Source organism: Faecalibacterium sp. Marseille-P9590 (assembly GCF_017377665.1).
Lineage (GTDB): Bacteria > Bacillota > Clostridia > Oscillospirales > Ruminococcaceae > Faecalibacterium.
This window is the reverse complement of sequence record NZ_JAFREF010000003.1, coordinates 1-55,241: the sequence shown is the minus strand read 5'-3', so window position 1 is coordinate 55,241 and position 55,241 is coordinate 1. Positions and strand designations below refer to the sequence as shown.

At 59.3% G+C, this 55,241-nt stretch carries 60 protein-coding genes, 1 tRNA gene and 1 riboswitch (1 of these 62 running past the window's edge); of the genes, 52 read left to right on the top strand and 9 right to left on the bottom strand.

Annotated features, from left to right (window positions below; all coding sequences use genetic code 11):
* The 29 genes from rplE to J3349_RS05055 all read left to right on the top strand — a co-directional run.
* Positions 1-420, top strand: the 3' portion of a protein-coding gene (gene rplE, locus J3349_RS05195; protein WP_015564641.1) for a 50S ribosomal protein L5. The gene continues 126 nt to the left of window position 1, outside the view; 420 of the gene's 546 nt are visible here — the last part of the coding sequence; its start codon lies off the left edge, out of view; its stop codon occupies positions 418-420.
* A gap of 13 nt (positions 421-433) precedes the next feature.
* On the top strand, positions 434-619 hold the full coding sequence (locus J3349_RS05190) for a type Z 30S ribosomal protein S14 (RefSeq protein WP_005921866.1): 186 nt from the start codon (positions 434-436) through the stop codon (positions 617-619).
* A gap of 108 nt (positions 620-727) precedes the next feature.
* Positions 728-1,126 carry a 30S ribosomal protein S8 gene (gene rpsH, locus J3349_RS05185; protein ID WP_005934908.1) on the top strand — a complete coding sequence of 133 codons (399 nt, stop codon included), beginning with the start codon at positions 728-730 and terminating at the stop codon, positions 1,124-1,126.
* Positions 1,127-1,143: 17 nt separating this feature from the next.
* On the top strand, positions 1,144-1,695 hold the full coding sequence (gene rplF, locus J3349_RS05180) for a 50S ribosomal protein L6 (protein ID WP_158395200.1): 552 nt from the start codon (positions 1,144-1,146) through the stop codon (positions 1,693-1,695).
* Positions 1,696-1,713: 18 nt separating this feature from the next.
* Positions 1,714-2,073, top strand: coding sequence for a 50S ribosomal protein L18 (gene rplR, locus J3349_RS05175; protein WP_015564643.1), 360 nt, complete (start codon positions 1,714-1,716; stop codon positions 2,071-2,073).
* Between the two features lie 19 nt (positions 2,074-2,092).
* Positions 2,093-2,593 (top strand): 30S ribosomal protein S5, encoded by a 501-nt coding sequence (gene rpsE, locus J3349_RS05170; RefSeq protein WP_149795235.1) that lies wholly within the window; start codon positions 2,093-2,095, stop codon positions 2,591-2,593.
* A gap of 14 nt (positions 2,594-2,607) precedes the next feature.
* The gene (gene rpmD, locus J3349_RS05165) at positions 2,608-2,793 is read left to right on the top strand and encodes a 50S ribosomal protein L30 (RefSeq protein WP_005921851.1); all 186 of its coding nucleotides are present in this window, start codon (positions 2,608-2,610) and stop codon (positions 2,791-2,793) included.
* Between the two features lie 18 nt (positions 2,794-2,811).
* Positions 2,812-3,252 carry a 50S ribosomal protein L15 gene (rplO, locus tag J3349_RS05160; RefSeq protein ID WP_149795234.1) on the top strand — a complete coding sequence of 147 codons (441 nt, stop codon included), beginning with the start codon at positions 2,812-2,814 and terminating at the stop codon, positions 3,250-3,252.
* Between the two features lies 1 nt (position 3,253).
* On the top strand, positions 3,254-4,549 hold the full coding sequence (gene secY / locus J3349_RS05155) for a preprotein translocase subunit SecY (RefSeq protein WP_158395199.1): 1,296 nt from the start codon (positions 3,254-3,256) through the stop codon (positions 4,547-4,549).
* Between the two features lie 155 nt (positions 4,550-4,704).
* Positions 4,705-5,337, top strand: coding sequence for an adenylate kinase (locus J3349_RS05150; RefSeq protein WP_149795232.1), 633 nt, complete (start codon positions 4,705-4,707; stop codon positions 5,335-5,337).
* A gap of 2 nt (positions 5,338-5,339) precedes the next feature.
* Complete coding sequence (gene map / locus J3349_RS05145) at positions 5,340-6,131, top strand: type I methionyl aminopeptidase (protein ID WP_207676672.1); 792 nt, start codon at positions 5,340-5,342, stop codon at positions 6,129-6,131.
* 44 nt (positions 6,132-6,175) lie between these two features.
* Complete coding sequence (locus J3349_RS05140; RefSeq protein ID WP_207676671.1) at positions 6,176-6,343, top strand: hypothetical protein; 168 nt, start codon at positions 6,176-6,178, stop codon at positions 6,341-6,343.
* Positions 6,344-6,503: 160 nt separating this feature from the next.
* The gene (gene infA / locus J3349_RS05135) at positions 6,504-6,755 is read left to right on the top strand and encodes a translation initiation factor IF-1 (RefSeq protein WP_005937979.1); all 252 of its coding nucleotides are present in this window, start codon (positions 6,504-6,506) and stop codon (positions 6,753-6,755) included.
* Positions 6,756-6,790: 35 nt separating this feature from the next.
* Positions 6,791-6,904, top strand: coding sequence for a 50S ribosomal protein L36 (gene rpmJ / locus J3349_RS05130; RefSeq protein WP_005921832.1), 114 nt, complete (start codon positions 6,791-6,793; stop codon positions 6,902-6,904).
* A gap of 83 nt (positions 6,905-6,987) precedes the next feature.
* Positions 6,988-7,359 (top strand): 30S ribosomal protein S13, encoded by a 372-nt coding sequence (rpsM, locus tag J3349_RS05125; protein ID WP_015564647.1) that lies wholly within the window; start codon positions 6,988-6,990, stop codon positions 7,357-7,359.
* Positions 7,360-7,373: 14 nt separating this feature from the next.
* Positions 7,374-7,784, top strand: coding sequence for a 30S ribosomal protein S11 (gene rpsK / locus J3349_RS05120; protein WP_005934894.1), 411 nt, complete (start codon positions 7,374-7,376; stop codon positions 7,782-7,784).
* Positions 7,785-7,804: 20 nt separating this feature from the next.
* The gene (gene rpsD, locus J3349_RS05115; RefSeq protein WP_015564648.1) at positions 7,805-8,407 is read left to right on the top strand and encodes a 30S ribosomal protein S4; all 603 of its coding nucleotides are present in this window, start codon (positions 7,805-7,807) and stop codon (positions 8,405-8,407) included.
* A 113-nt stretch (positions 8,408-8,520) separates the two neighbouring features.
* The gene (locus tag J3349_RS05110; protein ID WP_015564649.1) at positions 8,521-9,477 is read left to right on the top strand and encodes a DNA-directed RNA polymerase subunit alpha; all 957 of its coding nucleotides are present in this window, start codon (positions 8,521-8,523) and stop codon (positions 9,475-9,477) included.
* 25 nt (positions 9,478-9,502) lie between these two features.
* Positions 9,503-9,844: a 50S ribosomal protein L17 gene (gene rplQ, locus J3349_RS05105; protein WP_005934891.1), complete on the top strand. Its 342-nt coding sequence runs from the start codon at positions 9,503-9,505 to the stop codon at positions 9,842-9,844.
* Positions 9,845-9,989: 145 nt separating this feature from the next.
* Positions 9,990-11,306 (top strand): hypothetical protein, encoded by a 1,317-nt coding sequence (locus tag J3349_RS05100; protein WP_242699523.1) that lies wholly within the window; start codon positions 9,990-9,992, stop codon positions 11,304-11,306.
* A 252-nt stretch (positions 11,307-11,558) separates the two neighbouring features.
* Positions 11,559-12,260 (top strand): response regulator transcription factor, encoded by a 702-nt coding sequence (locus J3349_RS05095; protein WP_015564650.1) that lies wholly within the window; start codon positions 11,559-11,561, stop codon positions 12,258-12,260.
* Between the two features lies 1 nt (position 12,261).
* Entirely contained in the window at positions 12,262-13,683 is a 1,422-nt protein-coding gene (locus J3349_RS05090; protein WP_158395197.1) for a HAMP domain-containing sensor histidine kinase, read from the top strand.
* A gap of 222 nt (positions 13,684-13,905) precedes the next feature.
* Complete coding sequence (locus tag J3349_RS05085; RefSeq protein WP_207676670.1) at positions 13,906-14,856, top strand: DUF1385 domain-containing protein; 951 nt, start codon at positions 13,906-13,908, stop codon at positions 14,854-14,856.
* A complete protein-coding gene (locus J3349_RS05080; protein ID WP_207676669.1) occupies positions 14,850-15,785 on the top strand; it encodes a HemK/PrmC family methyltransferase in 936 nt (311 codons plus the stop codon). Before J3349_RS05085 ends, J3349_RS05080 begins: the two co-directional genes overlap by 7 nt.
* 130 nt (positions 15,786-15,915) lie before the next feature.
* The gene (gene recA / locus J3349_RS05075; protein WP_158395194.1) at positions 15,916-17,103 is read left to right on the top strand and encodes a recombinase RecA; all 1,188 of its coding nucleotides are present in this window, start codon (positions 15,916-15,918) and stop codon (positions 17,101-17,103) included.
* A complete protein-coding gene (locus J3349_RS05070) occupies positions 17,104-17,616 on the top strand; it encodes a regulatory protein RecX (protein ID WP_207676668.1) in 513 nt (170 codons plus the stop codon).
* Between the two features lie 135 nt (positions 17,617-17,751).
* Entirely contained in the window at positions 17,752-19,077 is a 1,326-nt protein-coding gene (rimO, locus tag J3349_RS05065) for a 30S ribosomal protein S12 methylthiotransferase RimO (protein WP_207676667.1), read from the top strand.
* Positions 19,078-19,098: 21 nt separating this feature from the next.
* Complete coding sequence (gene pgsA / locus J3349_RS05060; protein WP_015564657.1) at positions 19,099-19,680, top strand: CDP-diacylglycerol--glycerol-3-phosphate 3-phosphatidyltransferase; 582 nt, start codon at positions 19,099-19,101, stop codon at positions 19,678-19,680.
* Positions 19,681-19,772: 92 nt separating this feature from the next.
* Positions 19,773-20,444: a hypothetical protein gene (locus J3349_RS05055; protein WP_347564975.1), complete on the top strand. Its 672-nt coding sequence runs from the start codon at positions 19,773-19,775 to the stop codon at positions 20,442-20,444.
* Between the two features lie 45 nt (positions 20,445-20,489).
* Here J3349_RS05055 and asnA read toward each other — a convergent pair whose 3' ends face one another.
* Both asnA and J3349_RS05045 read right to left on the bottom strand, forming a co-directional pair.
* A complete protein-coding gene (gene asnA, locus J3349_RS05050; protein ID WP_158402002.1) occupies positions 20,490-21,503 on the bottom strand; it encodes an aspartate--ammonia ligase in 1,014 nt (337 codons plus the stop codon).
* Positions 21,504-21,728: 225 nt separating this feature from the next.
* Complete coding sequence (locus J3349_RS05045) at positions 21,729-22,193, bottom strand: GNAT family N-acetyltransferase (protein WP_207676666.1); 465 nt, start codon at positions 22,191-22,193, stop codon at positions 21,729-21,731.
* Between the two features lie 487 nt (positions 22,194-22,680).
* On the opposite strand from J3349_RS05045, the gene cysS reads away from it, so the two are divergent.
* Genes cysS through J3349_RS05025 form a run of 4 tightly spaced genes read left to right on the top strand, consistent with a single transcriptional unit; the run spans position 22,681 to position 28,520 of the window.
* Positions 22,681-24,078 (top strand): cysteine--tRNA ligase, encoded by a 1,398-nt coding sequence (gene cysS / locus J3349_RS05040; protein WP_158389392.1) that lies wholly within the window; start codon positions 22,681-22,683, stop codon positions 24,076-24,078.
* Positions 24,079-24,090: 12 nt separating this feature from the next.
* Positions 24,091-24,264 (top strand): hypothetical protein, encoded by a 174-nt coding sequence (locus J3349_RS05035; protein WP_207676665.1) that lies wholly within the window; start codon positions 24,091-24,093, stop codon positions 24,262-24,264.
* A gap of 49 nt (positions 24,265-24,313) precedes the next feature.
* Positions 24,314-25,765: an extracellular solute-binding protein gene (locus tag J3349_RS05030; protein WP_207676664.1), complete on the top strand. Its 1,452-nt coding sequence runs from the start codon at positions 24,314-24,316 to the stop codon at positions 25,763-25,765.
* A gap of 37 nt (positions 25,766-25,802) precedes the next feature.
* Complete coding sequence (locus tag J3349_RS05025; protein ID WP_207676663.1) at positions 25,803-28,520, top strand: bifunctional diguanylate cyclase/phosphodiesterase; 2,718 nt, start codon at positions 25,803-25,805, stop codon at positions 28,518-28,520.
* Between the two features lie 66 nt (positions 28,521-28,586).
* Here J3349_RS05025 and J3349_RS05020 read toward each other — a convergent pair whose 3' ends face one another.
* The 6 genes from J3349_RS05020 to J3349_RS04995 form a co-directional block, all read right to left on the bottom strand.
* On the bottom strand, positions 28,587-29,294 hold the full coding sequence (locus J3349_RS05020) for an LrgB family protein (protein ID WP_207676662.1): 708 nt from the start codon (positions 29,292-29,294) through the stop codon (positions 28,587-28,589).
* Positions 29,287-29,613 carry a CidA/LrgA family protein gene (locus J3349_RS05015; RefSeq protein WP_242699522.1) on the bottom strand — a complete coding sequence of 109 codons (327 nt, stop codon included), beginning with the start codon at positions 29,611-29,613 and terminating at the stop codon, positions 29,287-29,289. Before J3349_RS05015 ends, J3349_RS05020 begins: the two co-directional genes overlap by 8 nt.
* 236 nt (positions 29,614-29,849) lie before the next feature.
* On the bottom strand, positions 29,850-30,290 hold the full coding sequence (locus tag J3349_RS05010; RefSeq protein ID WP_207676661.1) for a GNAT family N-acetyltransferase: 441 nt from the start codon (positions 30,288-30,290) through the stop codon (positions 29,850-29,852).
* A 351-nt stretch (positions 30,291-30,641) separates the two neighbouring features.
* Positions 30,642-30,717 (bottom strand) — tRNA-Val (locus tag J3349_RS05005).
* A gap of 169 nt (positions 30,718-30,886) precedes the next feature.
* Positions 30,887-31,333, bottom strand: a complete 447-nt coding sequence (gene mscL / locus J3349_RS05000) for a large conductance mechanosensitive channel protein MscL (RefSeq protein ID WP_207676660.1) — start codon at positions 31,331-31,333, stop codon at positions 30,887-30,889.
* Positions 31,334-31,407: 74 nt separating this feature from the next.
* Positions 31,408-33,099, bottom strand: a complete 1,692-nt coding sequence (locus tag J3349_RS04995; RefSeq protein WP_207676659.1) for a M3 family oligoendopeptidase — start codon at positions 33,097-33,099, stop codon at positions 31,408-31,410.
* Between the two features lie 178 nt (positions 33,100-33,277).
* A riboswitch (THF riboswitch) is annotated at positions 33,278-33,373 on the top strand.
* Positions 33,374-33,525: 152 nt separating this feature from the next.
* Between J3349_RS04995 and J3349_RS04990 the strand changes: the two genes are divergently transcribed.
* From J3349_RS04990 to J3349_RS04960, 7 genes are all read left to right on the top strand, one after another.
* Complete coding sequence (locus tag J3349_RS04990) at positions 33,526-34,041, top strand: folate family ECF transporter S component (protein ID WP_158395179.1); 516 nt, start codon at positions 33,526-33,528, stop codon at positions 34,039-34,041.
* Positions 34,042-34,655: 614 nt separating this feature from the next.
* Positions 34,656-35,930, top strand: a complete 1,275-nt coding sequence (locus J3349_RS04985; RefSeq protein WP_207676658.1) for a folylpolyglutamate synthase/dihydrofolate synthase family protein — start codon at positions 34,656-34,658, stop codon at positions 35,928-35,930.
* Between the two features lie 474 nt (positions 35,931-36,404).
* Complete coding sequence (locus J3349_RS04980; protein WP_207676657.1) at positions 36,405-37,781, top strand: MATE family efflux transporter; 1,377 nt, start codon at positions 36,405-36,407, stop codon at positions 37,779-37,781.
* Between the two features lie 19 nt (positions 37,782-37,800).
* A complete protein-coding gene (locus J3349_RS04975) occupies positions 37,801-38,553 on the top strand; it encodes an exodeoxyribonuclease III (protein ID WP_207676656.1) in 753 nt (250 codons plus the stop codon).
* A gap of 10 nt (positions 38,554-38,563) precedes the next feature.
* The gene (locus tag J3349_RS04970; RefSeq protein ID WP_158389374.1) at positions 38,564-39,046 is read left to right on the top strand and encodes a small multi-drug export protein; all 483 of its coding nucleotides are present in this window, start codon (positions 38,564-38,566) and stop codon (positions 39,044-39,046) included.
* 78 nt (positions 39,047-39,124) lie between these two features.
* Positions 39,125-40,513 (top strand): Sapep family Mn(2+)-dependent dipeptidase, encoded by a 1,389-nt coding sequence (locus tag J3349_RS04965; RefSeq protein ID WP_158401986.1) that lies wholly within the window; start codon positions 39,125-39,127, stop codon positions 40,511-40,513.
* 5 nt (positions 40,514-40,518) lie between these two features.
* On the top strand, positions 40,519-40,926 hold the full coding sequence (locus J3349_RS04960) for a DUF3842 family protein (RefSeq protein WP_207676795.1): 408 nt from the start codon (positions 40,519-40,521) through the stop codon (positions 40,924-40,926).
* A 40-nt stretch (positions 40,927-40,966) separates the two neighbouring features.
* On the opposite strand, the gene epsC is transcribed toward J3349_RS04960, so the two are convergent.
* Complete coding sequence (gene epsC, locus J3349_RS04955) at positions 40,967-41,641, bottom strand: serine O-acetyltransferase EpsC (RefSeq protein ID WP_158395173.1); 675 nt, start codon at positions 41,639-41,641, stop codon at positions 40,967-40,969.
* Between the two features lie 485 nt (positions 41,642-42,126).
* Here epsC and J3349_RS04950 point away from each other — a divergent pair, with 485 nt between their 5' ends.
* The 12 genes from J3349_RS04950 (at position 42,127) to J3349_RS04895 (ending at position 54,789) form a co-directional block, all read left to right on the top strand.
* Entirely contained in the window at positions 42,127-43,317 is a 1,191-nt protein-coding gene (locus J3349_RS04950; protein WP_207676655.1) for a dihydroorotase, read from the top strand.
* A gap of 48 nt (positions 43,318-43,365) precedes the next feature.
* Positions 43,366-44,232, top strand: a complete 867-nt coding sequence (gene pyrF, locus J3349_RS04945) for an orotidine-5'-phosphate decarboxylase (protein ID WP_207676654.1) — start codon at positions 43,366-43,368, stop codon at positions 44,230-44,232.
* Positions 44,213-44,983 (top strand): dihydroorotate dehydrogenase electron transfer subunit, encoded by a 771-nt coding sequence (locus J3349_RS04940; protein WP_207676653.1) that lies wholly within the window; start codon positions 44,213-44,215, stop codon positions 44,981-44,983. Before pyrF ends, J3349_RS04940 begins: the two co-directional genes overlap by 20 nt.
* Complete coding sequence (locus tag J3349_RS04935) at positions 44,983-45,900, top strand: dihydroorotate dehydrogenase (RefSeq protein WP_207676652.1); 918 nt, start codon at positions 44,983-44,985, stop codon at positions 45,898-45,900. The genes J3349_RS04940 and J3349_RS04935 overlap by 1 nt, the downstream gene beginning before the upstream one ends.
* Before the next feature lie 143 nt (positions 45,901-46,043).
* Positions 46,044-46,637: an orotate phosphoribosyltransferase gene (gene pyrE / locus J3349_RS04930; protein WP_158395170.1), complete on the top strand. Its 594-nt coding sequence runs from the start codon at positions 46,044-46,046 to the stop codon at positions 46,635-46,637.
* 32 nt (positions 46,638-46,669) lie between these two features.
* Positions 46,670-47,779 (top strand): carbamoyl phosphate synthase small subunit, encoded by a 1,110-nt coding sequence (locus J3349_RS04925; protein ID WP_149795202.1) that lies wholly within the window; start codon positions 46,670-46,672, stop codon positions 47,777-47,779.
* Position 47,780: 1 nt separating this feature from the next.
* Positions 47,781-51,032, top strand: a complete 3,252-nt coding sequence (carB, locus tag J3349_RS04920) for a carbamoyl-phosphate synthase large subunit (protein WP_207676651.1) — start codon at positions 47,781-47,783, stop codon at positions 51,030-51,032.
* Positions 51,033-51,171: 139 nt separating this feature from the next.
* On the top strand, positions 51,172-51,480 hold the full coding sequence (locus J3349_RS04915; RefSeq protein WP_015564687.1) for an HU family DNA-binding protein: 309 nt from the start codon (positions 51,172-51,174) through the stop codon (positions 51,478-51,480).
* Between the two features lie 161 nt (positions 51,481-51,641).
* A complete protein-coding gene (locus J3349_RS04910; protein ID WP_158395167.1) occupies positions 51,642-52,829 on the top strand; it encodes a DEAD/DEAH box helicase in 1,188 nt (395 codons plus the stop codon).
* 109 nt (positions 52,830-52,938) lie between these two features.
* On the top strand, positions 52,939-53,592 hold the full coding sequence (locus J3349_RS04905; protein ID WP_207676650.1) for a MerR family transcriptional regulator: 654 nt from the start codon (positions 52,939-52,941) through the stop codon (positions 53,590-53,592).
* Positions 53,573-53,884 (top strand): heavy metal-binding domain-containing protein, encoded by a 312-nt coding sequence (locus J3349_RS04900; protein ID WP_158395165.1) that lies wholly within the window; start codon positions 53,573-53,575, stop codon positions 53,882-53,884. The genes J3349_RS04905 and J3349_RS04900 overlap by 20 nt, the downstream gene beginning before the upstream one ends.
* Complete coding sequence (locus J3349_RS04895) at positions 53,881-54,789, top strand: CPBP family intramembrane glutamic endopeptidase (RefSeq protein WP_207676649.1); 909 nt, start codon at positions 53,881-53,883, stop codon at positions 54,787-54,789. Before J3349_RS04900 ends, J3349_RS04895 begins: the two co-directional genes overlap by 4 nt.
* Positions 54,790-55,241: the final 452 nt, after the last annotated feature.

Below are 55,241 nucleotides of genomic sequence, written 5' to 3'. Positions count from 1 at the left end.
GCTAAGGACAACGAGAAGATCCTGGAAGCTGTCATGAAGGATCTGGGCCAGATCACTGGCCAGAAGGCAGTCGTCTGCCGTGCCAAGAAGAGCGTCGCTAACTTCAAGCTGCGCCAGGGCACTCCCATCGGCTGCAAGGTCACCCTGCGTGGTGAGCGTATGTACGAGTTCGTCGATCGTTTCTTCAACATCGCACTGCCCCGTGTCCGCGACTTCCGCGGCATCAACGGCAACGGTTTTGACGGTCGCGGCAACTTTGCATGCGGCATCAAGGAGCAGATCATCTTCCCCGAGATCGACTTCGAGAAGGTCGATGCAGTCCGCGGCATGGATGTCTGCTTCGTTACCACCGCTAAGACCGACGAAGAGGGCAAGGAGCTGCTGAAGGCTCTGGGCGCTCCGTTCGCTGAGAATAACTAAGGAGGAGATTACAATGGCTAAACTGTCTATGAAGCTCAAGCAGTCTCGTCCTGCTAAGTTCTCTACCCGTGCATACACCCGCTGCCGCATCTGCGGTCGCCCCCACTCCGTGCTGCGCAAGTACGGCGTGTGCCGTGTGTGCTTCCGTGAGCTGGCCTACAAGGGCGAGATCCCGGGCGTCAAGAAGGCTTCCTGGTAATTAACCAGAGGGCTGGATAACAAGTCGGATTCCGCCCCGGGGCAACGATGTTTCGGGGCGGTATCATTATAAAACAAATGAGAGCTAATCTAAGGAGGTTAGTGGCAAATGCAGATTACTGATCCTATCGCGGACCTGCTGACTCGCATCCGCAACGCTAGCACTGCCAAACACCCTTCTGTGGAGATCCCCGCTTCCAACATGAAGAAGGCTATCTGCCAGATCCTGGTTGACGAGGGCTACATCAAGGGCATGCAGGTGAAGAACGACACCGTTCAGGGTACCATCGTTGTCACCCTGAAGTACCAGGCTAACGGCGAGCCCGTTATCGCTGGTCTGCGCCGCGTGTCCAAGCCGGGCCTGCGCATCTACACCAACTGCGAGGATATGCCGAAGGTCATGAAGGGCCTGGGCACCGCAATCATTTCCACCTCTAAGGGCATCATGACCGATAAGGCTGCTCGTGCTGCGCACGTTGGCGGCGAGGTCCTGGCCTTTGTGTGGTAAGAAAGGGGTAAAAGACAATGTCGAGAATTGGAAGAAAACCCATCGTCATTCCTGCCGGCGTTACTGTCACTGTCGATGAGGCAGCACACAGCGTCACCGTCAAGGGCCCCAAGGGCAGCCTGAATTCCAACTATCATCCCCTCATGACCGTCAAGGTCGAGGGCAATGAGGTTTTGGTTACCCGCCCCAATGACGAACCCGAGGCCCGCAGCCTGCACGGCCTGACCCGCAGCAACATCGCCAACATGGTGAACGGTGTTGTCAACGGCTACGAGAAGAAGCTGGAGATCGTGGGCGTCGGCCTGCGCTGCCAGAAGCAGGGCTCCAACCTGGTCATGAACCTGGGCTTCTCTCATCAGGTGAACATCCCTGATACTGAGGATTGCACCATCGTGTGGCAGGATCCCAACCACTTCACTGTTACCGGTATCGATAAGCAGAAGGTCGGCCAGTACGCTGCTGAGATCCGCGCCAAGAAGCCGCCGGAGCCTTACAAGGGCAAGGGCATTCGCTACGAGGGCGAGGTCGTCAAGCACAAAGAAGGCAAGGCCGGCAAGGGCAAGAAATAAGGTAAGGAGTGAAAGACAATGGTTAAGCAGATCGACAAGAACGAAGCTCGTCTTCGTCGTCATCGCCGCGTTCGCAACAAGATCAGCGGCACCGCAGCACGTCCTCGCCTGGATGTTTTCCGCTCCGCCAAGCACATCTACGCTCAGATCATCGACGATGAGCAGGGCGTTACTCTGGTGTCGGCGTCCACTATGGACAAGGACTTCAATGGTTTCGGCGGCAACGTCGAGGCCGCAGCTGAGATCGGCAAGAAGATCGCAGCAAAGGCTCTGGAAAAGGGCATCACCGAGGTCGTTTTCGACCGTGGCGGTTACGTTTATCATGGCCGTGTTAAGGCCCTGGCTGATGGCGCCCGTGAGGGCGGCCTGAAGCTGTAATGAGAGGAGGAAACACATTATGGCTATGAGAAACCGTGAAGACGACGGCATGATCACCAAGGTTGTCTCCATCAACCGCGTTTCCAAGACTGTCAAGGGCGGCCGCATCATGAAGTTTGCCGCTCTGGTTGTCGTGGGCGACGGCAAGGGCACCATCGGTTACGGCATCGGCAAGTCCGGCGAAGTGCCTGAGGCAATTCGCAAGGGCGAGGCTGCTGCTAAGAAGAATATGCACAAGGTTGCCATGAAGGGCACCACTATCCCCCACGAGATCGTCGGTAAGTACGGCGCAGGCGCAGTCCTGCTGAAGCCGGCTGCCGCCGGTACCGGCATGATCGCTGGCGGCCCCGTGCGTGCCGTCATCGAGGCTGCCGGCATCAAGGACATTCGTGCGAAGTCTATGCGTTCCAACAACCCCATCAATGTTGTGTCTGCTACCTTCGCAGGTCTGTGCGGCCTGGTCAGCGCAGAGTCTGTTGCTGAGAAGCGCGGCAAGACCGTGAAAGAAATTCTGGGTTAAGGAGGTAACAAACCATGGCAGATAAGATGCTCAAGATCGAGCTGAAGAAGAGCCTGATCGGCCGCGGCGCCAAGCAGATCGCTACCGCTGAGGCTCTGGGCCTGAAGAAGCCGGGCGACGTTACCGTTCAGCCTGACAATGCCGCTACGCAGGGCAAGATCGCTAAGATCGGCTTCCTGCTCAGCGTCACCGAAGCCTAATCAGGGGGGATACGCATAATGAAACTTCATGAACTGCACGCGATTCCCGGCGCAAACAAGGCTGTGACCCGCAAGGGCCGCGGCATTGGCTCCGGCAATGGCAAGACTGCCGGTTTCGGCAGCAAGGGCCAGAAGGCCCGTTCCGGCGTGAAGCACGCTGGTTTCGAGGGCGGCCAGATGCCTCTGGCACGCCGCCTGCCGAAGTTCGGCTTTAACAACATCTTTGCTACCCAGTACGCCATCGTCAACGTGGCCGATCTGGAGGCAGCTTTCGAGGCCGGCGAAGTCGTCGACACCGAGGCTCTGAAGGCAAAGGGTCTGGTCAAGAAGACCCTGGACGGCGTTAAGGTCCTGGGCAACGGCGAGCTGACCAAGGCTCTGACCGTTAAGGCCGCAGCCTATTCCGCTTCTGCCAAAGAGAAAATCGAAAAGGCAGGCGGAAAGGCTGAGGTGATGTAAGGTGTTCCAGACATTCCGTAACGCATGGAAGATCCCCGAGCTTAAAAATCGTCTCCTGTTCACGCTGGCGATCCTCGTGGTGTATCGTTTGGGCTGTGCTATCCCGGTGCCTTTCGTGACCAGTTCTGCGCTGACGCAGATGTTCTCGAACGGCAACATGCTCGCATATCTTGATATGATGAGCGGCGGCGCACTGTCCCGGTGCACGCTCTTCGCGTTAGGTGTGACACCCTATATCAACGCATCCATCATCGTGCAGCTGCTCACTGTGGCCATCCCCTCGCTGGAAAACATTGCGAAGGAACCGGACGGCCAGCAGAAGCTGCAGCAGATCACCCGGTATGCCGGCGGCATCATTGCTCTGATCATGAGCCTCGGCTACTACTTTGTGGTCCGTAACATGGGCGCACTGAAGTACACTTCCGGCGCGGCTGGTATCTTTACCGCCGTGGTCATCATTGCGACCTTCACCGCAGGTGCTCAGCTGATCACCTGGTGCGGCGAGCAGATCGATGACAAGGGCATCGGCAACGGCCTGTCCCTTCTGATCTTCTCTTCGATCGTTTCCAACTGGTCTTCTCTCTACACCACGGTGGCTGGTCTGCTGACCCGCGCCGCTGCTGGCGAGAGCCAGTTCTACATCTTCCTGCCCCTGCTGCTCGTTCTGGCACTGGTCGTGATCGTGTTCATCGTCATTATGACGAACGCTGAGCGCCGCATCACCATCCAGTATGCCAAGCGCGTGGTGGGCCGCAAGCAGATGGGCGGGCAGAACAGCTACCTGCCGCTGAAGCTGAACATGACCGGCGTCATGCCCATCATCTTCGCTTCCGCTCTGGTCTCGATCCCGGGCACGATCGGCAGCTTCATGCAGGTCGACCAGGCTGCGCATCCGTTCTGGTACGCATTCTTCCGTACCTTCAACTATACGTCGCCGCTTTACGTCGTCATCTACCTGCTGCTGATCCTGGCCTTCAACTACTTCTATGTGGCCATCCAGTACAACCCTGTTGAGATCGCCAACAATCTGCGCCGCAACAACGGCTCGATCCCCGGCTTCCGTCCCGGCAAGCCGACCAGCGATTTCATCACCCGCACGCTGAACAAGATCACCCTCATCGGCGCGATCTTCCTCGCTGTGGTGGCTGTGCTGCCTATCGTTCTGGGCAACCTGACCGGTATGAGCATCCAGCTGGGCGGTACCAGTCTGCTGATCGTGGTCGGTGTGGCACTCGATACCACCCGCAGCCTCGACAGCTTCATGACGATGCGCAGCCACAAAGGCTTCCTCGGCTGATCTGTAAAGAATAAGCACTGATGTAAGAAAGCACTGGAAAGGAGAGCATGCTCGGACTTTTCAGTGCTTTTTTGCTTTGGTGAGCCGTTAGCGATTTCAAACCGCAGCGGACTCAATGAAAAAACCATCCTTTATATAAGGAGAGGAGAATTCCTATGAATCTGATTCTGTTGGGCGCCCCCGGCGCAGGCAAAGGTACGCAGGCTGAGATCATCTGCGCAAAGCTGAACATCCCCGCCATCAGCACCGGCAACATCCTCCGCGCTGCTGTCAAGGACGGCACCGAGATGGGCCTGAAGGCAAAGAGCTTCATGGACGCCGGCGCACTGGTCCCCGATGAGGTCATCATTGGCATCCTGAAGGACCGCCTGTCCGAGGCTGACTGTGCAAACGGCTTCATTCTGGACGGTGTGCCCCGCACCATCGCACAGGCAGAGGCCATCGAGAAGATGGGCATCCGCATCGACAAGGTGCTGGAGCTGTCTGTCGCTGACGATGTCATCGTCAACCGCATGGGCGGCCGCCGCGTCTGTGAAAAGTGCGGCGCAAGTTACCACATCGTCAACAAGAAGAGCAAGGTCGAGGGCGTGTGCGACTGCTGCGGCGGCAAGCTCGTCATCCGTAAGGACGACCAGCCCGCTACCGTGCTCGACCGTCTGAAGGCATATCATGAGCAGACTGAGCCGCTGGTAGACTTCTACCGTCAGCGCGGCAAGCTGGCTGTCATCCCCTTCAACGATTCCATTGAGGCGACCACGGCAGAGATCATGAAGGCTTTGGAGGCATAAAAGTGATTCAGATCAAGAATGCGAAAGAGCTGGACGGTATGCGCAAGGCGAATGCCCTGAGCGCAGCTGCCCTGAAATATGGCGGTGAACATATCGAGGCAGGTATGACCACCTGGGAGCTGGATAAGCTGATCTACGACTTCATCGTGAAGCACGGCGGCATCCCCAACTTCAAGGGTCTGTACGGTTTTCCCGGAACGGCCTGCATCAGTTTGAACGATACCATCATCCATGGTATCCCTTCGCATGACATCGTCATCCGCCCGGGTGACATCGTGAGCATTGATACCGGCGCAAAGGTCGATGGCTTCAACGGCGACAACGCCTGCACCTATGCAGTGGGCAAGATCGACCTGGAGGCTCAGCGCCTTCTGGACGTCACCAAGGCCGCTCTCTACAAGGGCATCGAGCAGGCTGTGGCCGGCAACCGCATCGGCGACATTGGCTATGCCGTCCAGAGCTACTGCGAGGACGCCGGCTTCTCCGTCGTCCGCGAGTTCGTGGGCCACGGCACCGGCAGGGAGCTGCACGAAGACCCCGAAGTGCCGAACTACGGCCATCAGGGCCGCGGCCCCCGTCTCGTCCCCGGCATGACCATCGCCATCGAGCCCATGATCTGCCAGTACGACTGCAAGATCACTCAGGCCAAGGACGGCTGGACGGTCAAGACCAAGGACGGCGGTCTGGCTGCTCACTTCGAGCATTCCATAGCCATCCTCAAGGACCGCACCGAGATCATGACCCGGAGCTGGGACGACCCCAACTTTGACCCCGATACCTTCAGCTTCAAGTAAGGCTTGAAACCGAGACCTCCCTTTCCGGGGAGGTCTTTTTGGTTTTGCAAGACGTTATTTATGCAATTCTGACAAGTTTTGGTGAAAAAGATTCATCTCCACGGTGGAAATGGCAATGCAGAGGGCGTGAAAAGACCATTTTGAAAAAGCAAGAAATTTTTATCGGAAATACGGAAAAAACCACTTGCAAAATAGACACAAAAGGTGTATAATCTATAAATGGCCGTGACAGCCAGATGCTTTCTCGGTGGACAGGGATTTTCTGCCCACTTTGCGGATTTTGTGCCGCAGGAGAAGAAGTATGTGGCTTTCATCGCCGCCTGTCCGTCCCAACACGACAAACTGAGCAGATCCAATGAGGAGGCAATTAGCTTGTCTAAAGAAGACGTCATCGAAATTGAAGGCATCGTGCGTGAAGCCATGCCCAACGCCATCTTTAAGGTGGAAATGTTGAGCGAGGACAAGAACACCGGGAAGCTCACTCCCAGTGGTCACATCCTCTTAGCGCACATCTCCGGCAAGCTGCGGACCAATTTCATCCGTATCCTGCCCGGGGACAAGGTAACCGTGGAAATGTCGCCCTACGACTTGTCGAAGGGCCGCATCACCTGGCGCTCCAAATAAGCACCAGGGTATCAACCAAAAGGAGGTTCAACATCATGAAGGTCAAGCCTTCCGTGAAACCCATCTGCGAAAAGTGCAAGGTCATCCGCCGCAAAGGCCGCGTGATGGTCATCTGCCAGAACCCCAAGCATAAGCAGCGCCAGGGCTAATTCGGGCGCCTGGGGGTCAAGTGCGTAGAGTCCCGGCGCAGACCCCGACACTGACATGGGATGATTTTTGGAGGAAAACTACTATGGCACGTATTGCCGGCGTTGACCTGCCCCGCGAGAAGCGCGTTCAGGTGGGTCTCACCTACGTTTACGGTATCGGTCAGACCACTGCCAACAAGATCCTGGCAGCTACTGGTATCAACCCCGATACCCGCGTCAAGGACCTGACTCTGGAAGAAGAGGCTAAGATCCGTGACTACATCGATCAGGCTAACATCATCGTCGAGGGCGACCTGCGTCGTAATGTCGCTCTGGACATCAAGCGCCTGGTTGAGATCCAGTCCTTCCGTGGCACCCGCCATCGTAAGAACCTGCCCTGCCGTGGCCAGCGTACCAAGACCAATGCACGTACCTGCAAGGGTCCCAAGCGCACGGTCGCTAACAAGAAGAAGTAAGGAGGTTCTGAGAAATGGCAAGTGCAAATAACGCCAAGAAGGGCGCAAACGTCCGCATGAAGCGGAAAGAGCGTAAGAACATTGCAGCCGGTCAGGCTCACATCCAGTCTACGTTCAACAATACTGTCGTCACCATCACCGACCTGCAGGGTAATGCAGTGTCTTGGTGCTCCTCTGGCTCCCTGAACTTCCGCGGCAGCCGCAAGAGCACTCCGTTTGCAGCTCAGTCTGCAGCAGAGACCGCTGCCAAGGTCGCTATCGAGCATGGCATGAAGACCGTTGAGGTCTACGTCAAGGGCCCCGGCGCTGGCCGTGAGTCCGCTATTCGTGCGCTTCAGGCCACCGGTCTGGAAGTCACCCTCATCAAGGACGTGACTCCCATCCCCCACAACGGCTGCCGTCCCCCGAAGCGCCGTCGTGTCTGATCGAAGGAGGAAACTGAATTATGGCAAAGAATACGCAGCCTATCGCAAAGCGTTGCAAGGCCCTGGGCATTTCTCCTGCGGTCATGGGCTATGCAAAGAAGAATACTACCCGCAACTCCAATGGCAACATGCGCAAGAAGCAGTCTGAGTACGCTACTCAGCTGAAGGAGAAGCAGAAGGTCAAGTTCATCTACGGCGTTCTGGAGAAGCAGTTCCACAACGCTTACCTGAAGGCTGAGGCTATGCCCGGCAAGACCGGTGAGAACCTGCTTCAGCTCATGGAGCGCCGTCTGGACAACGTCGTGTTCCGTCTGGGCTTTGCTCAGACCCGCCGCGACGCTCGTCAGCTGGTCTCTCACGCTCACTTCACCGTCAACGGCAAGAAGGTCAACATCCCCTCTTACCTCATCAAGGCCGGTGATGTCATCGAGGTTCGTGAGTCCAGCCGCAGCTCTGCTAAGTTCGCTAAGCTGACTGGCCCCGAGGCCCCCGTCGTGGCTCTGCCCTCCTGGCTGGACCGCGAGGCTGGCACCCTGAAGGGCGTCGTCAACAAGCTCCCCGAGCGCAGCGACATCGACTACGAAGTTGCAGAGCACCTCATCGTCGAGCTGTACTCCAAGTAATCCATTAAGAAGGCCTGGCCTTCCGTGTGGATGGCCGGTTTTCGCATTCTTTTCTTTGAAAGAATTTAATAATGGGCCGATGGCAACATCGGTTTGACAAGGAGGGCATAGATATGATGGAGATTGAACGTCCCAAAATCGAAACGGCAAGCCTGTCTCCCGACGGCCGCTACGGCAAGTTCGTGGCAGAGCCTCTGGAGCGTGGCTTTGGCATCACACTGGGCAACAGCCTGCGTCGTGTGCTTCTTTCCTCTCTGCCCGGTGTCGCCGTGACCAGCGTCAAGATCGACGGCGTGGTTCACGAGTTCTCCACCATTGAGGGCGTCAAGGAAGACGTTACCGAGATTGTCCTGAACCTGAAGGGTATCGCTGCAAAGCTGTACACCGACGGTCCGAAGACAGTGCGTGTTGAGGCAGTTGGCCCCTGTGAGGTCACCGCCGACAACATCAAGCAGGGCGATGATATTGAGATCCTGAACCCTGAGTGGCACATCGCAACCCTGGGCGAGGGCGGCAAGCTCGTCATGGAGCTGACCTTCGATAAGGGTCGCGGCTATGTGCCCGCTGAGCGCAACAAGCAGGCCATCATCGAGAAGAATGACATCAACACTCTTCCCGTTGATAGCATTTACACCCCCGTGCTCAAGGTGAATTATAATGTCGAGAGCACCCGTGTTGGCCAGGCCATCGACTACGACAAGCTGACCATCGAGGTTTGGACGGATGGCACGATCAATGCACAGGAGGCCGTTTCTCTGGCTGCCCGTGTGCTGACCGAGCACCTGAACCTGTTCGTCAACCTGTCCGACGAGGCCGCTGGCGCTGAGATCATGGTGGAGAAGACCAACGACGATAAGGAGAAGGCTCTGGAGATGACCATCGAAGAGCTGGATCTGAGCGTCCGTTCCTTCAACTGCCTCAAGCGCGCCGGCATCAACACGGTGGAGGATCTGGTCAGCAAGAGCGAGGACGAAATGATGAAGGTTCGTAACCTCGGCCGCAAGAGCCTCGAGGAAGTCATGGCTAAGCTGGACTCTCTCGGCTTCAAGCTGAACACAGACGATGAGTAATATTAAAGTTAAGGAGTGAAACGGGATGCCCGGTACCAGAAAGCTCGGTAGAACCAGCGACAGCCGCAACGCTATGATGCGCGCTATGGTTACCTACCTGTTAGAGAATGGCAAGATTGAGACCACTGTCACTCGCGCCAAGGACGTTCGTTCCATGGCCGAGAAGATGATCACCCTGGGTAAGGCCAGCGACCTGCACACCAAGCGTCAGGTCTACGCCTACATCACCAAGGAAGATGTTGCAAAGAAGCTGTTTGATGAGATCAGCCCCAAGTACGCTGACCGCAACGGCGGCTACACCCGCATCATCAAGATCGGCGCTCGCCGCGGCGACGCTGCTGAGATGGCAGTTCTGGAGCTCGTCTGATCGACTCTGACTGAATAAATCAGTATCAAAAAGCCCTTTCCCGTCTGGGAGAGGGCTTTTTCTGTTTTCGCCGCTTGGCAGAGCCCTCCTTGCGTGATATACTGATACTGTTATGGTATGCAGATTTCCACGAGCAGGAGGGAACATGTTGAAAATCAAAGGATGGCTGCGGGCGGCTGCGCTATGCGTGGCGTTCTGCCTGCTGCTGACCGGGTGCAGCATCCCCATGCCGGAAGAGACGGTGCAGGTGGAGGAACTGCTGCGTGCGCCCCGCCTTGCGGGCGATTACGGCGCATTGCAGACCGCCCTGAACGACTGGCTGGGGGAGAGCGCCCAGCTGAAATATCCGCTGCAGGGCGACCTGCTGTCGCCCTTTGTGTTGCAGGATTTCGACGGCGACGGCGAACAGGACGCAGCGGTGTTCTACACCACGGCCCTCACCTCCAATGTATGCGTTGCTTTCTTACGCAAGAACAGCGGGGGTGCCTGGCAGGTGAGCCAGACCGTAGAGGGCCTGGCCGATTCGGTGGACAATGTCCGGCTGGCTCAGCTTCAGGCGGGCGGCACGGCCCAGCTCGTCGTGGGCTATGCGGCTTCGCAGGATGACCACTATCTGGCCGTTTACTCCTATGAGAACGGTGAGGTGTCGGCTATCCTTGAGCAGGCCTATGAGCAGTACCTCGTGGAGGACATCACCGGCGGCGGCAGCGAAGACCTTATCCTGATGTCCACGCTGGAAGATAGCGGCGTCCAAATCGAGCTGCTGACCGTCGATAAGGACGGAAGGTTTCAGCAGGTGGCCGTTATGGCACTGTCGGGCGATAAGTTCTCGGGCTGCGCCTCGGTGGCGGCGGGCCTCGGCGCGGACGGAAAGCACTATCTGGTGCTGGACGGCTGGACGGGCATCTCGGGCAATAATCTGGCCTCGGTGCTGCTGCGGTTCGACGATGAGAGCCAGCAGATGGTGCCGGCCTCTCAAATCACCAGCGAGGAGCTGTACAATGCCTCGCTGCGCAATGTCCCAAGCCTCGTGAGCCGCGATTTGGACGGCGACGGCACCGTGGAGATACCGACCCAGCCCGACGAAGCGGGTCTGCTGAACATGAGCCAGAGCCGACGGATGGATTTTATCGTCTGGATGGACTACACGGCGTCAGCGCCGGAAAAGAGTTTCGGCCTGCTGGATGAGGAGACCGGCTGCTATATCGCCCTGCCCATCGAGTGGGAGGGCAACCTGATGCTGACGGACAGCACGGACGAGGAAGACGCCGTGGAGCTGCGGACGATAGACGAGAACAAGCTGGTGCTTACCCTGCGGCTGGCTTCGTCCAGCGAGAACGCTGTGGGATGGACCCGCCTTGGTGTGGTGGCGTCCCGCCAGATGCAGGCAAAGCTCGGCCCAGATGTGACCATAGAGGACCCGGATTACCGGCTTTCCCGGTCGCTGTACCGGCTGAATTAGCCCTCTCAGGCGCTTCGCGCCAAGGTCGGGTTGCGGCTCCCAGCATCTGCTTCGCTCTCGCTCGCATCCTGCTGGCCGCTGCCCCAACAGTTCCTCCCTGTTTCCGCCACTGGCGGCGGTCGTCGCCGTTGCTCCCAAGGGGAGAGTCATTGGCAGGCAGGGTAAGTCTGAGTGGACTGAATAAAAATGATTTTTCGTAACATGCCGGGCCTTGCGCATAAGGCAAACCGGATAGAAACGGAGGAACGATAAATGGTCAAGGTTCTGGTAGTGGAAGATGAGGCCAGCATTCGTGAGATGATAGCGCTGAACCTGCGTCTGGCCGGGATGGAGGCTGTGGAGGCGGACAGCGCCGAAGCGGCCCTGCCTCTTCTGGAGCAGCGCCCGGGCTGTGACGCGGCCATCCTGGACGTGATGCTGCCGGGCATGAATGGCTTCTCGCTCTGCGAGACCATCCGCCGCACCGACCAGAAGATCGGCATCATCATCCTGAGTGCCAAGGGACAGGAGCAGGATAAAATTCGCGGCCTGTCCATCGGTGCCGACGACTATATGACCAAGCCCTTCAGCGTCAGTGAGCTGCTGGCCCGTGTGGAGGCGCTCTGCCGCCGCGTGGGCCGTTCGGCCAGCGCCGAGGCAGGGGAGCAGGCTCCGGCCTCACTGGTGAGCGGCAGCTTCGTGCTGGACGAGAACCGCCGCGTCCTGCTCAAGGCGGGCAAGCCCATCGAGCTGACTCAGGTGGAGTTCCAGATCATGGAGCTGTTCTTCCGCAACCCCGGTGTGGCGCTGGTGCGCGAGCGCATCCTCAAAGGTGTCTGGGGTGAAAACTACTTCGGCGACGTCAAGATCGTGGACGTGAACATCCGCCGTCTGCGGATGAAGGTGGAGGATGAGCCCAGCCATCCGGCACATATCCTCACCGTGTGGGGATATGGTTATCGGTGGGAGGAGTAACATGCGAAGCGGGATCACCCGGCGATGGCTGCGGGGCAGTCTGCTCATTACGGTACTGCTGGTGCTGCTGGTGGAGGTCATGTTCCTCTACAGCGCCACCCGCAGCTACTACAACGGCGTCCAGCAGACCATGTACCGCCGCTTTTCGTCCATCACCGGCCAGCTCAAAATGTACACCGGCGAAACGAGCCAGAAGACCGCCGCCAGCCGCAGCGTGGCTCTGCGTCGGATGGTGGAGCAGTTCTCCGATAAGGACAAATACGAATTTATGCTGCTGGACAGCTACGGCGGTGTCATCGCCTCGTCCAGCGGCACCGATGCCGAGGGCATCGTCACCCGCACCGACTTTGAGCAGGCGCAGGACGCCGTGGACGGGCAGGGCATCGCCATCTACCGCACCCAGAGCGGAGAGATGGTCATGGCGGCCTGCTGTCTCGTACCCTATGCAGCCGAAGATGTGGCTGCCATGCGTCTCGTCACCAGTCTGACACTGGTGGAAGAACAGCTCAAACGCACCGTGGTGGTGGCCCTCATCATGGGTGCGGCGGTGCTGGCCTTTACCATCATGTCGGGCCTGTACTTCGTGCGGAGCATCGTGGTGCCGCTGGGACAGGTGGAGCGCACCGCCGCCGGCATCGCCCGGGGTGAGCTGGACGTTCGTCTGCCCGTCACCGGCGACGAGCGGGATGAGGTGGACCGCCTGCGCGGCACCATCAACCGAATGGCCGAGGGCCTCGAAGAGACGGAAAAGATGAAAAACGAGTTCATCAGCTCCGTTTCCCACGAGCTGCGCACCCCGCTCACCTCCATCCGGGGCTGGGTGGAGACGCTGCGCACGCTGGACGACCCCTCCGACGAGAACTACCGCAAGGGCCTCGAGATCATCAACAACGAGACGGCCCGCCTCTACAACATGGTGGAGGAGCTGCTGGATTTCAGCCGCCTGCAGAATGGCCGTCTCAAGATGACCTGCCGCCCCCTCGACCTTGTGGCCGAGCTGACCGATGCGGTGCTTTTCTGCGAGGCCCGCATCCAGCGGGAGGGGCTTGTGCTGGTGTACAATGAGCCGGAGGAGATGATCCCGGTCTACGCCGATCCCGACCGTCTGCGGCAGGTGTTCATCAACATCCTGGACAACGCCATCAAGTATTCCGCCCCCGGCGGGCGCATCACAGTCAAGCTCTGGGCGGGCGAGTACAAGGCCTTTATCGAATTTATCGACCAGGGCCGCGGCATCCCGCCCGAAGACCTCGAGAACGTCAAGACCAAATTCTACAAGGGCAGCAACTCGGTGCGCGGCAGCGGCATCGGTCTGGCGCTGGTAGACTCCATCATGACCGCCCTCGACGGCACGATGGACATCAAGAGCACTCTGGGCCGGGGTACGGTGGTGACACTGGGCCTGCCGCTCTATAAAAAATAAGAAGCCGTTTTCTAAGCATTGCACACCGCCTGAGCGGTCTTTTTGCCAGCATACCGTGTTGCTTTCCCTTGCAATCCGTCAGGATTGCTGCGGAAAATCGCCTTGTCTGCTGACAAAAATCCTCGCCATTCGGCGCACCCTGCTTACGAAAACAACTTCCAAGATTTTGTCATATTTATATGATAGAATAAAGGTCAAAAACTGACAGGAGAAATCCATTTTATGAATCACGAACCCAAGAAGGAATGCTTCAAGACCAGTGTGGGCGGTCAGGCCCTGATGGAAGGCATCATGATGCGCGGCCCGGAGCACATCTGCTGCGCTGTGCGCAAGCCCGACGGCACCATCGAAACGAAGATAGAAGACACCCCGAAACACGGCATCTGGGCCAAGATCCCTCTCGTGCGGGGAGCCATCTCGATGATAGAGAGCCTCATCACCGGCTACCGCTACATGATGTACTCTGCGCAGGTGAGCATGGGCGACGAGTACGACGCCGAAGAGGAAGAGTCTGCCTTTGAAAAATGGGTGGGCGACCATCTGGGCAAGAAGGCCGAGGACATCCTGATGGCCGGTGCGGCCCTCGTGGGTGGCCTGTTCGCTATCCTGCTGTTCACCGTTCTGCCGACGGTGCTGGTGGGCGGTCTCGGCAAGGTGGTCATCATGACCCGCTGGCCGAGAGTCATCCTCGAGGCGGTGCTGAAAGTGGCCATTTTCCTCAGCTACATGGTGGCCATCTCCAAAATGAAGGAGATCCACCGCGTTTTCGAGTATCACGGCGCAGAGCACAAGACCATCGCCTGCTACGAGGCCGGCGACGAGCTGACCGTGGAGAATGTCCGCAAGTACACCCGTTTCCACCCCCGCTGCGGCACCAGCTTCCTCATTCTGGTGGTCATCGTCAGTGTTTTCCTCTACAGCGTGCTGCCCTGGAGCAGCACCAGCCTCCGCGTCCTGTTCAAGCTGCTGCTCCTGCCCGTCGTGATGGGCATCAGCTACGAGCTGCTCAAGTGGTGCGGCCGCTCGGACAACATCGCCACCCGCATCATCCGCCAGCCCGGCCTCTGGGTGCAGCGGCTGACTGTCTTTGAACCCGACGACAGCATGATTGAGGTGGCCATCGCCGCCGTGACGCCGGTGCTGCCCGAAGACCCGGAGGACGGCAAATGGTGAGCGAAGCGATGCTGCCCCGTGCAGCGGTCAAAGAGGTGGAAGCGCGGCTGACGGCGGCGGGCTGTCCGGACGCAGATTTCGACGCCCGGGAGCTGTTCCGGCTGGCGACAGGCCGGGACGTCCGCCTTTCTGACCGTCCATTGGACGCCGCCGAAGCGGCAAAGCTCGAAGAACTTACCGTTCGCCGTGCGGCCCGGGAGCCGCTGCAATACCTCTGCGGCAGCTGGCCTTTCCTCGACTTTGAACTGGCCGTGGGGCCGGGCGTGCTCTGTCCCCGTGCTGATACCGAGGTGGTGGCTGAGACGGCTGCCGAGATGCTGGCGAGCGTGGAAGCGCCCCGGGTGCTGGACCTCTGCGCCGGTACCGGCTGTCTGGGCCTTGGCCTCAAGCGGCTCTGCCCGGCGGCGCAGGTCGTCTGCGTGGAAAAGAGCCCGGAAGCCTACGTCTATCTCGAGAAAAATACCCGTCTGGCCCTGAAAGGCCGGGGCGGCAGCACCGAAAACGTGCTGGATGCCTCACCTTTTGAAGAGCCGGCCTTCGACTGGGGCATGAAGCCTACCCGCGCCGCAGAGCCGGTGGAGGGTGACCTCTTCACCTACTGGGAGAGCTTGCCGGAGGGTCAGCTCGACCTCATCGTCTCGAACCCGCCCTACCTGACAGCGCAGGAGATGAGCGAATTGCAGCCCGAAGTGGCCAAAGAGCCGGCCATGGCACTGGAAGCCGGGGAAGACGGTCTCGTATTTTATAAGGCCATCGCGGAACACTACCAGAAAGCTCTGCGCCCCGGCGGTGCGCTGGCGCTGGAGATCGGCTGGCAGCAGCGGGAGGCTGTGACAGCCCTGCTGGAAGCAAACGGCTGGGCAGACATTGCCTGCCGGAAGGACTTCGGCGGCAATGACCGCTGTGTGACGGCCCGGAGACCCAAATAAGCGTGAGAAAAAGTGAAAATATCTACAACTATCTGTTGTAATATTTGAAATCTGTGATATACTATAGAGGAAAGAATCTGTATAGTACCGCCTGCACCCCGCAGGCCATGTGATAAAGGAGCAGCACGCTATGGCAAAGAATCAGAACAACAACGTCGCCCCCGCCACCCAGAAGACGGAGCCGGGCGCAAAGAAGGATGCGCTGGCAACTGCGCTGGCCCAAATCGAAAAGCAGTTCGGCAAGGGCGCCATCATGAAGCTGGGCGATAACACCGCCATGCAGGTGGACGCCATCTCTACCGGCAGCCTCGGCCTCGACCTGGCGCTGGGCGTGGGCGGTGTGCCGCGCGGCCGTATCATCGAGGTATTCGGACCGGAATCCAGCGGTAAGACCACGCTGGCCCTCCACATCCTCGCCGAGGCCCAGAAAAAGGGCGGCGAGGTGGCCTTCATCGACGTCGAGCACGCCCTCGACCCGGCCTATGCCTCCGCACTGGGCGTGAACATCGACGAGCTGCTGGTCAGCCAGCCGGATACCGGCGAGCAGGCCATGGAGATCTGCGAGGCGCTGGTGCGCTCCGGTGCCATCGACGCCATCGTCGTGGACTCCGTCGCTGCTATGGTGCCTCGTGCCGAAATCGAGGGCGAGATGGGTGACAGCCACGTCGGCCTGCAGGCCCGTCTGATGAGTCAGGCTATGCGCAAGCTGACCAGCGTCATCGGCAAGACCAACACGGTCTGTGTCTTCATCAACCAGCTGCGCGAGAAGGTGGGCATCGTCTACGGCAACCCCGAAGTTACCACCGGCGGCCGCGCCCTGAAGTATTATTCTTCTGTCCGCATCGACATCCGCCGCGTCGAGGGCCTGAAGGACTCTTCCGGCCAGTTCATCGGCAACCACACCCGCGCCAAGATCGTCAAGAACAAGGTGGCTCCTCCGTTCCGTGAGGCTGAATTTGACATCATGTTCGGTGAGGGCATCTCCAAGATGAGCGAGCTCATCGACGTGGGTGTCAAGCTGGGCATCGTCCAGAAGAGTGGCGCATGGTTCAACTACGGCGACATCCGTCTGGGTCAGGGCCGTGACAACGCCAAGCAGTTCCTCAAGGACAACCCCGAGATCGCCAACGACATCGAGGGCCAGATCCGCGCCAACGCGGACAAGCTCTACGCCACCCGCCGCCCGGCGGGCAAAGCTGCTGCCGCTGCGGCAGAGAAGGAAGAGGGCGGCGAGACCGCTTCTGCTTCCAAGGAGCCTGTCGTCAAGGCCCCGGCCCGCAGCAGCGAGAGCGAGCTGGACATCATGGTGGAGGACTAAATGTCCTTTTCGAGAAGAGGCCGTCCGCTGGCTGAAGAAGAAAAGTCCACCGACGCCGCCAAGGCCCGCGCCCGGGCCATGGAGCTTCTGGCCGGGCAGGAGCTTTCCTCCGGGCAGCTCTATGAGCGCTTGGGGCGGAAGTTTACCCAGCCCACCGCCGCCGCTGTGGTGGCGGAGATGGTGGAGCGGCAGTATGTGGACGACGAGCGCTACGCCCGGACCCGGGCGCACGGCCTGCTGGCCGCCCGCAAGAGCCGCCGCGCTGCCGCGCAGGATCTGCGGCAGAAGGGGCTGGACGCGCAGCAGATCTCTGCTGCGCTGGAAGAGGCCTACGCCCCGGACGAAGCGGGCGGAGACCCGGAGCTGGAAGCCGCCGCCGCCCTCGTGGAAGGGCGGTACCGCGGCAAGCTGGCCGCAGGGCGGAAAGACCTTGTGGTGGCTGCGCTGGCCCGGCGGGGGTTTGCATATCCGGTTATTAAAGAAGCGATTCGGCGAGTGGAAGAGGACGGTTAGCTCTCTTTTGCATGCCAAAAGAGAACCAGAAAAGCGCCGCTTCGCGGCAGATTTTAGGCTTCTGCCTATGGCGAAAGTCATTCAAAATTATATCGTTAAATTGACCCTCAAGAGAGAAAGAGAGTATTACCCCATATGAAAATTGCGTGTATTTCCCTTGGCTGCCCGAAGAATCAGGTCGATTTGGACGTGATGGTCCACATCCTGCTGTCGGCGGGCCACGAGACGGTGGCTGACCTCGCAGATGCGGACGTCATCCTCGTCAACACCTGCGGATTCATCGAGAGCGCCAAGACCGAGGCCATCGAGAACATCCTTGAGGCCTGCTCCTACAAGCAGGCGAACCCCAACCTGAAGGTGGTCGTCACCGGCTGTCTGGCCGAGCGCTATCGCAGCCAGATCGAAGAAGAGATCCCCGAGGTGGACGCCGTGGTTGGCTGTGCCTCCAACAAGGCCATCGACTCCATCGTGGCCCGTCTGTTCAACGGTGAAGAACATCTGGAAAGCTACGGCCTCAAGAAGGACTTTCCTCTGGGCGGCAAGCGCGTCATCGGTACGCCTGCCCACTATGCGTACTTAAAAATCGCCGAGGGCTGCAACAACCGCTGCCACTACTGCGCGATCCCCGGCATCCGCGGCCCGCTGCGCAGCCGCGAGATGGCCGACTGTGTGGCCGAGGCCCGCTGGCTGGCCGGTGAGGGCGTCAAGGAGCTTATCATCGTGGCCCAGGACCCTACCGCCTACGGTGAGGACTGGGGCAAGCCGGGCAGCATCTGTGAGCTGCTGGACAAGCTGAACAAGATCCCCGGCCTCGAGTGGATCCGCATCATGTACGCTTACCCGGAGCGCATCACCGACGACTTCATCGCCGCCATGAAGCGGAACGAGAAGGTCCTGCCTTATCTCGATCTGCCCATCCAGCACTGCAACGACACGATCCTGAAAAACATGAACCGCCGCTCCAACCGCGCCGAGCTGCTGGACGTCATCGGCAAGCTGCGCCGTGAGATCCCGAACATCACCCTCCGCACTACCCTCATTGCGGGCTTCCCGGGTGAGACGGAAGAGCAGTTCGAGGACCTGTGCAACTTCGTGAAGGAAGTGCAGTTCGACCGTCTGGGCTGCTTTGCCTACTCCGCCGAGGAGAACACCGTTGCCGCCAAGATGGACGGCCAGATCGATCAGGAAGTCAAGGACAAGCGCGCTGAGCTGGTGATGCAGATCCAGACCGGCATCATGGCCCAGAAGCAGGCCGCAAAGGTGGGCCAGACTGTCCGCGTCCTCTGCGACGGTGTGGACGACGAGAGCGGCCTCTACCTCTGCCGCACCGCTGCCGATGCCCCCGAAGTGGACGGCAACGTCTGCGTGTCCAGCGAAGAGCCGCTCTACCCCGGCGAGTTCTATGATGTGCTGGTGGACGACAGCGACCTTTACGATTTGTATGGTACTGTTGTAAAATAACAGATTGGAGGTTAATTTTGTATGAATCTGCCCAATAAACTCACCCTGACCCGCATCCTGCTGGTGCCGGTGTTCATGATTTTCGTCTCGCTCGGCCAGTATATCACGCCGAGCTACAACCCGCGGTACTACCTCATCGCCGGCCTCATCTTCGCCGTGGCCAGCTTCACCGACTTCCTCGACGGCCATCTGGCCCGCAAGTGGAACATGGTCACCGACTTCGGCAAGTTTGCCGACCCGCTGGCCGACAAGCTGCTGACGACGGTAGCCTTCATCTACATGATGCGGGACGGCGTGTGCAGTCCTGTGGTGCTCTGCATCATTCTGGCCCGCGAGTTCGCCGTCTCCGGCCTCCGCATGGTGGCCGCCGGTGCAAAGGACGGCAAGGTCATCGCCGCCAACATGTGGGGCAAGGTGAAGACCGTACTCCAGATGCTGACCATCATCTTCTACTACTTCACGGTCTCCCTGACCGGCAATGTGCTGGGCCAGCAGTGTGCAGACATCGCCTCTGTGCTGTGCTGGGTCGTGGCCGCGGTCACCGCCATCTCCGGCATCAAGTACCTGTGGGATAACCGCAGCTTCATCAATACGGCAAAATAAGCGCCCGTCCGGGTGTAAAAAAGAAACGAGCGGAAAAAAACGCTCGTTTCTTTGATATTCCAACAAAAAATTACAGATAGGAGAGTGAAACGGTGCTGAAAAACATCCTGACTGTCCTGCGGAAGCTGGCCTCGGCGGCAATGAACTTCCTTATCGTGTACTTCGAGACCATCGCCGTCCCCATGAGCTGGGCCATGGGCGGGACCATCATGTTCACGATGTACACCGAGCTGTCCAACATCTTCAACGGCGCGGTCTGTCTGCTGGTGGGTCTGTGGCAGCTGGGCTGCATCTTCACCGGGCGGGAGCTGCCCCTCTGGCTCAAGCGGCTCAAGTTCATCTCCACCAGCTGCCTCGCCATGACCTTTTTAACGGTGGTCATCATCCTCGCCCCCATGTACGAGGACGGCAACGGCTGGTACATCATGCTTTTCACGGGCTCGATGCTCTACCACCATTTCATCAACCCGGTGCTGGCGATTCTGTCGCTGGTGCTCTTCGAGCGTCTGCCCCGCCTGCCGCTGCGGCAGGTCTGGTGGGCGCTGGTACCGACGATCCTATACGGTCTGTATGATTTGCACGGCAATATTACAGGAGCCATCGACGGCCCCTACCCCTTTATGCGGGTATACGACCAGACCATTCAGGAGACGCTGATGTGGTTTACCATCATCCTCGTCACGAACCTGCTGTACGCCTTCCTGCTCTGGTGGCTGGGCGGAAACGGGAGAAAAAGCAAGGTGGGGCTGGAATTCAGGACATAAGAAAAAGGACTGCTGCGGATGCATCAGTCCTTTTTGTATACAGTCTTACAGCAGCGGGATGCCTGCCTTCTCGCAGGCTTCGCGAGTGGCGTTGTCCCAGACGCTTGCCTGCACCTCACCGATGTGGGCGCTGCCCAGCAGCAACATGCACAGACGGCTCTGGCCGATGCCGCCGCCGATGGTGTAGGGCAGCTCGCCGTTCAGCACAGCCTTGTGGAAGGGCAGCTCGCGGCGGTCGTCGCAGCCGGCGGCGGTGAGCTGGCGGTCCATGCTCTCGGGGCTGACGCGGATGCCCATGCTGCTCAGCTCGTAGCTGCACTGCAGCGGTTCGTTCCAGAACAGCAGGTCGCCGTTCAGATCCCAGTCGTCGTAGTCGGGGGCGCGGCCATCGTGGGGTTTGCCGCTCTTGAGGGGAGCGCCGATCTTCATCAGGAAGGTGGTGCCGTTCTCCTTGACGATGGCATTCTCCCGCTCCTTCGGGGTCAGGTCGGGGTACTTATCCTCCAGCTCCTGGGTGGTGATGAAGGTGACGTTGGGGGTGTGGAGCGGCAGATCCTGCAGCTGGGGGAACATGGCGTGCAGGTTCATCTCGGTGGCACAGACCGCCGACACGATGGAGCGCACGACGTTCTTCAGATACGTCTCGTTCCGGTCTTCCTCACGGATGACCTTCTCCCAGTCCCACTGGTCCACATAGATGGAGTGGAGGTTGTCCATGTCCTCGTCGCGGCGGATGGCGTTCATGTCGCAGTAGAGGCCCTTGCCCACGCGGAAGCCGTAGTCTTTCAGGGCCTTGCGCTTCCACTTGGCCAGCGACTGAACGACCTGCACCTCGATGCCGCTGTCCTTGGTGTCGAAGGTGACCTTCCGCTCAACGCCGTTCAAATCGTCGTTCAGGCCGGTAGAAGCCTCGACGAAGAGCGGTGCCGACACGCGGTAGAGATTCAGTGTGGCGCACAGGGTGTCGGCGAACAGCCGCTTCACGGTGCCGATGGCGCGCTGGGTGTCGTATAGGTTCAGCGCGGGCGTGTAGTTTGCCGGAATGATGATCTTACTCATAGCAGATTACCCCTCTCTTGCTGCCCCGCGCCGCCGAATCGCCGCGCCGAGGGCAGCTTCCCTTAATCGCAAGTTCCACAGATATGCCTATGGGTAACAGCATATTTGCGATATGCAGTTTGCGGATGTTGCCAGACCATTGAAAACGCAAACTGCTATATTAGAATAAATTATGGCACAAGTTGAAGGAGATGTAAAGGGGAAAGCGCTGATTTGGCGATGGAGTCAAGGCTTTTGGCGCAAAATAAACCTCGGCCCTTCCGCGCCCATCGTCCCGGTCGGAACAAAGCCCACCCGGTGCAGCACTGCCTGCGAGGCAGCATGATCGGGGGCGGTCTCGGCCTCGACGGCGGTGACGCCGGGCTGTTCAAAGGCCCAGCGGCAGGCGGCGCGGACAGCCTCGGTGGCGTAGCCCTGATGTTCATATTCCGGCAGAAGGCCGTAGCCAATTTCCGGCTGGCCGTTTTCGGGCAGGCCCTTGAAGCAGAGGTCTCCTACCCAGTCGCCGGAATCGTTCTGGTAAAGCCCCCATGCGGTGTACCAGACCCACTGCTCGGGGTGGGCGAGGGAAAGGTTCAGCATATCGGTGTAGGGCTGGATGAGTTCCGGGTCGGTGGTGCGGGCCAGAAGGGCGCGCATCCCATCGGGCTGCAGGGGGATGAGAAAAAGACGTTCGGTGATAAGCTGCATGATAAAACCTCCGGGCTGCATTTTTGCCCAGTGTAGCACAAGCCGGGCAGGGGAGTCAAACGCTTGACTTACGCCCCGGCGGCTATTATAATAAGTTTGTAAAAGGATAAATGCGTTTATCCGGGCAGAGTAGCGCTGCATCGTCTGGGCAGAGAGAACGGGCCGTTGGCTGGAAGCCTGTTTGCAGACCGCCGCGTGAAGTGCGCCCAGACAGCACGCTGCGGGAAGCTGAGTATCGCAGTGCGGATGGCCGCCGTTATCGGCTTTGAGCGACAAACCGGAGTGGAACCGCGATTTTGAGAAAAGACCGCCTTCGATGCTGTGCTTTTGGCATGGCGTTGGAGGCTTTTGCTTTTTCGGGCAGGCTCGCAGGAGCTGGCCCTCTTTGCCAAGGGCTCCCCTCGATAGGGGAGCTGTCGAGCGAAAGCGAGACTGAGAGGTTTATAATCACGGCTTCGGTCTGTCCCACAAAAAGGAGTATTCAACTATGCAGATCTTCAACACCCTGACCCGCCAGAAGGAAGAGTTCGTGCCGCAGGTGCCGGGCGAGTACCGTATCTACGTCTGCGGCCCCACCGTCTACAACTATATCCACATCGGCAACGCCCGCCCGCTCATCGTCTTCGACACCCTGCGCCGTTACCTTGAGTACCGCGGCAACAAGGTCATCTATGTCTCCAACATCACCGACATCGATGACAAGCTCATCAAGAAGGGCCAGGAAGAGGGTACTTCCATGAAGGAAGTCGCCCAGCGCTTCGAGGCCGAGTACCTCAAGGATGCCGCCGGTCTGAACTGCAAAAAGCCCACCGTCCAGCCCCGCGCTACCGAGCATATCCAGCAGATCCTCGACATCGTGAAAGACCTCATCGAGAGCGGCCACGCCTATGTCGCCAAGAACGGCGACGTCTACTTCCGCGTCAAGAGCGACCCCGAGTACGGCAAGCTGAGCCACCTCAAGCTGGACGACCTCGAGAGCGGCAACCGCGAGCTGCGCAGCCAGATGGAGGACGACCTGAAGGAAGACCCCGCCGACTTCGCCGTCTGGAAGGCCGCAAAGCCCGGCGAGCCCGCATGGGAGAGCCCCTACGGCATGGGCCGTCCGGGCTGGCACATCGAGTGCAGCGCCATGAGCCGCACCCATCTGGGCAAGACCATCGACCTCCACTGCGGCGGTCAGGATCTCATCTTCCCCCACCATGAGAACGAGATCGCCCAGAGCGAGTGCGCCAACGGCTGCGAGTTCGCCCGCTACTGGATGCACAACGGCTTCATCAACGTGGATAATCAGAAGATGTCCAAGAGCCTGCACAACTTCTTCACCGTCCGCGACGTGGCCAACCTCTACGGCTACGAGCCCATCCGCTACTTCATGCTGACCGCCGGCTACCGGATGCCGCTGAACTACACCGTGGACCTCATCGAGAGCTGCAAGAACAGCCTCGAGCGTCTCTACACCTGCCGCGAGAACCTCGACTTTGCCCTGAGCAAGACCGAGTTCGGCACCGACGAGACGCTGAAGGAGAAGGCCGAGGAAGCAAAGAAGAAATTCTGCACCGCCATGGACGACGACCTGAACACCCCCGACGCCCTGGCTGCTGTCTTCGACCTCGTGAAGGACATCAACACCCTGTCCGCCGCTTCCAGTAAAGCTGCTCTCGAAGCCGGCGCTGCCGCCTTCGACGAGATCACCGGCGTGCTGGGCCTGATGTACAACCGCAAGAAGGACGAAGTTCCCGCTGAGGTGACCGAACTGGTGGAGAAGCGTGCCGCCGCCAAGAAGGCCAAGGACTGGGCTGCCGCCGACGCCATCCGCGCACAGCTCACCGAGATGGGCTGGGCCGTGAAGGATACCGCTCAGGGTCCCCAGCTGAGCAAGCTGTAATCTGAATATCCGATGCAGGGCAGACCTGCGCTTTGCCAAAAGCTGGAAGCTTTGGACGGCGCGGGCCTGCCCTGCTTTTTTGTGGAAAAAGGAAAACGTAAAAATCGACAAAATCCGAAAAGAGTTGTTGTGATATTGCTGATTTTGCCAGAACATGTTTACATCTCTGGCTGCGTGGTGGTATGATAAAAATATCTTTGGGAATAAACAAATCTTCATAATGGGGAGAAAGTTCATGGTGAAACGAATCGGAATGCGCCGTCTGGCCGCGTTTGCGGCGGCTGCAGCTCTGGTGCTGGGCCTCGTGGGCTGCGGGGGCGCTCAGAGCACTGCACAGGGTAACACCGAGCCGGTGAATCTGAGCGTCTGGACATATTACAACGGCGACCAGCTGGAAAGCTTCAATAAGCTGGTGGATACCTTCAACAATACCGTCGGCAAGGAAAAGAACATCACCGTGGAGAGCTACAGCCAGGGCAGCGTCAACGACCTCGAGACGCAGGTGATGGCTGCGGCACAGGGCAAGGTGGGCGCTTCTGCCATGCCCAACATCTTTATGGCCTATGCAGACACCGCCTATGCCATGGATCAGATGGGCGAGCTGGCCGACCTTGCTCCCTACTTCACTGACGAGGAGCGCGCCGCCTATGTGGACAGCTACCTGACCGAGGGCGACTTCGACGACAGCGGCAGCATCAAGATCTTCCCGGTGGCAAAGTCCACAGAGCTTCTGTTCCTGAATGATACCGACTGGAAGCTCTTTGCTGCCGCCACCGGCGCACGGTATTCCGACCTTGAGACGGTGGAGGGTCTGGTCAAGACCGCCGAAGCCTACTACAACTGGACGGATGCCCAGACCGATACGCCCAACGACGGCAAAGCCCTGTTTGGCCGCGACGCGATAGCAAACTATATGCTCATCGGCGCAAAAGAGCTGGGCGACACCATTTTTGACGTCAAGGACGGCAAGATGACCATGGGCTTGAGCGAGGACGTGGCCCGCAAGCTGTGGGATAACTACTATGTTCCCTACATCAAGGGCTGGGCCGCCGCCAGCGGCCGCTTCCGCAGCGACGATATTAAAATCGGCAGCATTCTGGCCTACATCGGCTCTAACTCCAGCGCGACCTACTTCCCGACGCAGGTGATGCTGAGCGACACCGAGAGCCACGACATCGAGCTGAAAGTCCTGCCCACGCCGCACTTTGAGGGCTGCGAGAAAGTCTCTGTCCAGCAGGGTGCCGGTATGGCCGTGGCAAAGACCACCGATGCCGAGGTGGAAGCCAGCGTGGTCTTCCTCAAGTGGTTCACCCAGCCGGAAAACAACATCGCATTTGCAGTGGGTTCCGGCTATCTGCCCGTGACCCATGCCGCCAACGATATGGATGCTATCCACAGCAGCGGCCTCGCCCTGACCGGCAACATGGAAAATGTCCTGACGGAGGCCGTGGAGGCTGTGAATACCAATGAAATGTACACGACCAAAGCCTTTGAGGGCGGCACCGACGCCCGCAGCAAGCTGGGCTACAGCATGATCGACCTTGCCACGGCAGACCGCGCCACGGTGGAAGAGCGCCTCGCAGCAGGCGAGAGTGCGGAAGAGGCCGAGGCGGGATTCCTGACGGATGAGTATTTTGAGGCATGGTACCAGAGCCTCTGTGACGCACTGAGTCAGTACGAAGGCTGAGGCGTCTTACAAAAATGAGCGGAAGGAGGGGAAAAGCATGAAACTGCTGATGCGGGATGAAGCAAAGGGAAGAGAGCATACTATTTTCGTTACCATCTTCTCGGCGCTGATGGTCATGCTGGCCATCGTGGTCATGCTGATGGCTTCGGCCACTGCGATCAGCGGCGTTACGCTCCAACTGGATGAGAACGCGGTGGACATCCTGGACAAGCAGGTGGAGAACCGTGCAGGCTACATTCAGGACCAGCTCCAGCAGGCACAGGAGCTGACGGATCTTTCGACCTACATCAATGAGACCGCCCAGCAGATGCTGGACGACGAGACGCTTTCCCTCAAGACGCTGGATTCCAGCAGCAGCGACAGTCTGCCGCTGCTGCTGGCTGCAGCCCCCAGAATGCTTGAGACGCTGCGCTCCAAGCGCATTACGGGCATCTTCCTCATCCTGAACACCCACGACTTCACGGGCCGCACCTCCGGAGACCGCCTGCCCTGCGTTTACCTGCGCGACCTCGACCCGGATGCAGCCCCCTCTGTGGTAAACTCGGATATTTTGCTTGAGTGCGCTCCGTCGGAGCTGGTGCAGACCTTTGACATCGCTACGGACAAGGCGTGGTCGCCTGCGCTGCAGTATCTGGACGGAGAGCAGGATGTGTTTTATGTCCGTCCCTTCCAGACAGCCTACGAAGACGTCGAGCGTATGGGGGCGGCGAACTATGGCCGCTGGACGACTCTGCCATATAAGCTGCTGGGTGACGACCGCGAGGCCATCGCCTACGCGCAGCCCCTTATCCTGGACGACGGCACAGTCTACGGCGTTCTGGGCGTCGAGCTTCTGGAAAGCTACATGGACACCAAACTCCCGTGGAACGAGCTGCAGAACGACCATCACGGCAGCTATCTGCTGGCCTCCACCACCTCCGACCTGAAGGGCGAGGTGCTGGATCTTCATGTCACCTCCAACACCGGTGAGCAGAGCGTACCGCTGCGGAATGCGAAATGGGAACTGACTCTCCGGCGCAGCAACAACTACTGGTATTACATGATGGACGGTAGGCAGCAGATCGCCAGCATCCGGCAGATCAGCCTGTACAGCCGCAACGCCCCCTTCTCGGGTGAGCGGTGGCTGCTCGTCGGCGTGGTGGGCAAGAACGATCTGTTCAGCTTCTCCCAGTCGATGACGAAGCTGATGGGCCTTGCCGTACTGCTGACAATGGGCATCGGTCTGGCCTGCGCCTTCCTCGTCAGCTTTGGTCTGGCACAGCCCGTTGCCCAGCTCTCGAAAGAGCTGGTGGACGCACAGGAACAGCGCAAGGCTGTGCCGGAATTTTCCCGTACCGGCATCCGGGAGCTGGACCAGCTGGCGGAATCCATCGTGACCCTGAGCACCGACAACTACAAGGCGGCGGTGGCCGAGCGCAACCGCATTGAGCACGAGCGCGATTATGACGCACTGACCGGACTGTACAGCCGTCAGGCCTTCTTCCGGGTCTGCGGGAAGCTGTTCGAGAAGCCCGATACTCTCCGTCACGCGGCCCTGATGATGACCGACCTCGACAACCTCAAGACCATCAACGACACTTATGGCCACGACTGGGGTGACATTTATCTGCGGCAGACGGCCCACAGCTTACGGCAGAACTCGCCCGGCGGCACTGTGGTGGCCCGCCTTTCCGGCGACGAGTTCCTGCTGCTGTTCTACGGCTATGAGACGCGGGAGGCCCTGCGGGCGGACATCAAGAAGCTGGAAGAGAACTTTGCCCAGAGCAGTGCTGCTCTGCCGGACGGTAAGGGTCTGTGCATCCGGATGTCCGGCGGCGTGGCATGGTATCCGGAGGACGCACTGGACCTCGACACCCTCAAGAAGTATGCGGACTTTGCAATGTATGAAGTCAAGCATTCCACCAAGGGCGAGATACGGGAGTTCGACATGGAGCGCTACCGCGCCGGTGTCTATGCGATGGAGCAGCGCAGCGACTTTGAAAAACTCATCCGGGAGCGGCGGGTGGACTACGACTTCCAGCCCATCGTCTCAGCTCACGACGGCCATGTGGTGGCCTATGAGGCCCTGATGCGGCCCCAGCTGCCCACCCTGCGTTCGCCGCTCACGGTAATGCAGCTGGCCAGCGAGATGGGCCGGATGTATGATATTGAGAAGCTGACTCTCTTCCGGGCCTGTGAGTGCTACGAGGAGCTGGAGGCTGCCGGTAAACTGGACGCCGACGCTCTCATCTTCGTCAACAGCATCGCCAGTGTCAGCCTGAGCGATGAGGACTGGGCGAGCTACTGCGAGGCCCACAGTGCCATCCTTCCGAAGCTGGTGGTGGAGATCACCGAAGAGGAAGAGATGAACGAGCGAGAGCTGGAACGGAAGCGGAATGCCCCCGGTTCGTCCGGCGTCTTTGCGCTGGATGACTACGGCAGCGGCTACAGCAATGGCAACAGTCTGCTGACGATCGCGCCCAAGTATGTCAAGGTGGACATCGCCATCATCCGGGGCATTGATACCGATGCCGACAAACAGCAGTTCCTCATGACGCTCATCGATTACGCCCACCCGCGCGGTGTGCAGGTGCTGGCTGAGGGCGTGGAAACGCTGTCGGAGCTGCGCAAGGTGCTCGAGATGGGTGTAGACCTGCTGCAGGGCTACTGTCTGGCCTGCCCGGCGGCAGAGCCGGGGGCCATCGACGAAAAGGCCGCCGAGGTCATCGCCGAGGTGGAACGCCAGAAAGCCGAGCGGGAAGAAGCCGGGTCTTAAAAAGCAAAAAGTATCGCCCTCTGTATTGGCATTGTGCCGGTACAGAGGGCGATACTTTGTCTATCTTTACTGAATGAAGCTGACGAAGAGGGGGCAGAGCACGGCGGTGAGGACGCCGGCCACGGCGATGGACAGGCCGCTCATGGCACCTTCGACCTCACCCATCTGCAGAGCTTTGCTGGTGCCTACGGCATGGGCCGAGGTGCCGATGCCGACGCCCTTTGCGATGGGGTCGGTGATGTGGAAGATCTTGCAGACCACCTCGGCCAGCAGGTTGCCTGCGATGCCGGTGAGGATGACGATGGCACCCGTCAGGGCAGCGATGCCGCCCAGCTCAGCGGCGACGTCCATGCTGATGGCCGTGGTGACGGACTTCGGCAGGAGGGTGGCGTACTGCTCCCGAGTGAGGTCCAGTGCGAGGGCCAGAGCCAAAGCGCTGCCCAGGCTCACCAGCGTACCCACTGAGATGCCCGCGATGATGGCGGCGGCGTTCTCTTTCAGCAGGTCCCATTTTTCATAGAGCGGGATAGCGAGGCTGATGGTGGCCGGCAGCAGCAGATAGTTCACCGGGGCAGCACTGACCTTGTAGTCGGCGTAGGGGATGTTCAGCACACTCAGCAGGATGATGACGAAGATGCTGCCCAGCAGCAGCGGGTTGAAGATGGCCTTGCCGGTGGTTTTGTTGATGAGAGCACCCAGCGCGAAAGCGGCCAGCGTCAGCAGCACGCCCCACGCGGCGGACCCGGAGAGAAAGCCCTGTAAAAGCTCAGTCATGTTCGGCCTCCTTCCTTGCAGCGCGGCGGCTGGTGAGGGCCTGGGTGGTGCGGCCTGCACTCACGAGGACCAGCACTGTCACCGGGATGATGGCGATGACGATGGGCAGCAGCATCTCGCCCATCTCTGCCCACAGCTCCATGACGCCCGCGGCGGCAGGCACAAACAGCAGCGGGAAGATGCTGGTGAGGAACAGGCCCACTTCCTTGACCTGCTCGAGCTTCACGATGCCGAAGCGGAGCGCGGCCAGGAGCAGCAGCAGGCCGTAGATGCTGGCCGGGATGGGGAGCGGGAGCACTGCGTGGCAGATCTCGCCCAAAAAGCAGAACGCCAGAATACGCGCAAATTGAAACAGATAGTTCGTAAGGATGCCTCCTTTGGATCGACTGAACAGGAAAATACAAAATAAGATACAAGTCAACAGTATAATCCAAAAATTCCTGCGGCGCAACGGCAATACTGGCCAAGATTTTGCCCCTTTGGTGCGGAAAATTGGAGGTTTGGATAGCGTGCTTGCCCCAAACCCTGCGGTGGGAGAGCGCGATAAACGGGAATTTATGTCAATGCGAACTCAATCTCATCAAGTTTATTTGTTATTGCGTTCTTTCTCCCTGTCTCCTTAAAGCCTATTCGACGATAGAGTCTCTCAGCATTTACATTATTCTCAAGAATCCACAGCGTAGAGGTATCCGTACATTGGCCTACTGCGTATAGTAACAATTTCGTTCCATAACCCATGTTTTGCATATCTGGAAGAATATAAAGATCCTCTATTAAACCCTTTGTTACAGAAACAACCCCTATTGGTTTTTCTTCTACAAGCATATAGAGCTTTGTTCCGTTGTTCATCTTGTTTCTCAAATACTCCCGCTGCCGATCTGGCGTGTGTGTTTCTATGAAATCAGGAGTACAAAATGCACGATGCGATTCCTTCCAGGATATGGAATGGATGGTTGCGGCTTGAAGAAGATTTGTTTCATCTACAGGTACTATCATACTTACCTCCACAAATTCCGATTTGTTGAGCCGAGTATACCATACCATTAACCGAAAGACCATCCCAGATGCGAAAAAGGCAGGATACCATCGCCACGATGATACCCTGCCTTTGTTTTTTACGAATGGCTCTGACTTACATTGTTCCTGTCCTGTCCCGCCCAACCGAGGCGGTGCAAATGGTGCTCCGGCAGGCGGAGCTTTCTTGGTAGACATTCCTAGTCGTTGGAAACCGCGCACTAAACAACAGCCCACTGGGCTGTTGTTTTCCACGCCTGCGGCGTGGCCGTGCTGTTCTCGTCCTGTACCGTCCACCACAAAAAAATCCCCAGACCGAATGGTCTGGGGATGTGGTGGACGGTACAGGACTCGAACCTGTGACCTCCTGCACGTCAAGCAGATGCTCTACCAGCTGAGCTAACCGTCCATATTCTGTTGCGTCGTGACGACTCTGATATAATACCATGACTCGCCCGAAAAAGCAATACTTTTTTCGAAAAAATTCTGATTTTCTTTTCTGCGCCCCGAAAAAAGGGCACAAAAAAGCCCCGGCGGCGTCCAAAGAGCGGACAGCGCCGGGGAGAAAACAGGGAAAATTACAGCTTTGCTTCGGGAAAGCCCTCGAGCTTCGAAGTGCAGTGGGGGCAGCGGACAGCCTTGAAAGCAATCTCGCTCTGGCAGTAGGGGCATTTCTTGGTGGTGGGCTCCTTCGGCTCTTCCAAGGGCTTCTTGTGCAGCATATTGATGGCCTTGATGGTCACGAACAGCACGAAGGCCACGATGAGGAAGTTGATGATGGCGTTGAGAAAAGCACCGACGCCGATGCCAACATCGCCGATCTGGATGACGACATCCGAGAAATCGGCGTTGAAGAACAGGCCGATGATGGGGGAGATGATGTCGTTTACCAGAGAGTTGACGATCGCGGTGAAAGCCGAGCCGACGACCACACCAACTGCCATGTCGAGCACATTGCCGCGCATGGCGAAGGCTTTGAACTCTTCAAAGAAATTCTTGATGCCGCTGGTTTTCTTTTCTGACATGATAAGTACCGCTCCTTTTGCCGCAGATGGCATGATATACCTATATAATACAAGAAGACGGCAATATTTTCAAGTCAGACCTGATGCTCTGCGATCCACTGGCTCATCTGCTGGGCGATGGCCTTGATGGAGCCGTCGTTGAACGGCACCTGCAGGCCGGCGGTCTCGCACAGCTCGGTGTAGCTGGCCGTGCCGGCACGGCGGACGAGGCGCAGATAGCGCTCCCATGCATCTTTCTGGTCATGGAGGCTCAGCAGGAAGAACTGCAGAGCGGCCATGGTGGACAGGCAGTAGTCGATATAGTAGAAGGGGCATTCGTAGATGTGGAGCTGACGCTGCCAGCCTGCACCGCGGCCATAGAAGGGCAGAGCGTCAAAGTCGATCCAGGGGCGGTACTTGTGCTCCAGCTCCAGCCAGGTCTGGTTGCGCTGGTCGGGGGTCAAATCGGGGTTCTGGTACATGATGTGCTGGAACTCATCCACCGCGCAGCCGTAGGCCAGGAAGAGGAAACTGTCTTCGGCGTGGAGCAGGGCGTACTTGTCGGTGTCCTTGCCGAAGAGCAGGTGGTGCCACGGTGCGGTGAGGAACTCCATGGCCATGGAGTGGATCTCGGCGCTCTCCATGCCGGGGCATTCGAGGTCGGCGGGGATCTTCGGATCGCGCTCAGCCACATAGCCCTCGAAGGCGTGGCCGCACTCGTGGGTCAGAACATCCACGTCAGCGGAAGTATTGTTCCAGTTGGCGAAGATGAAGGGGGCTTTATAGGAGGGCAGGCTGGTCATGTAGCCTCCGGACATCTTGCCGGGGCGGCTCTCGACGTCGAACAGCTCGTTGTCCTGCATGAAGTCGATGAACTCTGCCGTTTCGGGGCTGAGTTCATGGTACATGGTGCGGGCGGCGGACATCCGGGCGTCATAGCCCTCGATGGGCTTGGGGTTGCCGTCCTTGAAAGCCACCGGCAGATCGGCAAAAGTGGGGTGCTGGATGCCGGTGCGCCTGTTCTTGAGAGCGATGACCTTCTGCAGCTCCGGCACGACGTCGTGGGCCACCTGGTCGCGGAAGCGCTTGATGTCCTCAGGGCCGTAGCCGATGCGGTTCATCCGCACGTAAGAGAGCTCGCTGTAGTCGTGGAAGCCCATCACCTGAGCCTGCTGGTTCAGGTTCTGGACGATCTTGGTGTACAGCTCGTCCAGCTCGGCGCGGTGGGCGTCGAAGTAACCGGCCTCGGCCTCATAAGCGGCCCGGCGGGTGGCGGCATCGGTGCTCTCCTTGTAGGGGCCAAGCTGGGGGATGGTGAGCTGCTTGCCGTCCAACTCCACCAGCGCACCGCCGTAGATCTGCTGGTAGGTGCTGACGAGGGCGTTGTACTCCTGCTGAAGGGCCACGGTGCGCTCGTCCATGCCCAGCACGGCGTTCTTCATGCCGGCCACGCAGGTGGAACCGAAGGCCTCGGTCAGGGCGTCCACATGGGGGTTGGCGAGGAAGGCGCGGCTGATCTCGACGCTGGCGTTGGACACTGCCGGGCCGTTGGCGTCAAAGAAGTCCTGCTCAGCTTTCCAGTAGGCGTCGCGGGTGTCGCAGGTGTAGTGGATGTTGGCGAGGTTGGCCGCCGTGTTGTAGTCGGCGAAGGCGCGGCTCTGCTCGTAGTAAACCTCCACAAGGGCCTCGCCGCTGTCAGCGGCAGCTGCCTTTGCGGTCAGCTCTTTGCAGCGGGCCAGCAGCGCGTCGATGTCAGGGCGGGTATAGGTCATCTCACTGAATTTCATCGTGAAAAATCCTTTCCGGGGCGGGAAAGCCCCTTTCAATATCATGCCCATCTTATCACGTTTGGGCCAAAAAAGAAAGACTTTGAGCATATGTGATAAATTCTGCGGCTTTGTTTTAGCAAACCTGTTGCATCCCGTGATTGAAACAGGGCGGAAAAAAGCATATAATAACAGTATCAACAGAGTAAGGCTATGCGCGTCAAGTGCCGCATCAACGGGGAGTTGTGCTGCGGACGAAGGGAGACCCGCGGTGCATGGCCTGCATCCCGCTGCTGCATGGACTTGGGTGCGGGCGAGGCCGTCTGCACGGCGTCGTCCGGAAGTGAAGTTTGTTGAACTCACGCCCTCCTTTGTGCGGTTTGTCACAGGGGAGGGCGTTTCTTTCTGCTCCCCCCGCAGTTCCTGAAAAACAGGAGGACAGTTGATATGAAAAACGAATCCAGGATCTCCGTGCGCACCCTGACGGCGATGGCCCTGCTCATCGCCATGAGCATCGTCTTTTCCCGGGTGCTGAGCATCTCCACCGGCTTTGTCCGGTTCAATCTGGGCAGTCTGCCGGTGCTGCTGGCGGGCATCCTCTTTGGACCGTGGGCGGGTTTCGTCGTGGGCATGGTGGCCGACATCATCGGCGGCGTGCTGGCTGGCTATGCCATCAATCCGCTCATCACGCTGGGTGCGGCGTCCATCGGCCTGGTCGGCGGCTTGGGCTGGCAGAAGCTTTCCCATCTGCGCACCGGCAACCGGCTGTGGTGCAGTGTGCTGGCGGCACACTTCGTCGGCTCGATGGTCATCAACTCGCTGGCGCTCCACATCTTTTACGGCTATGCATGGGCTGTGCTCATCGCCCGCATCCCGAATGCGCTGGTGCTCACGGCGGTGAATACGGTGCTGCTGCGTATTCTGCTCGAGAATCGGGCGCTGATGGCAGTGGCGAAAAGGTAAGAGCGCTGTTGCGCAGAGCTAAGTTCTCTTTTGCGCACCAAAAGAGAACCAGAAATGGTTCTCGCGCCTGTGCGCGGGGCAGAGCGCGTTCGCATTAAGGCTAATGTTCTCTTTTGATGTCAAAAGAGAACCAGAAAACCACCAGCGATTTCGACGCGCTGGATCCACGAGAAAGGGGCTGCTCGCCCCTTTCAGACCCCGAAGGAGTTGTCGAAGCCCAAAAATGCTAGCCGCTTCGCTAAACGCATTTTTTGGGCTTCTCCGGTTTACGGCTCCGCCGATGGTGTTACGCTTTCGCAGAACTTTACGTTCAGCAAGGGCGTAAAGTCTGCTGCGAAGCAGCAAATTGGAGAAACGAGAAAAAAGCGTTAAGCGCAGCGACTAGCTTTTTTCCGTTTCGACCTCATCTTTGGAATCGTTAAGGGCGTGCAGCCCTTAACTCGTTGCGGGGAGAGTGGAGTCCAGAGGTAGGGAGGGGGGATTCGAAACACCCCTCCCTACCTCTGGCCCGCGCGGAGCGCATTGCCATTTGACCGAAAAAGAGAACCAAATCCGCGCCACCGGCGCGCGCAGCCGCTTCCCTAAAAATGAAACAAATAAAACGAGGCGTTTCTATGAACTACGAATCCGCTTTGGAATACATCCACGCTGTCCAGTGGGCCGGCCACAAGCCGGGCCTCAGCCGCACCCGCACTCTGCTGGCGGCGCTGGGCGACCCCCACAAGAAGCTCCGCTTCGTCCATGTGGCGGGTACCAACGGCAAGGGCAGCACTGCCGCCATGCTGGCGTCCTGCCTGCAGGCGGCGGGGTATAGGGTGGGCCTGTACACTTCGCCATTTATCAACCGCTTCAACGAGCGCATTCAGGTAAACGGCGAGCAGATACCCGATGACGCGTTGGTGCGTCTGGTGGAGCGAGTCCGCCCGGCGGCAGACGCCATGGCTGACGTCCCTACCGAGTTCGAAATTATCACGGCCCTGGGGATGCTCTGGTTCGCGGAAGAAAAATGCGACATCGTGGTGCTGGAAGTGGGCCTCGGCGGTACGCTGGACTCAACCAACGTCATCGACCCGCCCGAGTGCGCGGTCATCACGGCGCTGGGCATGGACCATGTAAAAGAACTCGGCCCTACCATCGCGGACATCGCCGCCGCCAAGGCTGGCATCATCAAGCCGGGCAGTCCGGTGGTGAGTTACGGCGGTGTGCCGGAAGCGGACGCTGTCATCGCCCGTGTGGCCAAGGAGCAGAACGCGCCTCTCACAGTGGTGGATCTCTCCCGCCTCAAAGTGGAGGGCGGCGACCTCGACGCCGTCACTTTTGATTTCGATGGGCTGGACGGTGTCCGTCTGCCCCTCATCGGCAGCTATCAGCCGAAAAACGCCGCCCTCGCTATCACGGCCCTCCGTGTGCTGCGGGGCAGGGGATGGAACATCCCCGACAGCGCCATCCGCACCGGCCTCGAGCAGGTGAGCTGGCCGGGCCGGTTCGAGCTGCTGCGGCATTCGCCCGCTTTTCTATTGGACGGCAGTCACAACGCCCACGGGATGCGGGCCACCGTCCAGAGCCTCCGGGACCGCTTCCCGGGGCAGAAGTTCGTCTTCCTGCTCAGCATCATGGCCGACAAGGATGTGGACGAGATGCTGGCACTGCTGCTGCCGCTGGCAAAGCGGTTCGTCACGGTCGCGGCCCACACGCCCCGCGCCATGCCCGCTGAGACGCTGGCAGAACACATCCGCGCCCGGGGCGGAAAGGCTGAGGCAGCGGCGGACATCCCGGCGGGCGTCGCCCGCGCGGTGGAGCTGGGCGGTGACGGCCCGGTGTGTGCGCTGGGGACTCTCTACTTCTCCGGCGATGTCCGGCAGGCGTTTGCCCGGCTGACCGCAGAATAAACGACAAAAAGAAAAGCGATGGCCCAGTGCAGGTGGGCCATCGCTTTTTTGCCCTTTCGGGCAAGCAGGGTAAATGATAAGAAGGTAAATGAAGAAAATAGCAATAATAAGAAGGTAAAAACAAGAAGAAAAACAAGGGCGGCAGGATGCTATGTATCCAACAGCCTGCCCGTGTTGGATACAACAATAGCACGATTACAGAAAAATTACAAGCCTTTTTTTGAAAAAACTTTCAAAAAAGGGGCGGAATGCTGTACTTTTGGCACAACGCACAAATCCCGGAGAGATTCACCGGCAATTTGACGAAGCACGAAACGGCGGGGTGTTTCAAACAAGAACACTATAAATTTTCGTAAGCTGCTCTCCGGCTCTTGCACGGCGGAGAAGGCTGTGCTAAGATGATAGCGTAAAATGAGAAGTCTGCGCTGAAATGAAAAACAGATGTGATATTGCAAACGACAAAGGAGAATATAGATGGTAAAAAACGCGTCAGCTGGCGAAAAGGCCGGCTGGTTCAACGGGCGGACGCCGCTGTTTTCCCAGAAAGACCTGCTGCGGCTGGTGGGGCCGCTGCTCATCGAGCAGTTCCTGGCCGTGACGGTGGGCATGGCCGACACCATGATGGTCTCCCGCTGCGGCGAGGCGGCCATCTCGGGCGTCAGCCTCGTGGATATGATAAACAATCTCATCATCGTGCTGTTCGCGGCGCTGGCCACCGGCGGCGCGGTGGTGGTGAGCCAGTATCTGGGCGCGAAGGAGCAGGAAAAGGCAAATGCCAGTGCGGGCCAGCTCATCCTGCTGAGCGCTGTCTTGGGTGCTGTGGTGGCTGCGCTCTGCATCCTTTTCGCCCGACCCATGATAAGCGCCTGCTACGGCTCCATCGACGCGGACGTTCTGGACGCCGGCGTCCTCTACCTTAAAATAACCGCCCTGAGCTACCCCTTCCTCGCGCTGTACAACGCGGGCGCGGCCCTCTTCCGCAGCATGGGCAACTCCAAGATCTCCATGCAGATCAGCGTCCTCATGAACATCATCAACATCGTGGGCAACGCGGTCTGCATCTTCGGCCTGAAAATGGGCGTCGATGGCGTTGCATGGCCCAGTGTCGTCTCCCGTGTCATCGCGGCGGTGCTCATTCTGGGCCGCTGCTACCAGAAAGGCCATGCCCTCACGGTGCCGAAGACCGTTAAGCTCGATACCGGTATGGCCAAGCGCATCCTCGGTATCGGCGTGCCGTCGGCCTTTGAGAACAGTCTGTTCGAGGCAGGCCGCATCGTCGTGGTCAGCATGATCTCCACTTTCGGCACCGTCCAGATCGCCGCCAACGCCGTCGCCAACAACCTCGATGGTGTGGGCTGCATCCCGGGCAAGGCCATCGGCCTTGCCATGATAACCGTCGTGGGCCGCTGCATCGGCGCAGGGGATAACGAGCAGGCTATCTATTATACAAAGAAGCTGCTGGGCTGGGCCTATCTCGTCATGGGTGTGCTGAATGGATTGATCCTGATTTTTGTCCGGCCTCTGGTGGGCATTTACGAGCTTTCGGGCGAGACGATGGAGCTCTCCATCATCCTGGCCTGCATCCACGCGGGCTTTGCAATGCTGCTCTGGCCTCTCTCCTTCGTGCTGCCCAACGCTCTGCGCGCCGCCAACGACGTCAAGTTCACGATGATCGTCTCCATCGCTAGCATGGCCTGCTGGCGTGTGGGCTTCAGCTATATCATCGGTGTGCGGATGGGCATGGGTGCCATCGGCGTCTGGATCGCCATGGTGGTGGACTGGGTCTGCCGCGTGACCTGCTTCGTGACCCGATTCCGCAGCGGCGTCTGGAAAGAAAAATATAAGGCCTGACAACAGAAAGGGACGTTACATGAAACTCATCAGCTGGAACGTGAACGGGCTGCGCGCCTGTCTGACCCACGATTTTGCCGCGAGCTTCGCCGCGCTGGACGCGGACGTGTTCTCGGTGCAGGAGACCAAGATGCAGCCTGGGCAGGCCGACTTCGCCCCCGAGGGCTATACGGAATATACATACTCGGCGGAGAAGAAGGGCTACTCCGGCACAGCCTGCTGGTGCAAGACCGTGCCGCTGAGCGTGACCACCGGCATCGGCATTGAAGAGCACGACCACGAGGGCCGTGTGCTGACGCTGGAATACCCGGAGTTTTACCTCGTCAACTGCTACACCCCCAACAGTCAGGACGGCCTGAAGCGGTTGGACTACCGGATGACATGGGAGGACGCCTTCCGCGCCTACCTGCTGGAGCTGGATGCCAAAAAGCCGGTCATCCTCTGCGGCGATCTGAACGTGGCCCATCAGGAAATTGATATTAAAAATGCCAGGACCAACCGGATGAGCGCCGGTTTTACCGACCAGGAGCGGGCCAAGATGACCGAGCTTCTGGCGGCGGGATTCACCGACAGCTTCCGCGCCATCCATCCGGACGAGGTGAAATACAGCTGGTGGAGCTACCGCTTCCACGCCCGGGAGAAGAACGCGGGCTGGCGCATCGACTATTTCATCGTCTCCAACCGCATTGCGGACAGGATAAAAGCCGCCGAGATACACAACGAGGTGTTTGGCTCCGACCACTGCCCGGTAGAGCTGGACATCGACTTATAAGGAGGGCTCTATGCTCAAAAGCTATCTCATCGTATTCTTTATCTCAATGCTGCCCCTCATCGAGCTGCGCGGCGCCATCCCGGTGGGCATCGGGATGGGCCTGCCCATCCTGCCGACCTATCTGGTCTGTGTGGTGGGTAACATGCTGCCGGTTCCGTTCATCTATCTGTTCGCCCGGAAAGTTCTCATCTGGGGCTACCACAAGCCCATCATCGGCCCCTTTTGCCGTTTCTGCATCGTCAAGGGCGAAAAAGGAGGTCGTGCGCTGGAAGCCAAGGCCGGGCGCGGCCTCGTGGCGGCGCTGCTGCTCTTTGTAGGCATCCCGCTGCCGGGTACCGGCGCATGGACCGGTACGCTGGCTGCGTCCATCCTCGACATGAAGTTCAAAGATGTGCTCATCGCCTGCATGGGCGGCGTGCTGCTGGCTGGGATCATCATGGGTCTGGCAAGCGCAGGTCTTTTGGGAGCGCTGAGCGGTCTGTTTGCGGTGTAAGGCTGGTTTTCCATCGCAAAGTGTGCTAGAATAACAACAGCGTGTCTTGAGTAAAGACAAAGAAAGGACGAATCAAAGATGCAAGAGGCTTTGAACCAGAAGATCGACGCATTTGTTGCGGCGAACAAAGAGCAGATCCTGAAAGACATTGCCACGCTGGTGTCCATCAACAGCGTGGAGGGTGCCCCGGAAGAGGGCGCACCCTACGGCGCAGGCCCCCGTGCCGCGCTGGACAAGACGCTGGAGCTGGCCGCAGGCATGGGCCTTGCGACCCGCAACTGCGAGAACCATATCGGCTACGCCGAGCTGGCCGGTGCCGATGCCGAGAAGTATCTGGCTACCATCTGCCATGTGGACGTGGTGCCGGAGGGCAACGGCTGGACGGAAGACCCCTTCAAGATGGAGATCCGCGACGGGTGGATGATCGGCCGCGGTGTCGCTGACGACAAAGGCCCCATGGTCGCCACCCTGTACGCCCTGAAGTTCCTCAAAGAGGAGGGCGTCTCCCTGCGCTATCCCATCCGCGCCCTCGTCGGCGACAACGAGGAGACTCACATGCACGATGTGGACTACTACCTCGCCAACTACCCGGCCCCTGTGTTCTGCTTTACCCCGGACGCAGAGTTCCCGGTCTGCAACGGCGAGAAGGGCCACTTCGACGGCAAGCTGGTCAGCCCCGTTTGCAACGGCGTCATCAAGGACTTCGTGGGCGGCGTCGCCACCAACGCTGTGCCTGACCGCGCCAGCGCTCTCGTGGCCACCGACATCACCAAGCTGCGCAACGCCCCCAACATCACCCTCGAGCCGGAAGGCGACGGTGTCCGCATCCGCGGCTGGGGCAAGTCCGGCCACGCTGCCATGCCGGAAGGCACTGTCAATGCCATCGGTCTGGTGGTGAACTACCTGCTGGACAATGACCTCTGCAACGACGCCGAACGTGCCTATCTGGAAGCCGTCAAGAAGCTGCACGACTCCACCGCAGGCGTGGGCCTCGGCATCGACTGTGCCGACGGACCCTTCGGCCCGCTGACCATCATCGGCGGCAAGATGTCCATGGTGGATGGCCGGATGGTCCAGACCATGGACAGCCGTTACCCCACCTGCACCGACGGTGACACCATCGCAAAGCAGATCCGTGCCGCCATCGGCACCGGCGCAGAGCTGACGGATGTGGGCAGCGCAAAGCCTTTCTACATCGAGGCTGACACCCCCGCCATCAAGGCCTGCATCGACACCTACAACGAAGTCACCGGCGAGAACGCAACGCCCTTCACCATGGGCGGCGGCACTTACGCCCGCCACTTCCCCTATGCTGTCAGCTTTGGCCCGGAGCACAGCGATATGGTGCTGCCCGAGTTCGGCGGCCCGATGCACGGCGCTAACGAGGCCGCTCCCATCGACAAGCTGCTGGAAGCCCTGAAAATTTATATCATCGCTCTGCTGCGGCTGGAGGAGATCGACTTTTGAGCCGGGTGCGCGTCTTAGTCATTGACGGGCAGGGCGGCGGTCTTGGCCGTCAGCTGACGGCGGCGCTTGCCGCCGGATGCCCGGACATCGAGCTGACCGCCGTAGGAACCAACAGCATCGCGGCTTCGGCCATGCTCAAGGCGGGCGCACACCGCGCCGCCACCGGCGAAAATGCCGTGGTGGTCAACTGCCGCCGGGCGGACATCATCGTCGGCCCCATCGGCATCGTCATCGCCGATTCGCTGCTGGGCGAGATCACCCCGGCCATGGCGGCGGCGGTCTGCCAGAGCAGTGCAGCGCGGGTGCTCATCCCCATCAACCACTGTGATAACATCGTGGTGGGTGTGCCGGACCAGCCCATCGGCCAGCTGGTAGCAGCAGCGGTGGAGAAGGTCAAAGAGTTGATACGATAAAAGAAAAACGGAAGCTCTCCCGAGGGAAAGCTTCCGTTTTTTAATGCTTGCGCTGCCGTGCGGCCACCTGCTGGGCCGTGGGGGGAATATCGCCCTGTGCGGCCTTTTCCAGCTGACCGATGCGGCGGTCGAGGTCGATGAGACGCTGGGCCATGATGTCCGGCAGGTCCTGTTGGTCGAGGTCGTCGGCGGGGTTGATGGCCTTGTTGTTGATGCGCACCACTTCGGCAGGGACGCCGACGGCGGTGCAGTTGGCGGGCAGGTTCTTGAGCACCACGCTGCCCGCGCCGATGCGGGCGTTGTCGCCGATATACACCGGACCCAGCACCTTGGTACCAGCGCCGATAAGGACATTGTTGCCCAGGGTGGGGTGGCGCTTGCCGGTGTCCTTGCCGGTGCCGCCGAGGGTCACGCCGTGGTAGATGGTGCAGTTGTCGCCGATCTCCGCCGTCTCGCCGAAGACGATGCCCATGCCGTGGTCGATGAACAGGCAGCTGCCGATCTTCGCGCCGGGGTGGATCTCGATGCCGGTCTTATGCCGACCCCGCTGGCTGACCCAGCGGGCGAGGAAAAAGTGCTTGTGCTCGAACAGCCAGTGGGCAATGCGGTGATAGACCAGAATGTGAAAGCCCGGGTAAAGCAGTATGACCTCCAGCACGCTGCGCGCTGCGGGGTCCTTGCGCTGGATGTTCCGCGCGTCCTCTAAAAGACCCATAATAGAAAACCTCCATTTTGCCGCCCGCAATGGCGGCCCCTCTCTGATAGACTTTATAATAGCACATCTAAACTTTAATGTACAGTGAAATGGTAGGATATAAGAACGAAAATGAGGATTTTTTTGCACAGGGGCGCTGGCGGCGGGGGAGAAGAGGGACTTTTCGGTAGAGTAGCTAAAATTCGAGGCTTACGGATGCAAACCTTCTCACATGGAAATGAGGTCAAAAGCATTGACACATTTTGCGCTTCTATGCTAAAATATATCGAAAAAGAACGGATAGAAAAGGAGACGGGAGCATGAAGGCCAAGATGATGCGTGCAAAACTGGAAAATCAGTTTGCAGCCGTTTTTGCTGTGGCTCCAGTGTTTCCTTTTTTGATGTGCTGACTTTTCCCTTTGCTGGGAAAAGTTTTTTTTTGCCCTTCTGAGGGCAGACACACCCGGACGATGAAACCAGACGAACACAGACAGGGAGGTAATCTTATGCTGCTCATCAACGCTGTCAACGCCGAGGGCCGGCCTGTGGAGCTGTATGTAAAGGACGGAAAGATCGCCGCCGTCGGTCAGGACCTGGCCGCACTGGCCGGAGAAAACGAAACGGTGCTGGACGCCGGAGGACTGACCGTGCTGCCCGCTTTCGTGGACCTGCACTGCCACTGGCGCACGCCGGGCTTCGAGTACAAAGAGGACATTGAAACGGGAAGCCGCGCCGCAGCCGCAGGCGGCTACACCTTCGTGAACCTGATGCCCAACACAAAGCCTGTCTGCTCTTCGGCAGCACAGGCCGCGATGGTGGAACAGAAGGCCGCTGAGGTGGGCCTGTGCGACGTGAACCAGACCGTCTCCATCACCGAGGATTTCGACGGCAAGACCATCGACCACCTCAAGACCCTGCCCGCTTCGGTCAGGTTCATCACCGAGGACGGCCACGGTGTGCAGGATAACGCCACCATGGCCCGGGCGTTCGCCATCTGCACCCAGCGGGACATCACCGTGATGAGCCACGCCGAGGATATGGAGATCAGCCCCTGGGACTATCGGCTGGCCGAGGACATCGAGACGGTGCGGAACTGCTGGCTGAGCGAGTACTATCAGACCCGCCTGCACATGTGCCACGTCTCCACCCGGGGCGCCATCGAGGCTATCCAGATGGCAAAGCTGCGGGGCGCACCTGTCACCTGCGAGGTGACGCCCCACCATCTCTGGTTCACCAATGACACCTGCGACTACCGCGTCAACCCGCCCATCCGCACCGCCGACGATGTGCAGGCCCTCATCGACGCCATCCGCAGCGGTGTGGTGGACGCCATCGCCACCGACCACGCGCCCCACTCCGAGGAAGACAAGCTCAAGGGCATGGCCGGTATGGTGGGCAGTGAGACGGCTTTCGGCGTCTGCTACACCAAGCTCTGCAAGGAAGAGGGACTTCCCCTCGAGCTGCTGAGCCACCTCATGAGCACCCGCCCGGCGGAAATTCTGGGCCTTGCCAAGGGTCAGCTCGAGCCGGGCTATGACGCCGACTTTGTGCTGGTAGATCTCGACACCCCCTATACCGTGGACAAGAACAAGCTCCACTCCAAGTCCCACAACTGCCCCTTCGACGGTGCGCAGCTCTACGGCAGGGTCTGCGCCACGGTCAAGGGCGGCGAGCTGACCTATCAGGCAGAAGAATAAGCTGCAAATACATTTATATAAAAGAGAGACAAACAGGAGGAACCCCAAATGACGAACATGGATAAGCTTTACGAAGCAGTCGAAGCACGCGGCCCGGTCTGCGTGGGTCTGGACACCGATTTCAGCTACCTGCCCGCAGATTTCGTGGACGGCACCCTCTCCAAGGGCGAGAACATCGTCCGCTTCAACAAGAAGCTCATCGACGCCACCAAGGCCGTCGCGGGCTGCTACAAGGTGCAGATCGCTTACTACGAGTCTCTTGGCCTCGAAGGTCTGAAGGCATATGCCGACACCCTGAAGGCTGTCCGCGAGGCCGGTGTGCCGGTCATCGCCGACATCAAGCGCGGCGACATCGCCAAGACCGCTGAGATGTACGCCATGGGCCACTTCACCGGCGACTTTGAGGCCGACTTTGTCACGCTGGCTCCCTACATGGGTCTGGACTCCATCAGCCCCTATCTGCCCTACGCAGAGAAGCAGGGCAAGGGTATGTTCGTCCTCTGCCGCACCTCCAACGGCGGCGCAAAGGATTTCGAGTATGAGAAGCTGGCCGATGGCCGCCACGTCTACGACCTCGTGGGCGACAAGCTGAACGCCCTCGGCAAGGACTACATGGGTGAGCACGGCTACTCTTCCATCGGTCTGGTCATCGGCGGCACTCACATCGAGGAGGCTACCGAGATCCGTGCAAAGTATCAGGATAGCTTCTTCCTCATCCCCGGCTACGGCGCACAGGGCGGCAAGGCCGAGGACATCGCCCAGTATCTGTCGAAGGGCAACGGCGGCGTGGTCAACTCCAGCCGCGGCATCCTGCTGGCCTACAAGAAGCAGCCGGGTGTAGCCTTCGACGAGGCCGCTTACAACGAGTGTGTGAACATGAAGGAGGCCATTGCCCATGCGTGCAGCCTGCTGTGAGGCCACTGTCCTGCGCCATGAGGTCATCGCGGACGACATCCGCCTGCTGACCGCCCTCTGGCCGGACCGCGAGCATGCCCCCCACGCGGGGCAGTTCTTCACCCTGCGTGCCTGGGGCGCAGATGAAGCTCCCTTCCTGTCCCGGCCCATCAGCGTCCACAAGTGGGATGCCGAGACTCAGACCGTCGAGTTCCTGTACGCCGTCGTGGGCGAGGGGACCCGCAAGCTGACTGCCCTGAAAAAGGGTGACAGTTTCCAGCTCACCGGCCCCATGGGCAACGGCTTCGATGTGGCCGACATCCTGAGCAAGTATCAGAAGATCGCCGTCGTGGGCGGCGGCATCGGCACCGCCCCCATGTACCAGCTCACCCGGGAGCTGGCGGCTGGCGGCGTCAAGCCGGACGTCTTCTTCGGCTTCCGCGATAAGCCCTACTGCATGGAAGAGTACCGCTCCATCGCGGGCATCGTCAAGGTGTCCACCGACACCGGCGCGGTGGGTTTCCACGGTTTCGTCACCCAGCTGTATGACCCGGCGGATTACGATGTGGTGCTGGTGTGCGGCCCCACGGTCATGATGCGGAATGCCGCCCGCCTCTGCGCGGAGAAGGGGACTTCCTGCTTCGTCAGTCTGGAAAAGAAGATGGCCTGCGGCATCGGTGCCTGCCTCGGCTGCACCTGCGAGACCAGGAGCGGCGAGGGCAAGAGCGTGTGCAAGAATGGCCCTGTGTTTGATGCAGCGGAGGTGTTCTGATGGCAGACTTGAAAACGAACCTGCTGGGCTTTACCATGAACAGCCCCATCATCGGGGCCTCCGGCACGGTGGGCTACGGCGTGGAATACGAAGAGCTGGCTGATTTCAGCAAGATCGGCGGCATCTCGGGCAAGGGCCTGACCCTGCACGGCCAGTACGGCAACAAGGGCGAGCGCCTGTGGGAGACGCCCTCGGGCCTCATCAACAGCATCGGCCTGCAAAACCCCGGTGTCCAGCACTTCATTGATGTGGAGCTGGGCGAGATGCTGGAACTCAAGCAGAAGTACGGCACGGTGGCCATTGCCAACCTCGGCGGCCACAGCGAGGAAGAGTATGTCAAGGGCGCAGCCATGCTGAGCGAGAGCGGTGTGGACATCGTGGAGCTGAACATCTCCTGCCCCAACGTCAAGGTGGGCGGCATGGCCTACGGCGTCAAGGCAGAAGCTGCCGGTGAGGTGGTGCGGATGGTCCGCGACGCCTGCAAAAAGCCCCTGATGGTCAAGCTCAGCCCGCAGGCCGAGAACATCCCCGAGATGTGCAAGGCCGTGGAAGCCGCCGGTGCGGACGCCATCAGCCTGACCAACACCTTTCAGGCCTGCGCTATCGATTTGGAGAAGCGCCGCCCGGTGTTCGACAACATCTTTGCCGGCCTGTCCGGCCCGGCGGTGCGCCCCATCGCCCTGCGGATGGTCTGGCAGGCCGTCGGCGCGGTGAACATCCCGGTCGTGGGCCTCGGCGGCATCGCCACCGGTAAGGACGCACTGGAATTCATCATGGCCGGTGCCACGGCGGTGCAGGTGGGTGCAGCAAACTTCGCCAACCCCCGCGCCATGGAGACCATCGCCGAAGAAATGGCGGCCTGGATGGACGCCCACGGCGTCAAGACGCTGGACGAGATCCGCGGCTGCGCACGCTGAGCGAATAAAACAGAGATTAAACGTATATGACTTGCAAATATTCATTAATTCTTAAAATTTATGAATAAATTTGCGTTTTGACAAAATGCGTGGTACAATACCGCATGAACGAAAACAACAGAGTATAGAGAGGGAAAAATACCATGAGTGAAGCACTTGAAATTCTGAAGAGCTGTGACGCATTTCTGGAAGGCCACTTCCTGCTGTCTTCTGGCCGCCATTCCAGCGCATACTGCCAGATGGCATATCTGCAGCAGTACCCCGACCGCTGTGCCGAGGTCATGAAGGCTGTGGCCGATAAGATCAAGGAGATGGACGTGGATGTCATCGTCGGACCTGCCATGGGCGGCATCGTCTACGCCTACGAGCTGGCCCGCCAGACCGGCAAGCGCGCTATCTTCACCGAGCGCGTGGACAACGTGATGACCCTGAAGCGCTTCGCCATCCATCCGGGTGAGAAGTGCCTCATTGCTGAGGACGTCGTGACCACCGGCATCTCCTCTCTGGAGACCAAGCGTGTCATCGAAGAGGCCGGCGGCGTCTGCATGGGCATCACCTGCGTGGTGGACCGCACCAAGCCCGAGGCTCCGTCTCCCATCCCCATCGTGGCCAGCGCTCTCAAGCTGGACCTGCCCAACTACGCCCCCGAGGAGTGCCCCATCTGCAAGGAGGGCAAGCTGCCTCTGGTGCATCTGGGCAGCCGCAAGATGAAGCAGGAAGCCAAGCAGACCCTGTAAACGCGCAGGCGTGTTGAAGCGAGGAGTATCTAATGAACGCATATCTTCTTTTGGCAAATGGCATGGTCTTTGCCGGCCAGTCGGTGGGCGCTGAGGGCGTCACCGTGGGCGAGGTCGTCTTTGCCACCGGCATGGTGGGCTTTCAGGAGACGCTGACCGACCCCAGCTACTACGGCCAGATCATCACCCAGACCTACCCCCTCATCGGCAACTACGGCATGAATAAGGACGACATGGAGTCGGATAAGATCTGGGCCAAGGGTTATATCGTCCGCGAGGCCTGCCAGACCCCGTCCAACTGGCGCTGTGAGGAGACGCTGGACAGCTTTCTGAAGAAAAACAATACCATCGGCATCGAGGGCATCGACACCCGCCACCTCACCCGCATCATCCGGGAGAGCGGCGTCATGAACGGTGCAATCCTGACCACCTTCGACCCCGCTGACCCGGCCAACAAAGCCGAGACGGATAAGCTGCTGGAAGAGATCCGCGCTTACGCCGTCACCGACGCCGTGAAGAGCGTCACCTGTGCAGAACCCGAGGTCTACAACGAGAAGGGTGAGACCCATATCGTACTGATGCACTACGGCTGCAAGCGGAATATCATCCGCTGCCTCGTCAAGCGCGGCTGCAAGGTGACGGTCATGCCCGCCTTTGCCACCGCTGAGGAAGTTGCTGCCCTGGACCCGGACGGCATCATGCTCTCCAACGGCCCCGGCGACCCCGCCGAGCCGGTGGAGGTCATCGAGAACCTCAAGCACATCTTTGAGCTGAATATCCCCACCTTCGGCATCTGCCTCGGCCACCAGCTCTCCGCTCTGGCCGCCGGTGCCAAGACCATGAAGCTCAAGTACGGCCACCGCGGCGCCAATCAGCCCGTCACCGACTTCGAGTCGGGCCGCACCTTCATCACCAGCCAGAACCACGGCTATGCAGTCGTGGGCGATGAGCTGCCCGCCGAGATGGGTGAGGTGGCCCAGGTGAACGCCAACGACGGCACCTGCGAGGGCATCAAGTACAAGAAGTGGAACTGCTTCACCGTCCAGTTCCACCCCGAAGCCAACGGCGGCCCCAAGGACACCGAGTTCCTGTTCGACCGCTTCCTGAACAACGTCAAAGCAGCAAAGAAGGAGGCACGCTGAAATGCCTAAGGACCCCAGAATCAAAAAAGTGCTGGTCATCGGCTCCGGCCCCATCATCATCGGTCAGGCTGCTGAATTTGACTACTCCGGTACCCAGGCGTGCCGCGCCCTGAAAGCAGAGGGCATCGAGACCGTTCTGCTCAACTCCAACCCCGCTACCATCATGACCGACCCCGACGTGGCCGACCATGTTTATATCGAGCCCATGACCCTCGAGGTCGTGGAGCGCATCCTCGACATCGAGAAGCCCGACTCCGTGCTGCCCAACCTCGGCGGCCAGATGGGCCTGAACCTCTCCATGGAGCTGGCCCGCTCCGGCTACCTCGACCGTACCGGCATCCGTCTGCTGGCCTGCAAGCCCGAGACCATCGACCGCGCCGAGGACCGCGAGCTGTTCAAGGAGACGATGGAAAAGCTGCATCAGCCCATCATCCCCTCTGAGGTCGTGGAGACGCTGGAAGACGCTCTGGCCTGCGCCGACCGCATCGGCTACCCGGTCATCGTCCGCCCCGCCTTCACCATGGGCGGCACCGGCGGCGGCATCTGCGAGAACAAGGCAAAGCTCATTGAGATCGGCACCAACGGCCTCCGTCTTTCCCCCATCCATCAGATCCTGGTGGAAAAGTGCATTGCGGGCTGGAAAGAGATCGAGTACGAGGTCATGCGCGACCACAAGGGCAACGTCATCACCGTCTGCAACATGGAGAACCTTGACCCTGTCGGCATCCACACCGGTGACTCCGTGGTCGTGGCACCCTCCCAGACCCTGACCGATCACGAGTACCAGATGCTGCGTACCGCTGCGCTGGACATTATCACCGAGCTGGGCATTGAGGGCGGCTGCAACTGCCAGTTTGCCCTGAAGCCCGACAGCTTTGACTACGCGGTCATCGAGGTCAACCCCCGTGTGTCCCGTTCTTCTGCTCTGGCTTCCAAGGCCACCGGCTACCCCATCGCCAAGGTGGCGACCAAAATCGCCATCGGCTACACTCTGGATGAGATCACCAACGACGTCACCGGCAAGACCTGCGCCTGCTTCGAGCCTGCGCTGGACTACATCGTGGTCAAGTACCCGAAGTGGCCCTTTGATAAGTTCGTCTACGCCGACAAGTCTCTGGGTACCCAGATGATGGCCACCGGTGAGGTCATGAGCATCGGCAACAGCTTTGAGGCTGCCATGATGAAGGCCGTCTCTTCCATCGAGCTGGGCATGGACACCCTGACCCACAAGCCCTTCGAGGAGCTGAGCGACGACGAGATCGTGGACCACATGCATGTGCAGGATGCCGAGCGCGTCTTCTGCGTCTATGAGGCCCTCAAGCGCGGCATCGACCACGAGACCATTTACCGCATCACCAAGATCGACTGGTGGTTCCTCGACAAGATGCAGCATCTGGCAGACCTCGAAAAGGGTCTGGCCAAGTGCGAGGGCGTTCTGAGCGAGGCCCAGTATAAGGAAGCCAAGAAGTACGGCTTCCAGGATAAGACCATCAAGCGTCTGGCCAAGGTGGACAAGCTCCCCGTGGAGAACTACCGCGCCGGCTTTAAGATGGTCGATACCTGTGCCGCTGAGTTTTCGGCCAACACCCCTTACTTCTACTCCACCTACGACGGCGACAACGAAGCCGCCGAGTTCATCGCGGAGAAGGAGGCCAAGGCCGCCGAGAAGGGCGAGCCCAAGAAAAAGAAAGTCCTCGTCTTCGGTTCCGGCCCCATCCGCATCGGTCAGGGCATCGAGTTCGACTACTGCTCTGTCCACTGCGTCTGGACCCTCAAGAAGCACGGCTGTGAGGCTATCCTCGTCAACAACAACCCCGAGACGGTCTCCACTGACTTCGACACCGGCGACCGCTTGTATTTCGACCCGCTGAACCCCGAGAGCGTGGACAACATCATCGCGACCGAGAAGCCCGACGCCTGCGTTGTTCAGTTTGGCGGTCAGACTGCCATCAAGCTGGCAAAGCATATGGACGAGATCGGTCTGCCCATCCTCGGCACCCCGGCGGATGCCATCGACGAGGCCGAAGACCGTGAGCGCTTCGATGAGCTGCTGGAGCGCTGCAACATCCCCCGCGCACCCGGCCGCACTGTCTTCAATCTGGAAGAGGCTCTGGCCGCAGCCGACGAGATCGGCCTGCCTGTTCTGATGCGTCCTTCCTACGTCCTCGGCGGTCAGAACATGATCGTGGCTTACACGAAGGCCGACGTTATCGAGTACATGGGCGTCATCACCGAGCACGTCGATATGGACCACCCCGTCCTGCTGGATAAGTACATCATGGGTACCGAGTGCGAGGTGGACGCCATCTGCGACGGCGAGAACTACCTCATCCCCGGCATCATGGAGCAGGTGGAGCGCACCGGCGTCCACTCCGGCGACTCCATCTGCGTCTACCCGGCCCAGCACCTGACTCAGGCCGAGATCGACACCATGGTGGACTATACCGGCCGCTTTGCCCGTGAGCTCCACGTCACCGGTCTGGTCAACGTCCAGTATGCGGTCTCCAACGGCAAAGTGTACGTCATCGAGGTCAACCCCCGTTCCTCCCGTACCGTGCCGTATATCTCCAAGGTCACCGGCGTCCCGATGGTCGATCTGGCCGTCCGCTGCTGCCTCGGCGAGAAGCTCACCGATATGGGCTACGGCACCGGTCTGCACCCCAACGCCCCCTATGTGGCCGTCAAGGTGCCTGTCTTCAGCTTCGAGAAGCTCCACGGCGTCGATACCCAGTTCGGCCCTGAGATGAAGTCTACCGGCGAGGTGCTGGGCATTGCTCCCAACTTCCACGACGCCCTGCTCAAGGGCCTTATCGGCGCGGGCTACACCTTCAAGACCCCCGGCCCGGCTTCCTGCTGCATCTTCACCGTGAAGGACAGCGACAAGCCTGAGTTCGTGGACATCGCCTGGAAGCTCAAGAACATGGGCTATAAGCTCTACGGCACCTCCGGCACATGTGCATGGCTCAACAAGCACATGGTCCCCTGCAACGAGGTGCGGAATATGTCCGGTGAAGCGCCGAATATCGTGGACCTGCTGCAGAGCGGTCTGGTGGACTATGTCTTCTCCACTAGTGCCAAGGGCCGCGACCCCAAACGCGATTCCGTCCGCCTGCGCCGCAAGGCCGTGGAGCTCAGCATCCCCTGCATCACCGCCGTGGATACCGCCAACGCTCTGGTCAACTGCCTGCGCAGCGACCACAGCATGAAGGACATCCCGCTGGTGGATATTGCAACGCTGTATCATAAAAAATAATCCCGCCCCATTACTTCGTGCGCAAAAATATACCGTTTGTGCGCAGCCCCTCGTAATGAGGGGCTGCATTTGTTATACTCAACAACGCAAAATTTGCCAAAAGACGTTACTTTTGGACGTTCCAGGAGGATATAGATACATGACTCGTTCCCAGATGATCGAAACCGTGGCACGCAAGACCGGCTTTACCGAAGCTCAGGTCGAGACCACGATGGATGCACTGTTTGACCAGATCGCCGATTGCCTGCGTGCCGACGAAAAGGTCACCATCGCTGGCTTTGGCCGCTTTGAGATGCGTCCCCGCAAGCCGAAGGCTTACACCAATCCCAAGACCAAGGTCTCCAGCCGTCTGGAGTCTACCTCTATCCCCGGCTTCAAGGCCAGTGGTCGTTTCAAGCAGAAGCTTGAGTCTGGCCGTGCTGCCAAGAGCGTCGAAGAGACTGCCTGATAGGACCTGAACCAAAAGCGCCGCATCCTTGACCCGGGATGCGGCGCTTTTTTGCTGACAGAATGCGATTTTCATGGTATACTGGGCATATCACAACGAAAAGCGGCCCTCAGAGGGCATTGCGCGGAAGAGAAAAGAAAAAGAACGGAGTAGAGGAATCCATGCTTTACAGCGAATTACAGTGCAGCGAGGCCATCCATAAGGCCGTAGAGCGGATGGGCTTTGCGGAAATGACCGAGGTGCAGGAAAAGACTATCCCCGTCATGCTGGCCGGGCGTGACGTCATCGCCAAGGCCCCTACCGGCACTGGCAAGACCTGCGCTTTCGGCATCCCGGTGGCCGAGCACATCGACCCGGCTCTCAAGGCCCCGCAGGCCGTTATTCTGGCCCCCACCCGTGAGCTGGCCCAGCAGATCGCTGAAGAACTCACCGGGCTGACCTATTTTATGCCGGAAGTGCAGGTAGTCTGCGTTTACGGCGGTGCGAATATGGAAAAGCAGGCCAAGCGCCTCGCCGAGGGCTGTCAGATCGTGGTGGCGACCCCAGGCCGCCTCATGGACCACTACAAGCACCACAATATCGACCTCGACCATGTGACACAGGTGGTCCTCGACGAGGCTGACGAGATGCTGAATATGGGCTTCTATAAGGACGTGAAGCATATCATCGGCCTGATGAAGGCCCGCAAGTCCCTCTCGATGTTCTCGGCCACCATCAGCCGCGAGGTGATGGACATCGGCTGGATGTATCAGAAGGACGCCGAGGAGATCACTGTCCAGCCCAAAGAGGAGAGCCAGCCCAAGATCACCCAGTATATGCTGGAGACCTCCGGACGCAACAAACTGTCCGATCTGGCCCAGATCATCATTGGGGAGGGCTACAAGCGGGTCATGGTCTTCTGCGATACTAAATTCAATACGGCGGCTCTGGCGAACCAGCTGGCCCGTCTGGGCTTCTCTGTGGACTGCCTCCACGGCGACCTCTCCCAGAATGAGCGCAACCGCATCATGCAGAATTTCCGTGACGGCAAGCTGAATGTGCTGGTAGCCACCGATGTGGCGGCCCGCGGCATCGACGTCTCAGATGTGGATGCTGTCATCAATTACGATGTCCCCGGCGACAATGAGCATTACACTCACCGCATCGGCCGCACAGGCCGCGCAAAGAAGGAGGGCGTGAGCTATCTGTTCTATGTGCCGGAGGAGAAGAAGCGGGTGCAGGAGCTGCTGCGCCTGACCCGCAACACCGACCTGTGCACCCCGGTGCACTTCGACTTCAACCATGAGCACATCGTGGTGGAGGAAAAGAAGGACAACGCCGACCGGTTCCAGATCAAGTGCTATTTTTAAAGGAAGGAGCTGCTGTACAATTTTGTGTGGCGGCTCTTTTTGCAAAAAGGCTTGACCTTCCCCTTTGTGGAAGGTGTAGAATACTCCCGTAAGGAGGGGGGCGTGACCCATGAAGATCAACGAAGTGGAAGCCGCCGTCGGCGTGACCAAAAAGAACATCCGCTTTTACGAGGAGGAGGGGCTCATCAGTCCCAGTCGGGAGCCGGGCAACGGCTACCGCAGCTACTCGCAGGCGGATGTGGAGCGTCTGCGCCGCATCAAGCTGCTGCGCAAGCTGGACGTGCCGCTGGCAGAGATCCGGGAGATGCTGGAAGGGCAGCGCACGCTGGCCGAGGGTATGAGTCAGCAGCTGGAACGTCTGCGCAGCCGCCGCGCCGACTTGGAGGAGGCAATCGGTTTCTGCACGCTGCTGCAACAGGAGAACGGCCCTCTGGAACAACTGGATGTGGAGCAGACGCTTGCGCGCTTGACCGCACGGGAAGAACAGGGAGTGACCTTTGTGAACATTGAACGTACAGACCAAAAGACCCGCCGCATCCGGGGCGCCTGCATTGGTGCTACCCTTTTTGTGGCCATGATGGCCTTTGTAATGGCCACCATGGGCTGGGCGGTTTACACCGACCCGCAGGATGCTCCACCGCTGCCGCTGCTGGTGGTGATGTTCGGCATTCCGGCGGGCTGCATCGTGGGCACCCTGAAGGTGCTGCTGGATCGAATCGAAGAGATCGGAAAGGGAGAAGAAGATGCTTATCGTAACTATTAACGAGATCCCGGGCAAAAAGCTGGAGGCACTGGGCGTGGTGCGTGGCAGCACAGTGCAGAGCCGCAACCTTGGCCACGACATGATGGCCGGCTTCCGCACCCTTGTGGGCGGCGAGGTGACCGACTACGCCGATATGCTCACCGAGGCCCGGCAGATCGCCACCGGCCGTATGGTCAAGGACGCCGAAGCTCTGGGCGCGGATGCCATTGTCGGGATGCGATACGCTTCGGCCAGCGTCATGCAGGGCGCGGCAGAGGTCATTGCTTACGGAACGGCGGTGAAGTTTGTATGACGGCAAAAGAAAAACAGGGCTTCGGCCTTTACTTCCTGTTTGCATTTGGGCTGGCATGGCTGTGCCAGATCGGCGGGTGCATGGCACTGCTGCGGGATGGCAATGCTACAATTTATCAGGCATTGTTGGTCGTATGTATGCTCTGTCCGCTGGCGGCGACTTTGCTGGTGCAGAAGGTCTGGCTCCGCCAGCCCACAGGCATCGGCTGGAAGGTGCAGGGCAAGCGATGGTTCTGGCTGGCGGCATGGTTCGGCCCGGCGGTGCTCACCCTGCTGGGCGCGGTGCTGTATTTTGCGGTGTTCCCCTCCCGGCTGGACTTTTCCGGCAGCTGGCTGGTAGCCGCCTACGGCGGCGAGATGGACGCCCAGACCCTGCGCAGCCAGCTGGGGGTCTCCACCCTCAGTTATCTGCTGCAAAACGGGCTGGTTGCGGTGCTTCTTGCCCCAGCCATCAATATGTTCCCCGCGCTGGGCGAGGAGGTCGGCTGGCGCGGCTACATGATGCCCCGCCTGAAGGAGAGGTTCGGTCTGCTGAATGGCCGCCTGCTGGGCGGCGTTGTGTGGGGCATCTGGCATTGGCCGCTGATGCTGCTGGTGGGCTACGAATACGGCACCAATTACTTGGGCGCACCCCTGCTGGGTCTGGTGGTGTGGTGCGTGGTCTGCTTTGCCCTGAACACCCTGTTGGATATTCTCTATGAAAAAACGGAGAGCATCTGGGTGCCTGCCATTGCGCATGGAGCGTTCAATGCCATTGCAGCACTGCCGCAGGTGCTGGTCACCCCTGCAGATGCCTATTATAATGTACTGGGACCCATGCCCATTGGCCTGATTGCCGCGCTGCCGATGTTGGCAGCAGCGGTCTGGCTGACCCTGCGGGAGATGAAACAGGAAGAAAAGAACTGAATCCCAAGGCAACAGCCGCTGCACTTTTTGTGCGGCGGCTGTTTTTGCGCAGAAATGGTGGAAGAAAGGTCAAAACATCCCCTGAAACTGAGCGAAAAACTGGCTGATGTATACAAAGTGCAAAAAAAGGCGAAAAAAATGTAAAAAAGGCTTGCAAAGTGGCCCGGCATATGGTATTATACTTGAGCGCCAAGCGCTGAGACAAAAGAATGACTTCTGAGTCTCAGCTGGAAGTAAAGCGAAAAGAACCAATAGACGTCCGAAAGTTCCGGTCAGCGCCGAGAAACAGAGAACGCTCCAAGTTCGATAAGAAACGAAAAACTTCGAAAAAAGAGCTTGACAAAAAATCACTTCTGTGATAAAATAATCAAGTCGTCAGCCGCAAGGCTGAGGCGCTACAGGACCTTGAAAATTGAACAATATCGAAAAACTTGTAACGGAACCTATTTTCG

Bases quoted from the DNA above. Each gene is read 5' to 3' on its own strand.
- J3349_RS05190 (WP_005921866.1), top strand. From the start codon at position 434: ATGGCTAAACTGTCTATGAAGCTCAAGCAGTCTCGTCCTGCTAAGTTC.
- rpsH (WP_005934908.1), top strand. From the start codon at position 728: ATGCAGATTACTGATCCTATCGCGGACCTGCTGACTCGCATCCGCAAC.
- rplF (WP_158395200.1), top strand. From the start codon at position 1,144: ATGTCGAGAATTGGAAGAAAACCCATCGTCATTCCTGCCGGCGTTACT.
- rplR (WP_015564643.1), top strand. From the start codon at position 1,714: ATGGTTAAGCAGATCGACAAGAACGAAGCTCGTCTTCGTCGTCATCGC.
- rpsE (WP_149795235.1), top strand. From the start codon at position 2,093: ATGGCTATGAGAAACCGTGAAGACGACGGCATGATCACCAAGGTTGTC.
- rpmD (WP_005921851.1), top strand. From the start codon at position 2,608: ATGGCAGATAAGATGCTCAAGATCGAGCTGAAGAAGAGCCTGATCGGC.
- rplO (WP_149795234.1), top strand. From the start codon at position 2,812: ATGAAACTTCATGAACTGCACGCGATTCCCGGCGCAAACAAGGCTGTG.
- J3349_RS05150 (WP_149795232.1), top strand. From the start codon at position 4,705: ATGAATCTGATTCTGTTGGGCGCCCCCGGCGCAGGCAAAGGTACGCAG.
- rpmJ (WP_005921832.1), top strand. From the start codon at position 6,791: ATGAAGGTCAAGCCTTCCGTGAAACCCATCTGCGAAAAGTGCAAGGTC.
- rpsM (WP_015564647.1), top strand. From the start codon at position 6,988: ATGGCACGTATTGCCGGCGTTGACCTGCCCCGCGAGAAGCGCGTTCAG.
- rpsK (WP_005934894.1), top strand. From the start codon at position 7,374: ATGGCAAGTGCAAATAACGCCAAGAAGGGCGCAAACGTCCGCATGAAG.
- rpsD (WP_015564648.1), top strand. From the start codon at position 7,805: ATGGCAAAGAATACGCAGCCTATCGCAAAGCGTTGCAAGGCCCTGGGC.
- J3349_RS05110 (WP_015564649.1), top strand. From the start codon at position 8,521: ATGATGGAGATTGAACGTCCCAAAATCGAAACGGCAAGCCTGTCTCCC.
- rplQ (WP_005934891.1), top strand. From the start codon at position 9,503: ATGCCCGGTACCAGAAAGCTCGGTAGAACCAGCGACAGCCGCAACGCT.
- J3349_RS05100 (WP_242699523.1), top strand. From the start codon at position 9,990: ATGTTGAAAATCAAAGGATGGCTGCGGGCGGCTGCGCTATGCGTGGCG.
- J3349_RS05095 (WP_015564650.1), top strand. From the start codon at position 11,559: ATGGTCAAGGTTCTGGTAGTGGAAGATGAGGCCAGCATTCGTGAGATG.
- J3349_RS05090 (WP_158395197.1), top strand. From the start codon at position 12,262: ATGCGAAGCGGGATCACCCGGCGATGGCTGCGGGGCAGTCTGCTCATT.
- J3349_RS05085 (WP_207676670.1), top strand. From the start codon at position 13,906: ATGAATCACGAACCCAAGAAGGAATGCTTCAAGACCAGTGTGGGCGGT.
- J3349_RS05080 (WP_207676669.1), top strand. From the start codon at position 14,850: ATGGTGAGCGAAGCGATGCTGCCCCGTGCAGCGGTCAAAGAGGTGGAA.
- recA (WP_158395194.1), top strand. From the start codon at position 15,916: ATGGCAAAGAATCAGAACAACAACGTCGCCCCCGCCACCCAGAAGACG.
- J3349_RS05070 (WP_207676668.1), top strand. From the start codon at position 17,104: ATGTCCTTTTCGAGAAGAGGCCGTCCGCTGGCTGAAGAAGAAAAGTCC.
- rimO (WP_207676667.1), top strand. From the start codon at position 17,752: ATGAAAATTGCGTGTATTTCCCTTGGCTGCCCGAAGAATCAGGTCGAT.
- pgsA (WP_015564657.1), top strand. From the start codon at position 19,099: ATGAATCTGCCCAATAAACTCACCCTGACCCGCATCCTGCTGGTGCCG.
- asnA (WP_158402002.1), bottom strand. From the start codon at position 21,503: ATGAGTAAGATCATCATTCCGGCAAACTACACGCCCGCGCTGAACCTA.
- J3349_RS05045 (WP_207676666.1), bottom strand. From the start codon at position 22,193: ATGCAGCTTATCACCGAACGTCTTTTTCTCATCCCCCTGCAGCCCGAT.
- cysS (WP_158389392.1), top strand. From the start codon at position 22,681: ATGCAGATCTTCAACACCCTGACCCGCCAGAAGGAAGAGTTCGTGCCG.
- J3349_RS05035 (WP_207676665.1), top strand. From the start codon at position 24,091: ATGCAGGGCAGACCTGCGCTTTGCCAAAAGCTGGAAGCTTTGGACGGC.
- J3349_RS05030 (WP_207676664.1), top strand. From the start codon at position 24,314: ATGGTGAAACGAATCGGAATGCGCCGTCTGGCCGCGTTTGCGGCGGCT.
- J3349_RS05025 (WP_207676663.1), top strand. From the start codon at position 25,803: ATGAAACTGCTGATGCGGGATGAAGCAAAGGGAAGAGAGCATACTATT.
- J3349_RS05020 (WP_207676662.1), bottom strand. From the start codon at position 29,294: ATGACTGAGCTTTTACAGGGCTTTCTCTCCGGGTCCGCCGCGTGGGGC.
- J3349_RS05010 (WP_207676661.1), bottom strand. From the start codon at position 30,290: ATGATAGTACCTGTAGATGAAACAAATCTTCTTCAAGCCGCAACCATC.
- mscL (WP_207676660.1), bottom strand. From the start codon at position 31,333: ATGTCAGAAAAGAAAACCAGCGGCATCAAGAATTTCTTTGAAGAGTTC.
- J3349_RS04995 (WP_207676659.1), bottom strand. From the start codon at position 33,099: ATGAAATTCAGTGAGATGACCTATACCCGCCCTGACATCGACGCGCTG.
- J3349_RS04990 (WP_158395179.1), top strand. From the start codon at position 33,526: ATGAAAAACGAATCCAGGATCTCCGTGCGCACCCTGACGGCGATGGCC.
- J3349_RS04985 (WP_207676658.1), top strand. From the start codon at position 34,656: ATGAACTACGAATCCGCTTTGGAATACATCCACGCTGTCCAGTGGGCC.
- J3349_RS04980 (WP_207676657.1), top strand. From the start codon at position 36,405: ATGGTAAAAAACGCGTCAGCTGGCGAAAAGGCCGGCTGGTTCAACGGG.
- J3349_RS04975 (WP_207676656.1), top strand. From the start codon at position 37,801: ATGAAACTCATCAGCTGGAACGTGAACGGGCTGCGCGCCTGTCTGACC.
- J3349_RS04970 (WP_158389374.1), top strand. From the start codon at position 38,564: ATGCTCAAAAGCTATCTCATCGTATTCTTTATCTCAATGCTGCCCCTC.
- J3349_RS04965 (WP_158401986.1), top strand. From the start codon at position 39,125: ATGCAAGAGGCTTTGAACCAGAAGATCGACGCATTTGTTGCGGCGAAC.
- epsC (WP_158395173.1), bottom strand. From the start codon at position 41,641: ATGGGTCTTTTAGAGGACGCGCGGAACATCCAGCGCAAGGACCCCGCA.
- J3349_RS04950 (WP_207676655.1), top strand. From the start codon at position 42,127: ATGCTGCTCATCAACGCTGTCAACGCCGAGGGCCGGCCTGTGGAGCTG.
- pyrF (WP_207676654.1), top strand. From the start codon at position 43,366: ATGACGAACATGGATAAGCTTTACGAAGCAGTCGAAGCACGCGGCCCG.
- J3349_RS04940 (WP_207676653.1), top strand. From the start codon at position 44,213: ATGCGTGCAGCCTGCTGTGAGGCCACTGTCCTGCGCCATGAGGTCATC.
- J3349_RS04935 (WP_207676652.1), top strand. From the start codon at position 44,983: ATGGCAGACTTGAAAACGAACCTGCTGGGCTTTACCATGAACAGCCCC.
- pyrE (WP_158395170.1), top strand. From the start codon at position 46,044: ATGAGTGAAGCACTTGAAATTCTGAAGAGCTGTGACGCATTTCTGGAA.
- J3349_RS04925 (WP_149795202.1), top strand. From the start codon at position 46,670: ATGAACGCATATCTTCTTTTGGCAAATGGCATGGTCTTTGCCGGCCAG.
- carB (WP_207676651.1), top strand. From the start codon at position 47,781: ATGCCTAAGGACCCCAGAATCAAAAAAGTGCTGGTCATCGGCTCCGGC.
- J3349_RS04915 (WP_015564687.1), top strand. From the start codon at position 51,172: ATGACTCGTTCCCAGATGATCGAAACCGTGGCACGCAAGACCGGCTTT.
- J3349_RS04910 (WP_158395167.1), top strand. From the start codon at position 51,642: ATGCTTTACAGCGAATTACAGTGCAGCGAGGCCATCCATAAGGCCGTA.
- J3349_RS04905 (WP_207676650.1), top strand. From the start codon at position 52,939: ATGAAGATCAACGAAGTGGAAGCCGCCGTCGGCGTGACCAAAAAGAAC.
- J3349_RS04900 (WP_158395165.1), top strand. From the start codon at position 53,573: ATGCTTATCGTAACTATTAACGAGATCCCGGGCAAAAAGCTGGAGGCA.
- J3349_RS04895 (WP_207676649.1), top strand. From the start codon at position 53,881: ATGACGGCAAAAGAAAAACAGGGCTTCGGCCTTTACTTCCTGTTTGCA.